The sequence below is a fragment of the Nonomuraea sp. NPDC005730 genome, from assembly GCF_040630865.1.
GTDB lineage: Bacteria > Actinomycetota > Actinomycetes > Streptosporangiales > Streptosporangiaceae > Nonomuraea.
Genome location: NZ_JBEXYK010000060.1, coordinates 1 through 55,729, shown reverse-complemented (window position 1 = coordinate 55,729; position 55,729 = coordinate 1). Strand labels below are relative to the sequence as shown.

Annotated in this window: 54 protein-coding genes; 27 read left to right on the top strand and 27 right to left on the bottom strand. The window is 72.9% G+C overall.

Annotated features, from left to right (window positions below; translation table 11 throughout):
- Positions 1-27 precede the first annotated feature (27 nt).
- The 5 genes from ABZ444_RS41395 to ABZ444_RS41375 form a co-directional block, all read right to left on the bottom strand.
- Complete coding sequence (locus ABZ444_RS41395; RefSeq protein ID WP_090771501.1) at positions 28-498, bottom strand: bifunctional nuclease family protein; 471 nt, start codon at positions 496-498, stop codon at positions 28-30.
- Positions 499-630: 132 nt separating this feature from the next.
- Positions 631-1,257 carry a MerR family transcriptional regulator gene (locus ABZ444_RS41390; RefSeq protein ID WP_358009359.1) on the bottom strand — a complete coding sequence of 209 codons (627 nt, stop codon included), beginning with the start codon at positions 1,255-1,257 and terminating at the stop codon, positions 631-633.
- A 23-nt stretch (positions 1,258-1,280) separates the two neighbouring features.
- On the bottom strand, positions 1,281-1,793 hold the full coding sequence (locus tag ABZ444_RS41385; protein ID WP_352325615.1) for an FHA domain-containing protein: 513 nt from the start codon (positions 1,791-1,793) through the stop codon (positions 1,281-1,283).
- A gap of 261 nt (positions 1,794-2,054) precedes the next feature.
- Positions 2,055-4,559 (bottom strand): mannose-1-phosphate guanyltransferase, encoded by a 2,505-nt coding sequence (locus ABZ444_RS41380; RefSeq protein ID WP_358009357.1) that lies wholly within the window; start codon positions 4,557-4,559, stop codon positions 2,055-2,057.
- A 4-nt stretch (positions 4,560-4,563) separates the two neighbouring features.
- Positions 4,564-5,145, bottom strand: coding sequence for a CDP-alcohol phosphatidyltransferase family protein (locus ABZ444_RS41375; RefSeq protein ID WP_358009355.1), 582 nt, complete (start codon positions 5,143-5,145; stop codon positions 4,564-4,566).
- 180 nt (positions 5,146-5,325) lie between these two features.
- On the opposite strand from ABZ444_RS41375, the gene ABZ444_RS41370 reads away from it, so the two are divergent.
- The gene (locus tag ABZ444_RS41370; RefSeq protein WP_358009354.1) at positions 5,326-6,960 is read left to right on the top strand and encodes a hypothetical protein; all 1,635 of its coding nucleotides are present in this window, start codon (positions 5,326-5,328) and stop codon (positions 6,958-6,960) included.
- A gap of 26 nt (positions 6,961-6,986) precedes the next feature.
- Here ABZ444_RS41370 and ABZ444_RS41365 read toward each other — a convergent pair whose 3' ends face one another.
- The 5 genes from ABZ444_RS41365 to ABZ444_RS41345 form a co-directional block, all read right to left on the bottom strand.
- Positions 6,987-7,733, bottom strand: coding sequence for a GNAT family N-acetyltransferase (locus ABZ444_RS41365; RefSeq protein WP_358009353.1), 747 nt, complete (start codon positions 7,731-7,733; stop codon positions 6,987-6,989).
- Complete coding sequence (locus ABZ444_RS41360; RefSeq protein ID WP_352325620.1) at positions 7,726-8,316, bottom strand: phosphoribosylanthranilate isomerase; 591 nt, start codon at positions 8,314-8,316, stop codon at positions 7,726-7,728. The genes ABZ444_RS41365 and ABZ444_RS41360 overlap by 8 nt, the downstream gene beginning before the upstream one ends.
- 10 nt (positions 8,317-8,326) lie before the next feature.
- Positions 8,327-8,746, bottom strand: a complete 420-nt coding sequence (locus ABZ444_RS41355) for a hypothetical protein (RefSeq protein WP_357975597.1) — start codon at positions 8,744-8,746, stop codon at positions 8,327-8,329.
- Between the two features lie 62 nt (positions 8,747-8,808).
- Positions 8,809-9,507 (bottom strand): response regulator transcription factor, encoded by a 699-nt coding sequence (locus tag ABZ444_RS41350; RefSeq protein WP_358009351.1) that lies wholly within the window; start codon positions 9,505-9,507, stop codon positions 8,809-8,811.
- A complete protein-coding gene (locus ABZ444_RS41345; RefSeq protein WP_358009349.1) occupies positions 9,504-11,096 on the bottom strand; it encodes a histidine kinase in 1,593 nt (530 codons plus the stop codon). Before ABZ444_RS41345 ends, ABZ444_RS41350 begins: the two co-directional genes overlap by 4 nt.
- A 128-nt stretch (positions 11,097-11,224) precedes the next feature.
- Here ABZ444_RS41345 and ABZ444_RS41340 point away from each other — a divergent pair, with 128 nt between their 5' ends.
- Both ABZ444_RS41340 and ABZ444_RS41335 read left to right on the top strand, forming a co-directional pair.
- Positions 11,225-11,815 carry an SAM-dependent methyltransferase gene (locus ABZ444_RS41340; RefSeq protein ID WP_358009347.1) on the top strand — a complete coding sequence of 197 codons (591 nt, stop codon included), beginning with the start codon at positions 11,225-11,227 and terminating at the stop codon, positions 11,813-11,815.
- A 26-nt stretch (positions 11,816-11,841) separates the two neighbouring features.
- Positions 11,842-13,023 (top strand): acyl-CoA dehydrogenase family protein, encoded by a 1,182-nt coding sequence (locus ABZ444_RS41335; RefSeq protein ID WP_358009345.1) that lies wholly within the window; start codon positions 11,842-11,844, stop codon positions 13,021-13,023.
- Positions 13,024-13,029: 6 nt separating this feature from the next.
- Here ABZ444_RS41335 and ABZ444_RS41330 read toward each other — a convergent pair whose 3' ends face one another.
- Genes ABZ444_RS41330 through ABZ444_RS41310 form a run of 5 tightly spaced genes read right to left on the bottom strand, consistent with a single transcriptional unit; the run spans position 13,030 to position 16,200 of the window.
- Positions 13,030-13,581 carry a hemerythrin domain-containing protein gene (locus ABZ444_RS41330; protein ID WP_358009343.1) on the bottom strand — a complete coding sequence of 184 codons (552 nt, stop codon included), beginning with the start codon at positions 13,579-13,581 and terminating at the stop codon, positions 13,030-13,032.
- Between the two features lie 44 nt (positions 13,582-13,625).
- Positions 13,626-14,405: an enoyl-CoA hydratase/isomerase family protein gene (locus ABZ444_RS41325; RefSeq protein WP_358009341.1), complete on the bottom strand. Its 780-nt coding sequence runs from the start codon at positions 14,403-14,405 to the stop codon at positions 13,626-13,628.
- Positions 14,402-15,316 (bottom strand): alpha/beta hydrolase, encoded by a 915-nt coding sequence (locus ABZ444_RS41320; RefSeq protein WP_358009339.1) that lies wholly within the window; start codon positions 15,314-15,316, stop codon positions 14,402-14,404. Before ABZ444_RS41320 ends, ABZ444_RS41325 begins: the two co-directional genes overlap by 4 nt.
- A gap of 9 nt (positions 15,317-15,325) precedes the next feature.
- Positions 15,326-16,012, bottom strand: coding sequence for a gamma-glutamyl-gamma-aminobutyrate hydrolase family protein (locus ABZ444_RS41315; protein WP_358009337.1), 687 nt, complete (start codon positions 16,010-16,012; stop codon positions 15,326-15,328).
- 20 nt (positions 16,013-16,032) lie between these two features.
- A complete protein-coding gene (locus ABZ444_RS41310; RefSeq protein ID WP_358009335.1) occupies positions 16,033-16,200 on the bottom strand; it encodes a hypothetical protein in 168 nt (55 codons plus the stop codon).
- Positions 16,201-16,462: 262 nt separating this feature from the next.
- On the opposite strand from ABZ444_RS41310, the gene ABZ444_RS41305 reads away from it, so the two are divergent.
- The gene (locus ABZ444_RS41305; RefSeq protein ID WP_358009333.1) at positions 16,463-17,581 is read left to right on the top strand and encodes a globin domain-containing protein; all 1,119 of its coding nucleotides are present in this window, start codon (positions 16,463-16,465) and stop codon (positions 17,579-17,581) included.
- 33 nt (positions 17,582-17,614) lie between these two features.
- Here ABZ444_RS41305 and ABZ444_RS41300 read toward each other — a convergent pair whose 3' ends face one another.
- A complete protein-coding gene (locus ABZ444_RS41300; protein ID WP_358009331.1) occupies positions 17,615-18,385 on the bottom strand; it encodes a helix-turn-helix transcriptional regulator in 771 nt (256 codons plus the stop codon).
- A 279-nt stretch (positions 18,386-18,664) separates the two neighbouring features.
- Between ABZ444_RS41300 and ABZ444_RS41295 the strand changes: the two genes are divergently transcribed.
- Positions 18,665-19,744: an exo-alpha-sialidase gene (locus tag ABZ444_RS41295; RefSeq protein WP_358009329.1), complete on the top strand. Its 1,080-nt coding sequence runs from the start codon at positions 18,665-18,667 to the stop codon at positions 19,742-19,744.
- A 3-nt stretch (positions 19,745-19,747) separates the two neighbouring features.
- Positions 19,748-20,068 carry a hypothetical protein gene (locus tag ABZ444_RS41290; RefSeq protein ID WP_357975558.1) on the top strand — a complete coding sequence of 107 codons (321 nt, stop codon included), beginning with the start codon at positions 19,748-19,750 and terminating at the stop codon, positions 20,066-20,068.
- A gap of 4 nt (positions 20,069-20,072) precedes the next feature.
- On the opposite strand, the gene thyX is transcribed toward ABZ444_RS41290, so the two are convergent.
- The 4 genes from thyX to ABZ444_RS41270 all read right to left on the bottom strand — a co-directional run bounded on the left by thyX (position 20,073) and on the right by ABZ444_RS41270 (position 27,163).
- Complete coding sequence (thyX, locus tag ABZ444_RS41285) at positions 20,073-20,855, bottom strand: FAD-dependent thymidylate synthase (protein ID WP_358009327.1); 783 nt, start codon at positions 20,853-20,855, stop codon at positions 20,073-20,075.
- Positions 20,856-20,989: 134 nt separating this feature from the next.
- Positions 20,990-23,629, bottom strand: coding sequence for a M4 family metallopeptidase (locus ABZ444_RS41280; RefSeq protein WP_358009325.1), 2,640 nt, complete (start codon positions 23,627-23,629; stop codon positions 20,990-20,992).
- 170 nt (positions 23,630-23,799) lie between these two features.
- Positions 23,800-24,945, bottom strand: a complete 1,146-nt coding sequence (locus ABZ444_RS41275) for an amidohydrolase family protein (protein WP_358009323.1) — start codon at positions 24,943-24,945, stop codon at positions 23,800-23,802.
- Positions 24,946-25,036: 91 nt separating this feature from the next.
- Positions 25,037-27,163: an anthranilate synthase component I gene (locus ABZ444_RS41270; RefSeq protein WP_357975549.1), complete on the bottom strand. Its 2,127-nt coding sequence runs from the start codon at positions 27,161-27,163 to the stop codon at positions 25,037-25,039.
- 239 nt (positions 27,164-27,402) lie between these two features.
- Here ABZ444_RS41270 and ABZ444_RS41265 point away from each other — a divergent pair, with 239 nt between their 5' ends.
- Positions 27,403-28,842, top strand: a complete 1,440-nt coding sequence (locus tag ABZ444_RS41265; RefSeq protein ID WP_358009321.1) for a glycosyltransferase family 39 protein — start codon at positions 27,403-27,405, stop codon at positions 28,840-28,842.
- A gap of 138 nt (positions 28,843-28,980) precedes the next feature.
- Positions 28,981-32,487 (top strand): S8 family serine peptidase, encoded by a 3,507-nt coding sequence (locus tag ABZ444_RS41260; RefSeq protein WP_358009319.1) that lies wholly within the window; start codon positions 28,981-28,983, stop codon positions 32,485-32,487.
- A gap of 125 nt (positions 32,488-32,612) precedes the next feature.
- Here the strand turns inward: ABZ444_RS41260 and ABZ444_RS41255 are convergent, their stop codons facing one another.
- Positions 32,613-33,398, bottom strand: coding sequence for an SGNH/GDSL hydrolase family protein (locus tag ABZ444_RS41255; protein WP_358009317.1), 786 nt, complete (start codon positions 33,396-33,398; stop codon positions 32,613-32,615).
- A gap of 89 nt (positions 33,399-33,487) precedes the next feature.
- Between ABZ444_RS41255 and ABZ444_RS41250 the strand changes: the two genes are divergently transcribed.
- Positions 33,488-35,089 (top strand): CocE/NonD family hydrolase, encoded by a 1,602-nt coding sequence (locus tag ABZ444_RS41250; protein ID WP_358009315.1) that lies wholly within the window; start codon positions 33,488-33,490, stop codon positions 35,087-35,089.
- Entirely contained in the window at positions 35,071-36,015 is a 945-nt protein-coding gene (locus tag ABZ444_RS41245; protein WP_358009313.1) for a WYL domain-containing protein, read from the top strand. Before ABZ444_RS41250 ends, ABZ444_RS41245 begins: the two co-directional genes overlap by 19 nt.
- 25 nt (positions 36,016-36,040) lie before the next feature.
- On the opposite strand, the gene ABZ444_RS41240 is transcribed toward ABZ444_RS41245, so the two are convergent.
- Positions 36,041-36,931, bottom strand: a complete 891-nt coding sequence (locus ABZ444_RS41240; RefSeq protein ID WP_358009311.1) for an SDR family oxidoreductase — start codon at positions 36,929-36,931, stop codon at positions 36,041-36,043.
- Positions 36,932-37,009: 78 nt separating this feature from the next.
- Here ABZ444_RS41240 and ABZ444_RS41235 point away from each other — a divergent pair, with 78 nt between their 5' ends.
- The 4 genes from ABZ444_RS41235 (at position 37,010) to mctP (ending at position 40,221) form a co-directional block, all read left to right on the top strand.
- On the top strand, positions 37,010-37,558 hold the full coding sequence (locus tag ABZ444_RS41235) for a VOC family protein (RefSeq protein WP_358009309.1): 549 nt from the start codon (positions 37,010-37,012) through the stop codon (positions 37,556-37,558).
- A complete protein-coding gene (locus tag ABZ444_RS41230) occupies positions 37,558-38,187 on the top strand; it encodes a carboxymuconolactone decarboxylase family protein (RefSeq protein WP_358009307.1) in 630 nt (209 codons plus the stop codon). The genes ABZ444_RS41235 and ABZ444_RS41230 overlap by 1 nt, the downstream gene beginning before the upstream one ends.
- 229 nt (positions 38,188-38,416) lie before the next feature.
- A complete protein-coding gene (locus ABZ444_RS41225; protein WP_352329975.1) occupies positions 38,417-38,629 on the top strand; it encodes a DUF3311 domain-containing protein in 213 nt (70 codons plus the stop codon).
- On the top strand, positions 38,626-40,221 hold the full coding sequence (mctP, locus tag ABZ444_RS41220; protein ID WP_357975522.1) for a monocarboxylate uptake permease MctP: 1,596 nt from the start codon (positions 38,626-38,628) through the stop codon (positions 40,219-40,221). The genes ABZ444_RS41225 and mctP overlap by 4 nt, the downstream gene beginning before the upstream one ends.
- Before the next feature lie 3 nt (positions 40,222-40,224).
- On the opposite strand, the gene ABZ444_RS41215 is transcribed toward mctP, so the two are convergent.
- On the bottom strand, positions 40,225-40,569 hold the full coding sequence (locus ABZ444_RS41215; protein ID WP_358009305.1) for a DUF6285 domain-containing protein: 345 nt from the start codon (positions 40,567-40,569) through the stop codon (positions 40,225-40,227).
- A 341-nt stretch (positions 40,570-40,910) separates the two neighbouring features.
- On the opposite strand from ABZ444_RS41215, the gene ABZ444_RS41210 reads away from it, so the two are divergent.
- The 5 genes from ABZ444_RS41210 (at position 40,911) to ABZ444_RS41190 (ending at position 45,215) form a co-directional block, all read left to right on the top strand.
- Complete coding sequence (locus ABZ444_RS41210) at positions 40,911-41,096, top strand: hypothetical protein (RefSeq protein ID WP_358009303.1); 186 nt, start codon at positions 40,911-40,913, stop codon at positions 41,094-41,096.
- A gap of 167 nt (positions 41,097-41,263) precedes the next feature.
- Positions 41,264-42,127, top strand: a complete 864-nt coding sequence (locus ABZ444_RS41205; RefSeq protein ID WP_358009301.1) for a hypothetical protein — start codon at positions 41,264-41,266, stop codon at positions 42,125-42,127.
- A gap of 2 nt (positions 42,128-42,129) precedes the next feature.
- Positions 42,130-42,921 carry a hypothetical protein gene (locus ABZ444_RS41200; RefSeq protein ID WP_358009299.1) on the top strand — a complete coding sequence of 264 codons (792 nt, stop codon included), beginning with the start codon at positions 42,130-42,132 and terminating at the stop codon, positions 42,919-42,921.
- Between the two features lie 9 nt (positions 42,922-42,930).
- Positions 42,931-44,121 (top strand): acyl-CoA dehydrogenase family protein, encoded by a 1,191-nt coding sequence (locus ABZ444_RS41195; protein ID WP_358009297.1) that lies wholly within the window; start codon positions 42,931-42,933, stop codon positions 44,119-44,121.
- Positions 44,118-45,215, top strand: a complete 1,098-nt coding sequence (locus ABZ444_RS41190; RefSeq protein WP_358009295.1) for a phosphotransferase family protein — start codon at positions 44,118-44,120, stop codon at positions 45,213-45,215. Before ABZ444_RS41195 ends, ABZ444_RS41190 begins: the two co-directional genes overlap by 4 nt.
- Before the next feature lie 22 nt (positions 45,216-45,237).
- Here ABZ444_RS41190 and ABZ444_RS41185 read toward each other — a convergent pair whose 3' ends face one another.
- The gene (locus ABZ444_RS41185; RefSeq protein WP_357975501.1) at positions 45,238-45,813 is read right to left on the bottom strand and encodes a TetR/AcrR family transcriptional regulator; all 576 of its coding nucleotides are present in this window, start codon (positions 45,811-45,813) and stop codon (positions 45,238-45,240) included.
- Complete coding sequence (locus tag ABZ444_RS41180; protein WP_357975498.1) at positions 45,810-46,229, bottom strand: hypothetical protein; 420 nt, start codon at positions 46,227-46,229, stop codon at positions 45,810-45,812. Before ABZ444_RS41180 ends, ABZ444_RS41185 begins: the two co-directional genes overlap by 4 nt.
- A gap of 55 nt (positions 46,230-46,284) precedes the next feature.
- Between ABZ444_RS41180 and ABZ444_RS41175 the strand changes: the two genes are divergently transcribed.
- Genes ABZ444_RS41175 through ABZ444_RS41155 form a run of 5 tightly spaced genes read left to right on the top strand, consistent with a single transcriptional unit; the run spans position 46,285 to position 51,611 of the window.
- The gene (locus tag ABZ444_RS41175) at positions 46,285-46,965 is read left to right on the top strand and encodes a class I SAM-dependent methyltransferase (protein WP_358009293.1); all 681 of its coding nucleotides are present in this window, start codon (positions 46,285-46,287) and stop codon (positions 46,963-46,965) included.
- 50 nt (positions 46,966-47,015) lie between these two features.
- The gene (locus ABZ444_RS41170; protein WP_358009291.1) at positions 47,016-47,786 is read left to right on the top strand and encodes a hypothetical protein; all 771 of its coding nucleotides are present in this window, start codon (positions 47,016-47,018) and stop codon (positions 47,784-47,786) included.
- Positions 47,783-48,913: a hypothetical protein gene (locus tag ABZ444_RS41165; RefSeq protein WP_358009289.1), complete on the top strand. Its 1,131-nt coding sequence runs from the start codon at positions 47,783-47,785 to the stop codon at positions 48,911-48,913. Before ABZ444_RS41170 ends, ABZ444_RS41165 begins: the two co-directional genes overlap by 4 nt.
- A complete protein-coding gene (locus ABZ444_RS41160) occupies positions 48,910-50,337 on the top strand; it encodes a hypothetical protein (protein WP_358009287.1) in 1,428 nt (475 codons plus the stop codon). Before ABZ444_RS41165 ends, ABZ444_RS41160 begins: the two co-directional genes overlap by 4 nt.
- Positions 50,328-51,611: an AAA family ATPase gene (locus tag ABZ444_RS41155; RefSeq protein WP_358009285.1), complete on the top strand. Its 1,284-nt coding sequence runs from the start codon at positions 50,328-50,330 to the stop codon at positions 51,609-51,611. Before ABZ444_RS41160 ends, ABZ444_RS41155 begins: the two co-directional genes overlap by 10 nt.
- Before the next feature lie 33 nt (positions 51,612-51,644).
- Here ABZ444_RS41155 and ABZ444_RS41150 read toward each other — a convergent pair whose 3' ends face one another.
- Positions 51,645-52,583, bottom strand: coding sequence for a GNAT family N-acetyltransferase (locus ABZ444_RS41150; RefSeq protein WP_358009283.1), 939 nt, complete (start codon positions 52,581-52,583; stop codon positions 51,645-51,647).
- Positions 52,584-52,652: 69 nt separating this feature from the next.
- Between ABZ444_RS41150 and ABZ444_RS41145 the strand changes: the two genes are divergently transcribed.
- The gene (locus ABZ444_RS41145) at positions 52,653-52,973 is read left to right on the top strand and encodes an STAS domain-containing protein (protein WP_358009281.1); all 321 of its coding nucleotides are present in this window, start codon (positions 52,653-52,655) and stop codon (positions 52,971-52,973) included.
- Here the strand turns inward: ABZ444_RS41145 and ABZ444_RS41140 are convergent.
- Positions 52,954-54,522, bottom strand: a complete 1,569-nt coding sequence (locus tag ABZ444_RS41140; RefSeq protein ID WP_357975475.1) for an MDR family MFS transporter — start codon at positions 54,520-54,522, stop codon at positions 52,954-52,956. The genes ABZ444_RS41145 and ABZ444_RS41140 overlap by 20 nt on opposite strands.
- Before the next feature lie 96 nt (positions 54,523-54,618).
- Between ABZ444_RS41140 and ABZ444_RS41135 the strand changes: the two genes are divergently transcribed.
- The gene (locus tag ABZ444_RS41135; protein ID WP_357975472.1) at positions 54,619-55,167 is read left to right on the top strand and encodes a helix-turn-helix domain-containing protein; all 549 of its coding nucleotides are present in this window, start codon (positions 54,619-54,621) and stop codon (positions 55,165-55,167) included.
- A 92-nt stretch (positions 55,168-55,259) separates the two neighbouring features.
- Positions 55,260-55,691, top strand: a complete 432-nt coding sequence (locus ABZ444_RS41130) for an ATP-binding protein (RefSeq protein WP_358009279.1) — start codon at positions 55,260-55,262, stop codon at positions 55,689-55,691.
- Positions 55,692-55,729 lie beyond the last annotated feature (38 nt).

Below are 55,729 nucleotides of genomic sequence, written 5' to 3'. Positions count from 1 at the left end.
TCGTGAAGCGTAAATGCACTGAAATACCTACCCCGCCCTGCCGAAGTCCTCGGGAGTGATCGTGTCAAGGAACTCCCTGAACTTCTCCACCTCGTCCTCCTGGTCGTCAGGGATGATCACACCGGCCTCCTGGACGACCTCTTCGCTGGCGAAGATGCGCGCGCCGGTGCGCAGCGCCAGGGCGATCGAGTCGGAGGGCCGGGCGCTGACCTCCACTCCGTTGGAGAACACCAGGTCGGCGAAGAAGATGCCGTCACGCAGGGCCACGATGTTGACTGCGCGCAGCCCGACGCCGAGCGCGCTCAGCACGTCCCTGAACAGGTCGTGGGTGAGCGGCCGGGGCGGCGGCTCCTCGGCCTGCGCCAGGGCGATCGCGGTCGCCTCGGTCATGCCGATCCAGATCGGAAGGAACCGTTCCCCGTGTGCCTCCTTGAGCAAGACGATCGGCTGATTTGTGGGCATCTCAACTCGAACGCCCACGACCTCCATCTGCAACACGGGCTGCTCCGTATTCGACCGGCCGGTCGCCCGGCACAGCTGTTGACTGGGTCGTTTCTGCTACACGCTTATGCATTTCAACGTAACACCCGGCAGGCCTGGAATGTGCCCCGGCCTTCCAGCTCTGTGCCCTCAGCGGCCCAGGACAGACCTGACGCCGACGCGGACCAGGGAGGCGTGCAGATCGAGCAGGAGCGTGGACAACTCCCTGGCCGCCTCGTCGGCCTCGCCGATGGCGCCGGGCGCGCGGCGCTTGAGTATGGGCGCGACGGTCTGCTCGACCAGCCCGCACTCCCGCTCGGCGGCGACCTTGACCGCGCGCAGGTGGCGGGCGTGCAGGCCGAAGCGGGCCAGGGCGCCGACGCTGCGCGCGATCTTCAGCGCCTCCTCGTCGTAGCGCCTGGCCACGGGGGCGAGCAGGCCGTAGTCCTCCAGCTCGGCGAGGGTCTCCTCGTCGATGCCGGCCGCCTCCAGCAGCTGGGCCCGGTCGTACCGGATCTCCTGGGTCTGCTGCACCGCGCGCGGACGGCCGAAGCTCTCGGCCATCTTGTCCTTGATCACCCGCAGCGGCAGGTAGTGGTCGCGCTGCTCGGTCAGGATGAAACGCAACTGCTCGACGTGGAGATGGGTGAACTTGCGGTAGCCCGAGGGGCTGCGCTCGGGCTCGATCAGCCCCTCGCCCTCCAAGAAGCGGATCTTGGACACGGTGACGTCGGGGAACTCGCCCTGCAGCAGGGCGAGCACCTCCCCGATGCTCATGTGCGAGCGTGCCGCCTGTGAGCTCATGCGCCGGCGTTGACCCTCATCAGGAAGACGAGGCGGAACTTGCCGATCTGCACCTCGTCTCCGGAGTGCAGGGGAACCTCCTCGATGCGCTCCCGGTTGACGTAGGTGCCGTTGAGGCTGCCCACGTCGCGTACGGAGAACTGGCCGCCGCGGTGGCGGTAGAACTCGACGTGGCGGCGGGAGACGGTGATGTCGTCGAGGAAGATGTCGCTCTCCGGGTGGCGCCCGGTCGTGGTGAGGTCTTTGTCCAGCCGGAACCGGCTGCCCTGGTTGGGCCCTCTGGTCACCGTGAGCAACGCCGTGCCGGGCGGGAGCTGTTCGACCAGCGCCCGTTCGGCCAGGAGCATGTCGCCTGTCTCAGCCTCGTACGCCTCGATTCCCGCGACCGAGATCGTCGACGTGGTGTCCCCGGAGACCTCGGGTCTGGTCAGCGGTGACCCACAGCGGGAACAGAAACGGGCATCCTCGGGGTTGGCGTGCCCGCACTGCGTGCAGTAGACGCTCGGCATCGATCGGCTCGGCCTCCTACCGCGAAGACGCGGCGACGGTGCTGGGGACGCGCCTGCCTTCGCTCTTCAAGTTTGCGAATGCCGCAACTTACGCTGATCAGCGGCAAAGGTCAAGGCGGGGCGCTGGACTGCGGTTCGGACGCTGACAAAGTTACCGCCGCCCCCACCCCGTGGTCCATGCCGCCGCGCGTTTCTACATTACGATCTTGCGGCACTCCGCGCGCACATCTCGGGCGACGGCTTTTCCGCTACTCTACGTGATCAGACGGCTGCCCGCTCGACCACGCGGGCCCAGCGTTCGAGCAGCGCCTGCGCGCCGTCCATGTCGGGGGCCTCGGCCCACAGGTCGGTGACCGGCTCGGCGGCGGCCGGCAGGATCAGCACCCACGACCCGTCGTCGCGGGCGACCCGCACGCCGTCGGTGGTGTCCACGCGCCAGCCGTCGGGCTCGGCCTCGGCGGCCTCGATGACCGAGCGCATGACCGCGCCCTTGGCCGCCCACTGGGTCGGGACGCTCCGCCGCAGCAGCTTGACCTCGGGGATCCTGGCGTCGATCTGGCTGAGCGACAGCCGGGTGCGGGCCACCAGCCCCAGCAGGCGCATGAACGCGGCCAGGCCGTCGATGGCCGGGCTGAACTCCGGCACGACGAACCCGCCGCGCCCGTCGGCCGCGAAGATCATGTCGGGCCCCTGGGCGGCGGAGGTCAGGGCGTCGAGCGCGGTCGAGGTCCACTGCACCTGCACGCCGTGGAAGCGGCAGACCTGCTCGGCGACCCGCGTGGTGGTGACCGGCAGGGCCACCCGGCCGCCCCGGCGCTCGGCCGCCACCAGGTCCAGCACGACCAGCAGGGCGCGTTCCTCGCTGATGAGCTGGCCGGTCTCGTCCACCAGCGCGATGCGTTCGCCGACCGGGTCGAAGCGCACGCCGAACGCCGCCCGCGAGGAGCTGACCAGCTCCGACAGGCGTTGCAGGTCGCGGCGGCGCTCGGCCAGCGTCTCGGTGGGCGAGACGTCGTCCAGCCGGGCGTTGACGGTGAGCACCTCGACGCCGGCGCGGCTGAGCAGCGTCGGCATCACCAGGGAGGAGGTGCCGCCGGCGCAGTCGACCACGACCTTCATGTCCTTGACGCCGGTGACGCCGATGGCCCGCATCAGCTCGTGCGTGTAGCCCTCGACGGCCCTGGCCGGGTAGTGCAGCTCGGCGATCTCTCCGGGGAAGGCCCGCCGGTACTCCTGGCGGGAGAAGACGCGCTCCAGCTTGCGCTGGGCGGCCGGGGGCAGGTCGGCGCCGCGGTCGTCCATGATGACGATGTCGACGCTCTGCGGGTCGCCGGGCGTGGTGCGCAGGGCGATGCCGCCGGCGGCCGACTCGCGGGCGGTGTGGAAGCGGGCCACGGGCAGCGGCGCGGCCTCCAGGTCCAGGACGTTGATCGCGGCGGCGGTCAGGGCGCCGATGACGGCCCGCTTGAGCGCCCTGGCGGCCAGGGAGCAGTCGCGGGAGGTGACGACGTAGGCGCCCTTGCGCAGGGTGGTGGCGTACGCGCCGGCCAGCCGGACGCACAGCTCGGCGGTGATCTCGACGTTGACCAGGCCGCTGACCCCGCGCGGGCCGAACAGGTTGCGCTGTCCGCGCGACTCCCAGATGACGCTGGTGTTGACCACCGCGCCGGCCTCGATGGTCTTGAACGGGTAGACCTTGACGCCGCTGGAGACGTACGCCTCGGCCTCGATGACGCATTCGTCGCCGATGACGGCGTTCTCCTCGACGCGGGCGCCGCCCATGACGTCGGTGCTCTTGCCGATCACGCAGCCGCGCAGGTGGGCGCCGGGACCGAGGTAGACGTTGTCGTGGACGACCGCGCGGTGCAGGAAGGCGCCCTCGCGCACGACCGCGTTGTTGCCGAGCACGGTGTACTCGCGCAGTTCGGCGCCCGCCTCCACCTTGGCGTAGTCGCCGATCAGCAGCGGGCCCTTCAGGACGGCGTCGGGGTCGACCGTGGCCGAGTCGGCCACCCAGACGCCCGGGGAGAGCTCGAAGCCGCCGATGTCGACGCGGACCCGGCCGGACAGCGCGTCGGCCTGGGCCTTGAGGTAGCTGGCGTGGGTGCCGACGTCCTCCCAGTAGCCGGCGGCGACGTAACCGTAGATGGGGGCGCCGCGTTCCAGGAGGGCGGGGAAGACGTCTGATGACCAGTCGACCGGTTCGCCGTCGGCCACGGCGTCGAGGATCTCGGGCTCCATGACGTAGATGCCGGTGTTGACGGTGTCGGAGAAGACCTGGCCCCAGGTGGGCTTCTCCAGGAACCGCTGAACGCGTCCGCTCTCGTCGAGGATGATGATCCCGAATTCGAGCGGGTTGGGAACGCGTTTCAGACCGATGGTGACAAGAGCCGAATTTTCGCGATGAAAGCGGATCATGTCGGATAAGTCGATATCTGTGAGGGCGTCACCGGAGATGACCAGGAAGCGGTCGTCGCGCAGGCGGGCGGCGGCGTTCTTGACGCTGCCCGCGGTGCCGAGCGGCAGGTCCTCCGTGGCGTACTGGAGGTTCATGCCCAGCTCGTCGCCGTCGCCGAAGTAGTTGCGCACGAGGGCGGCCAGGAACTGCAGGGTGACGACCGTCTCGGTGATGCCGTGCCGTTTGAGCAGGCGCAGGACGTGTTCCATGATCGGGCGGTTGGCCACCGGGAGCAGAGGTTTGGGCTGGTTGGCGGTCATCGGACGCAGCCGAGTCCCCTCCCCGCCCGCCATGACGACCGCCTTCACCCGATCACTCCTTCGTGGTCGCGGTTACGAGTTGGCGCACCTGCACCACATACAGGATCCCTGCCCACCAATACAGGCCCGTGCCCCAGATCGCGAAGGCCCACCCGGCAATTCGCGCTACATCGGCATACCACCCGGTGTGGGAGGCGAGGAAGAGCAGCGGGAAGGCGTACATGAGGTTGAACATGGCGGCCTTGCCCAGGAAATGCACCTGAAGTGCCTTATATCCGTGTTTGCGAAGTACGGGGAACGAACAGGCGACGAAGAGCTCCCGCGCCACGATGACGGCCACCAGCCACCACGGGATGACCTCGCGCAGCAGCAGCGCCAGGATCGTGGCGAAGACGTACAGCTTGTCGGCGGCCGGGTCGATCACCCGGCCGAGCTTGCTGGTCTGGTTGAACGCACGAGCGATCTTGCCGTCGAGCCAGTCGGTGAACCCGGCCACGATGAGGATGGCGATGGCCCACCCGTCCGCCCTGGGCCCCAGAACCAACCAGAGGAACACGGGCACGCCGAGCAGGCGCAGGAAGCTCAGCAGGTTGGGAACCGTCCAGATCCGGTCCTCGGCGGAAGTTTCGCTCACGCAGAGACCCTACTGCGTAGAACTCCGGCACAGACGCCCCACCAGCGACCATTCCCCGCCCGCACTCCCCCGCATGGACGCGGGGCCGATGCGGGTTGGTGGCGTTTCGCGGCATGTGGGGGCGGGAAAAGGCAGGATGATCGATCCCCCCGCGCTGCCGGCCTGCCTTGGGGGGATCGGATGTGGCCCTGGGAGTCCGGCGTGCTGCGGGACGCGCCGGAGATCGCCTTGTTCCTCTGCCTGGCCCTCGGGTTCGCCCTGGGCAGGCTCAGGTTCCGCGGGGTGGCCCTCGGCGGCGCGGCCGGGACGCTGGCCGCCGCCCTCGCCGTCGGGCTGCTGACCGGCGGCGTCGAGGTCCACCAGCAGGTGCGCGTGATCGCCTTCTCGATCTTCGCCTTCACCCTCGGCTACACCCTCGGGCCCGCCTTCTTCGCCGCGTTCTCCGGTCGCAACCTGCGGTTCCTGTGGTTCACGGTCGTCGAGGTCGTCGGGGCGCTGGCGGTCGCGGCGCTGGCGGCGGACGCGCTCGGGCTGGACCCGGGCACCACGGCCGGGCTGGTCGCCGGAGCGGCGGCCGGGCCGGTGGCCCTGGGCACGGCGGCCGACACCCTGCGGGCCGCCGGGATCGCGCAGCAGGCGCTCGGGCCCGCGTACGTCCTGTCCTATCTCCTCGCCCTGGTCACCATCGCGCTGCTGACCGCCAGGGCCGCGCCCGCGGCGCTCCGGTTCGACCCCGGGGAGGAGGCCGCGGCGCTGTGGCGGCGGCTGGACGGCGCGGAGCAGACGCCGCCGCCGGCCGTGCTGGGCAGGGCCCACCAGGTCACCACCGGCGAGGGCAGGACGGTCGGGCAGGCGGAGATCGCGATGGGCACCCGGGTCTCGGTGGAGCGGCTGCGCAGGAACGGCCGGCCGATCCCGTTCGGCCCCGGCACGCTGCTGCAGCGGGACGACGAGGTCGTGGTGGTCGGCGTGCGGCAGGACGTCGTCAACGCCGCCGCGGTGGTCGGGCCCGAGGTGCCCGGCGGGCGGGAGCTCGACCTGGACCTGGAGGTGGCCGACGTCATGCTCGGGGGCCGGCCGCCGGCGACCGTGCGCGACCTGCGCGCCGGGCTGTCCGGCCAGGGGGTGCAGGACCTGCACGTGTGCGAGGTGACGCGGGTGGGGTGCCGGTTGCCGGTCAGGCCCGGGACGGAGCTGTGCGCCGGTGACGTGGTGCGGGTGACCGGGATGAAGCGGGACGTGGACCGGGCGGCGTCCTGGCTCGGGGCGCGGGCGGACGCCGGGCGGCGGGCCGACGTCGTCTACCTGGCCGCCGGGCTCGTGGCGGGACTGGTGGCGGGCCTGGCGGGCGGCCTGACGGCGTCGCTCGGGTGCCTGGCGGCCGGGCTGGTGTTCGGCCGGGCGCGGGCCGGACGGGCCGGCTTCGGGCAGTACGACGCGGGCGCCGCGCGGGTGGTGGGCGAGGTGGCGCTCGGCGTGTTCGTGGCGGCGCTCGGGCTGTCGGCCGGGCCGGCGGCGGTGGAGCTGGTGGGGCGGCACGCCTGGCAGGTGGCCCTGGGCGCGGTCGCCACGGCCGCCGTGCCGGTGGTGATCTCGCTGGCCATGGGGGCCAAGCTGATGATGTTGCCGCCGCCGCTGGTGCTGGGCGCGGTGACCGGGCAGCACGGCCTGGCGACCGTCCTGGGCGGGGTGCGCGGGATGTCGGGGAACGGGACGCCGCTGCTGGCGTACACGGTGGTGCACGCGTTGTCGGGAGCCGTGCTGGCCCTGCTGGGCCCCACTGCGGTGGCCCTGGCCCGGTGGCTGGGCGCCTGAGCGCGCCACCGGCTTCCTCGGGGCGGTCAGGTGCGCAGGAAGGAGTGGGTGTGGCCCACCGGCTCGAAGCCGAGGCGGGCGTAGAACTCGCGCGGCCAGTCGGCGGCGTCGGCGACCAGGAACGTCAGCTCGGTGCCGGCCGTGGCGGCCAGCAGCGCGGTCATCAGGGCGCGGGCGAAGCCCTGGCCGCGGTGGCGCTCCAGGGTGTAGACGTTCTCGATCTGGGCGACGCCTTCGTGCACGTAGAGGTCGGCGTGGGCGGCGATCTGCCCGCCGGGGGCGCGTACGGCGTGGAACTCGACCCGGTCCGCGCCGGACGCGCGGGCCGCGGCGCGGGCGGCGAGCCCGTCGACCACGCCCTGCGACGCCTGCGGCAGCGAGGCGCGCCACTCCTCGCGCAGCACGGGCAGCAGCTCCTCCAGCGTGAGCCGCTCGGTGGCGGCGGCCGCCGAGGGGCGGGCGCCGCGGAAGGCCATGACGACGTTCGTCTCGTGGCCGTAGCCGGCGGCGGCGAAGGCGGGCCGGAACTCCTGGCCCAGCCGGTCGTCGTCGACGCACACCAGCCGGTGGCCGAGCCCGGCGAGCCGCTCCTCGGCGGCCGCGAGCACCGGCCCCGGGCCGCCGCCCCGGACGACGAGCTTGTTGTCGTCGTGCGACATCGGGTAGCGCTCGTCGAGCACCGCGAACCCGCCGGGGACCGGCGCCACGACGGGCGCCTTGCGGCGGGCGAAGGCGTGCACGAAGGAAAGGGCCCGGGCCAGCTCGTCAGCCACCGCGCGCGGCCCGCAGGAAGGCCCTGATCAGGGCGGAGTCCTTGACGCCCGGCGCGGTCTCGACGCCGCTGGACACGTCGACCCCCCACGGACCGGCGGCCTCGACGGCCTCGGCCACGTTGGCCGGGTCGAGCCCGCCGGCCAGCATCCACCGGCCGGACGGGCGGCCGCGCACCGCCGCCCAGTCCCAGGGCTCCCCCGAGCCGGGACGCGGGGCGTCGACGATGAGCAGGTCTTCGTCGTAGGCGCCGCACCGCAGGTCGGCGGCGGCGTCGACGGCCCGCACGAGCGGCCGGCCGAGGTCTTTCAGCGCGGTGAAGTCGGCGTGGGGGTGGTGGCCGTGCAGCTGCACGGCGCGCACGCCCGAGGCCAGCGCGGCGGCCCGGACCTCCTCGGGGGTCTCGCCCCGGAAGACGCCCACGGTGAGCACGTGGGCCGGGATCGGCGCGGCCAGCTCGGCCGCCCGCTCGGGCGTGACCCTGCGCGGGCTCCGGGTGAGCACGAACCCGATGGCGTCGGCGCCCGCCTCGACGGCGGCCTCGACGTGCTCGGGCTCGCTCAACCCGCAGATCTTCACATACACACCTCTGACCTTAGCGGCGCCGCGACGCCGACGGCGACCACGACCAGATCAGCAGCGCGCCGATGAGGCCGAACAGCAGCACCCCGTTGGGCAGGTGGGCGCCCAGCCAGAGCCAGGTGACGTGCTGGAGGCCGCCGACGACGAACAGCGCGACGCTGGCCCACACCGGCCAGCCGGCGCCGCGGCCGGGCCGCCAGACCAGGATCGCCAGCACGATCTGCACGAGCGCCACCAGGTGGACGACCATGCCCGCCATGACGTGCGTCTCGGCCACCGGCCCGCCGCCCGCCGAGACGGCCTGCCCGGCGAACGAGGCGGCCACGAGCAGCGCTGCGGCCTGGGCGATGATGGCGACGCGCAGGCTGTAGAGCAGCCCCGCCGACACCTGCCGGGTCGTGCCGGGACGCGGCATGACCTGTGTCTCCCCCATGATGTGGATCCTTTCTGCGAACGAAGGACCCATATCGTGTCGAGGGCGGCCGCATACGGTCGTCAGCCTGCGGGATGACCCCCCGGTCCCCCACGTGGCGGACGGACCGGGCGGAAGGCGGCGTCCACGAGACCGGAGCGGTGGGCGACCACGGCGGCCTGGATGCGGTTGCGCAGGCCGAGCTTGTCCATGGCGGCGGCGATGTGCGTCTTGACGGTGGTGACGCCGACGTGCAGCTCCTCGGCGATCTCGGCGTTGGACAGGCCGGTGCCGACCAGGGCCAGCACCTCCAGCTCGCGCTCGGTCAGCCCGGACGGCGGCGGCGTGGCGGCCTGCTCCTCGGCGGCCAGGAACCGTTCCACGACCCGGCGCAGCACCGAGGGGGCCAGCAGCTGCTCCCCCGCGGCGGCCCTGCGCACGGCGTCGACCATGCGTTCCGGCTCGTCGTCCTTGACCAGGAAGCCGACGGCGCCGGCGCGCAGGGCGGCGTGCACGTCGGCGTCCTCGGCGAACGTGGTGAGCACGACCACGCGGGCCCCCGGGCGGGCCGCCAGCACCCGCCTGGTCGCCTCCAGGCCGTCGACGCGGGGCATGCGCAGGTCCATGAGGATGACGTCGGGCACGTGGCGTTCGGCCAGGCGGACGGCCTCGGCGCCGTCCTCGGCCTCGCCCACGACCTCCATGTCCCCCGCGGCCTGCAGCAACATGCGCACGCCCGCGCGGACCAGCGCCTGGTCGTCGGCCACCAGCACGCGGATCACGCGGCGCTCCTGGCGGGCAGGCTGGCCAGCAGCAGCCAGCCGCCGTCGCCGTCGGGGCCGGCGCTGAGGGTGCCCCCGAGGGCGCGCACCCGCTCGCGCATGCCGGCCAGGCCGCGGCCGGAGGAGGGCAGGCGCTCGATGACGGTGGGCGGGCGGCCGTTGCGGATCTCGATGGACAACCCTTCCTCTGCGGGGGCCACGGTGACGCGGACCCGGGTGCCGGGTCCGGCGTGTTTGAGCACGTTGGTGAGGCCTTCCTGGACGATGCGCGCGGCGGAGGCGCGGGCGATGAGCGGGGCGCGGTCGCTGGCCGGGTCGAGGTCGAGGTCGACGACGAGGCCGGCGGCGGCCATGCGTTCGGCGGACTCGCGGACCACGTCGGCCGGGTTCGCCAGCAGGTCGGGGCCGCGGTCGGGGTCGCGCAGCAGGTCGAGCAGGTCGCGCAGGTCCTGCAGCACCTGGTGGCCGGTCTCGCGGATGTCGGACAGCGCGTCGGCGACCGGCCCGTCGGGCGCGGTGTAGCGGGCGGCGCTGGCGCGCAGCACCATGGCGCCGACGTGGTGGGCCACGATGTCGTGCACGTCGCGGGCGATGCGCTCGCGCTCGGCGAGCTGGTCGGCGCGCACCTGGGCGACCGCGAGCCGGGCCGACTCCTCGGCGCGCAGGCGTTCGGCGGCGGCGGCGGCCCGGCGCATGCCGAGGTAGCGGCCGATCGCGATGGGCGTGGCCACCAGCGTCATCAGCACGCCGACGCGGAGCGGGGTGATCTCGGTGCCGTCGCCGACGACGGCGATGGCGGCCAGCAGGCAGCCGGTGAGGTACGCGGCGCCCGTCCAGGCCCAGGAGGCGACGCGCATGGAGAACACGCCGATCGCGATGAGCGTGAGGATCAGGCAGGTGTTGACGGCGTCGTTGAGGTAGGTGTCGGCGGCGATCAGCAGCACGCCCTGCAGCAGCAGGACCAGGCCGGGCAGGCGCCGGGCGACGCCGAGCGACAGCCCGCCGACCACGGCCAGCAGGCCGATCACCCACACCGGCAGCGCGCCGCTGTGCCAGGAGGTCCAGGTGCTGAGCACGGTGATGGCCACGCCGCCGGCGGCCAGCAGCGCGTCGGGCGTGACGTCGCGCTCCTCCAGCCGCTCGGCCGAGCCGCGCAGGTAGGCCCCGAGCACGGTGGGGAAGACGGGCAACAGCACCGAGTACATCCAGGTGTTGCCGGTCATCGCGATGCCGGGGTCGGCGATGTTGACCGCCGTGGCCAGGACGGTGGCGCCCACGCCGACCAGGGCGGCCCGCCCCGGGACGCGGAAGCCGACCACGCCGAGCGCGACGCAGATGAGGATCTGCGCGGTGTTGGAGGTGTAGGAGCCGAGCTGGTCGCTGAGCACGAGGAAGGCGGCCAGGTAGAGGGTGACGGCCAGCGGCCGTCGCCGGACGAACCCCATGGGCAGGCCCACCAGGAGGGCCATGGGGATGTTCATCGCCGCCGGCAGGTACGCGGTGTCGCCCGCGTGGGCCGTCGTCAACAGGTCCAGCCCCACGCCAGATGCCGCGAGCAGGACATCGAGCGGCACACCACGCCAACGCATGGGCTCACGCTATCCACCCTCGACCGATACCTGATCCTCCGCGCGGAGGACCCCGTCTCCTCCTACTGGCCGCAGGTTCGTCCAGAGGAGGGAGCGCAGAGGGTGATCTTCCCGATACGTTCGGGGCCATGTCCAACGACACCGCGATGTTCCTCGGCCAGTTCCTGCGTGCCCCCGCCGTGATCGGCGCCGTCGCCCCGAGTTCGCGCCGGCTGGCCGCGGCCGTCTGCGCGCCGATCCCGGAGCGCGGCGAGCCGACCGTGGTGGAGCTCGGGCCGGGCACGGGCCCGTTCACGGCGGAGATCCAGCAGCGGCTGGACGGGCGCGGCCACCACCTGGCCGTCGAGGTGAACGCGCGGCTCGCGGCGCTGCTCGCCGCGCGGTTCCCCGCCGTGGACGTGGCGCACGCGGACGCGGCGCGCCTGGGCGAGCTGCTGGCCGGGCGCGGGCTGAGCCACGCCGACGTCGTGGTGAGCGGCCTGCCGTGGGCGGCCTTCCCCACGGGGCTGCAGCACGAGCTGCTGGACGCGGTGACGTCGGTGATGAGCCCCGGCGCGGCCTTCACCACCTTCTCCTACATCCACGCCATCCCGCTGAGCTCGGCCCGGCGGTTCCGGGCGCTGCTGGCCGAGCGGTTCGAGGAGGTCGTGCCCGGACGTACGGTGTGGCGCAACACGCCCCCGGCCTTCGTCTTCCACGCCCGCAGACCTCGACCCTGAACAGAACGAGATTCTACGATGGCGTGATGGATTTCACCCTTCCCGAGAGCGCCCAGGCCGTCCAGCGCGGCGTCGCCGAGATCTGCGCCCGCTACGACCTCGACTACTGGCAGCGGTGCGAGAGCGACAAGCGCTGGCCGGAGGAGGTCTGGGCCGACCTGGCCAAGGGCGGCTGGCTGGGCCTGGCCGTGCCGGAGGAGTACGGCGGGGGCGGGCAGGGGCTGCTGGAGCTGGCCGTGGCCACCGAGACGCTGGCGAGCTCGGGCGCGGCGGGCGGCTCGGCCTTCACGTACGTGCTCACCCCCGGCTTCGGCGCGCTGACGCTGGCCCGGCACGGCACCGCCGAGCAGCGGGCCGAGCTGCTGCCCCGGCTGGCCACCGGCGAGGTCGAGACGTGCTTCGCCCTGACCGAGCCGGACGCCGGCTCCAACTCGCTGGCGATCACCACCTCGGCCCGCCGCGACGGCGGCGACTACGTGCTCAACGGCCAGAAGATCTGGATCACCGGCGTGCAGCGCGCCACCTGGATGCTGCTGGTGACCAGGACGGTCCCGGCGGCCGAGGCCAGGCCGCGCACCCACGGGCTGACCGTGTTCCTGGTGAACGTCCCCGAGGCGGTCGCCGCCGGGCAGCTGTCCTTCCGGCCGATCCCCAAGATGGGCGCGAACACCACGCCGTCCAACATGGTGTTCGTCGACGACCTGCGGGTGCCCGCCGCCGGCGTGGTCGGCGAGGTGGACGGCGGCGCGGCCGTGCTGTGGGACATCCTCAACCCCGAGCGGGTGCTGCTGGCCGCCTCCGCGCTGGGCGGCGCCGAGGTGGCGCTGCGGGTGGCGGTCGGCTACGCCAAGGAGCGGGAGGTGTTCGGCCGCCCGATCGGCGCCAACCAGGCCATCGCCTTCCCGCTGGCGCAGGTCAAGGCCAAGATCGAGCTGGCGCGGCTGATGCTCTACAAGGCGGCCTGGTCCTTCGACCGGCAGCTGCCGTGCGGCACCGAGGCCAACATCGCCAAGCTGACCGCCTCCCAGGCCGCGTGGGAGGCGGCCGACGCCGCGTTCCAGACGCACGGCGGTATGGCGTACTCGCTGGAGTACCCGGTGGCCAGGTTGCTGGCCGACGCCCGTATCGGAAGGGTGGCACCCGTGACCGAGGAGCTTCTGCTCAACTACCTCGCGACACAGGTGCTCGGGTTGCCCCGGAGTTTCTGACGGCCCTCAGGCCCTGCCCGTCGCCTTGCGGATCACGTCGCGGGCCCTGTCCATGATCGCGGCGGGCGGGCCCGCCAGCAGGTTCTTCGGCGCGGTCTCGACGCCGGCGTGCGGATGCGTGGGCGCGATCGCCTCGGCGGCCTTGACCCCGATCGCCATCGCGTGCAGCTCCTTGTCGCCGGCGGCCTGCCTCAGCCTGGGGAACTCGTCGCGTTCCTCGGCCTCGGCGTGCTCGACGACGGCCTTGCGCAGCGTGGCCAGGTTGGCCGCGAACTGCGGGTCGTCGACGCCCGCCCGCTCCATCAGGGTGAGCATGTCCTTGGCCGCGTTCTCCTCGGCCAGTCGCTCGTCCACCAGGTCGTCACCGTTGTCGACGTGGCGGCGCGCGTACGGGTGGACGATCTCCTCCTCTGCTGTCTCGTGGACGGCCAGCAGGCGCACCAGCCTCTGGAAAGCCGCTGCTTTGTCCTCGGGGGCAGCGTTCTCGACCTCCGTGAACTGGCTCTTGATCTGCTCATGCTGGCGCACCAGCAGGTCGACCACATCGTTGTCCGTCATGAGGGTGCGCCTACCCCGGGCCCGGACAAGCACACGTGCCCGGCTCAGCCGAAGGCGGGCGGCCGCTTCTCGCGCACCGCGCGCACGCCCTCGACCACGTCGGGGCCGGTGAAGCCGAGGAACTCCATCGCCAGCGAGGCGTCGAAGGACGGGCCGGCCAGGCGCAGCCAGTTGTTGAGCGAGTATTTGGTCAGCCGGATCGCCTCCTGGGAGCCCTGGGCGAGCCGGACCGCGATCTCCATCGCCTTGTCGTGCACCTGGTCGTCATCGACGCACAGGCTGACCAGGCCCATGCGCTCGGCCTGCTCGCCGGTGACGGGCTCGCACAGCAGCAGGTGGTACTTGGCCTTGGCCATGCCGCACAGCAGCGGCCAGATGATCGCGGCGTGGTCGCCGGCGGCGACGCCGAGCCGGGTGTGGCCGTCGATGATGCGCGCGGTGCGGCCGGCGACCGAGATGTCGGCCAGCAGCGCCACCGCGAGCCCGGCGCCCACGGCCGGGCCCTGGACGGCCGAGACGATCGGCTTGGAGCAGTTGAGCACGTTGTAGACGATGTCGCGGGCCTCGGCGAACACGCGCATCCGGGTGGCGTGGTCGCGGGTCATCTCCTCGATCATCGACAGGTCGCCGCCGGCCGAGAACGCCGTGCCCTCGCCCCTGACCACGATCGCCCGGACGGAGTCGTCGCGGTCGGCCTCGCGCCAGATCTCGCTCAGCTCGCGGTGGCCGGTCATGTCGACGGCGTTGAGCCTGCCGGGCTCGCTGATGGTGACCCGCAGCACGCCCTCGGCCGGGGTGTCGAGCTTGAGCCTGGTGTAGGTCACAGGTGCTCCCGCAGGCGGTCGGCGATGTACTGCCTGGCCTCGGCCGCCTGGTCGAACAGGCCGGGCAGGCCGAAGAAGCCGTGGATCGCGCCGTCGAACCTGCGCGCCTCCACCGGCACGCCGGCGTCGGCCAGGCGGCGGGCGTAGTGTTCGCCCTCGTCCCTGAGCACGTCGCACTCGGCGGTGAGGACGGTGGCCGGCGGCAGGCCGGTCAGGTCGGCGATGCGCAGCGGGCTCAGCAGCGGGTCGGCGGGGTCGGCGCCGGGCGCGTAACGCTCGGCGAACCAGGCCATCTCGGCGGCGTCGAGCCCGAAGCCCTTGGCGTAGGCGCGGTAGCTGGGGGTGTCCATGGCGGTGTCGAGCACCGGGTAGACCAGCGCCTGGTGGGCCAGCCGGATGCCGGACCCGGCGGCCCGCCAGGCGGCGACGGCGGCCAGGTTGCCGCCCGCGCTGTCGCCGACGACGGCCACGCTGCCGTTGCTCTGGTAGAAGGCGGGCCTGGCGAAGACGTCGCGCACGACGGTCCAGGCGTCGTCGGCGGCGGCCGGGAAGGGGTGTTCCGGGGCCAGCCGGTAGTCGGCCGAGACGACCACGGCGCCGGTGCGCAGGGCCAGGTCGCGGCCGAGCGCGTCGTTGCGCCTGACGCTGCCGAAGACCCAGCCGCCGCCGTGGAAGTAGACCACGACGGGCAGCAGGCCGTCGCCGGGGTCGGCGCGGTAGATGCGGATCGGCACGTCGCCGGCGAGCTCGTCGCGGACGAACGGGAGTTTGGTCAGCGGCCCCCGCTGGGCCGCGAAGCCGTCGTGCGCGCGCATCTCCTGGATCGTGGCCAGGTCGAGCGTGGCCAGGTCGGCGTTGAGGTCCGACGGGTAGAGGGCGACGTAGTCCCGCGCCTGGGGGTGCAGCGGCATGAGCGCAGCCTAGCGGGCCGCCTCGACGAACGCATCGAAGAGCCGATTGTCCCCGCCGCGTTCTGGATGCCACTGGACGCCGACGCAGAACCGGTGGCCCTGGAGCTCGACGCCCTCGACGATCTGGTCGTCGGCCCAGGCCACCGCGATCAGGCCGCTGCCCAGGCGGCGCACGGACTGGTGGTGCGGCGCGACCGCCTCGACGTGGTCGCCGACGGCCTTGCCGAGCCTGCTCGACACGCTCACCTGGATGTCGTGCACCACGCCGGGCTCGCCGTGCCGCTCGTGGCCGAGCACCTCGGGCAGCCACGGGATCAGCGTGCCGCCCTGGGCGACGTTGAGGACGTGCAGGCCGCGGGCGATCGCCAGGATCGGCAGGCCGGCCCGGACGGCGGCCCTGGCCAGGGCCAGCTCGTACCGGTCGCGGTGGGCCTGCGGCTCGGGCGCGCGCTCGTCGTGCTCGCCGCCGTAGGCCGCGGCGCCGAGGCCGACGCCGCCGGCCAGCAGGACGCCGGACAGGCCGCCGACGTGGTCGCCGGCGACGTGCGGATCGAGCGGTGGCAGCAGCACCGGCGCGCCGCCGGCCCGCTCGATCGCCTTGGCGTAGGACGGCGGTGACAGCACGGCCTCGCGCACCCAGTCGCCCCAGCGGGCGGCCTCCAGGTAGGCGGTGATGCCGATGAGCGGTCGGGACATGCGGATCTCCAGGGGGCGGGTCAGGGCAGGCGGGAGGCTGTCCCGGTGGTCAGCCGGGTCTCGCCGGGCCGGCACTGGTGAATGAGCCCGAGGCGGCGGGCGAGCCACCGGTAGGCGTCCGTGGTCGCGGCCGACACGAAGGTGCGCGCGCCTTCCCAGGCCACCCGCCAGGGGTGGAGGACTGCCATGGCGGGATGCTACGCCTCAGCCGCCCGGCGGGAAACACCGGAAAGCGAAAGACGAAAATCACTTTTATTCGTTTTCTCCGCCGGAAAACCCCATATCGCAATTGGGGTGAATCGGTTGTGACGCATCAGAGGTGGTGTAAGACTCATTTCCGAGCGCGCCGGATGTGCCGGGGCACGCAGCGCGTTCACGACCCGGAGCCGTCAGGAGGTGGCCGACGCGGCCGGAATCGATTTTCCGGTCCAATGGGGTGGGGTTGAGTTCATGTCGTTGAATCCACGACTGGTGAAGGAGAGCTTCTCACTCGTCGAGCCCGTGGCCGACAAGGCGACCGCGTACTTCTACGGGCGGCTGTTCGCCGCGAGCCCGCACCTGCGGGGCATGTTCCCGCCCGCGATGGACGTCCAGCGCGACCGGCTGTTCGGCGCGCTGACCCGGATCGTGTGGAGCCTGGACAGCCCGGACGGCCTGGCCGCCTACCTCGGCCAGCTCGGCAGGGACCATCGCAAGTACGGGGTGCTCGCCGAGCACTACACGGCCGTCGGCACCGCCCTGCTGGCCACGATCCGGCGCTTCGCCGCCGAGGTGTGGAACGACGAGATCGAGGCGGCGTGGGTGTCGGCGTACACGGCGGCGGCCAACCTGATGATCGAGTCGGCCGAGTCGCAGGCGGGGGTCTCGCCGGCCTGGTGGCCGGCCGAGGTCGTCGACCACGAGCTGCGCCGTCCCGACATCGCGGTGGTCACGCTGCGGCCCGCGCGGCGGCTGCCGTACACGGCGGGCCAGTACGTCACCGTCCAGACCGCGCGCTGGCCGCGGGTGTGGCGCGCGTTCTCCATCGCCAACGCGCCGCGCCCGGACGACACGGTCAGTCTGCACGTGCGCTCGGTGCCGGGCGGCTGGGTGTCCACGGCCCTGACCAGGCACACCAGGATCGGCGACACGGTCATGCTCGGCCCGCCGATGGGCACGATGACGCCGCGCGAGCACAGCGCCCGCGACCTGCTGTGCGTGGCCGGCGGCACGGGGCTGGCCCCGCTGAAGGCGATCGTCGAGCACGTCATCGCCTCGGGCCGCCGGCCGCGGATCCACCTGCTGCACGGCGCGCGCACCGCGGACGAGCTGTACGACCTGCCCGACCTGCTGGCGATGCAGGCGTCCTTCCCGTGGCTGCAGGTGCTGCCGGTGGTCTCCGGCGACCCGTCCTACGCCGGGATGCGCGGTCACCTGCCCGAGGTGACCGGACGCTTCCACTCCTGGTGCGAGCACGACGTGTACGTCTGCGGCCCGAGCGGCATGGTGGACGGCACGGTGCGCCGCCTGCAGGCCGACGGCGTGCCGCTGTCGCGCATCCACCGCGACGTCGTCCCCGGGGAACGCTAGGACGCCGTCCCCGGTGAAGGTCCCCGGTAAACGTCAGGAGGCCGCCGGGTCGCGGCGGAAGGCCGCGGCGGTCTCCTCGTCGGCCGGCCAGAACGTCTCGATGGCCAGCTCCGAGACGGTCACGTCCATCGGCGTGCCGAAGGTGGCGATGGTGGTGAACATCGACAGCACGCGGTCGCCGTCGGCGATGCGCAGCGGCAGCAGGATGTCGCCCGGTCCCGGCACGTGGGCCACGTTCAGGTTGACGCCGGGGTAGGTGTAGGCGGCCAGCTCGTCGTGCAGCTCGGCCAGGCGGCCGTCGGCCGACGCCTCGGCCTGCCTGCGGAGCTGGTGCAGCAGGTACGCGCGGACCTCGGCCAGGTTCAGCAGCCTGCCGCCCATCGCGTCGGGGTGCAGTGACAACCGCATCACGTTGACCGGCTCGGCCAGCAGCTCGGCGGGCACGCCGGCCATGAACATGGCGGCCGCCGAGTTGGCCGCCACCAGGTTCCACGCCGCGTCCACGACCAGCGCGGGGTACGGCTCGTGCCCGGCCAGGATCTTGTCCAGCGCCTGGCGGACCACGGCCATCTCCGGGGCGCGCACCTCGCGCTCCGGGAAGACCGGCGCGAACCCGGCGGCGACCAGCAGCCGGTTGCGGTGGCGCAGCGGCACGTCGAGCTCCTCGGCCAGCCGCATCACCATCTCGCGGCTGGGCCGGGCGCGGCCGGTCTCCAGGAAGCTGACGTGCCGGGAGGAGACGTCGGCCTCGATGGCCAGGTCGAGCTGGCTCACCCGCCGCCGCTGCCGCCACGAACGCAACAAATCACCAAAAGTCTCTTCTTGTATCGCTAGTGCTCCCATGTCAGGAAATTTAGCGGGGAGAGGGAAGCATCACGATTACCTGCCGGGTAATGGCGGTCCCGTCGGGGCCGTCCACGGGCGGCCGTGCGGACGGCGTGCGGACGGCGTACGGACGGCGTACGGACGGCGTACGGACGGCGTACGGACGGCGTGCGGACGGCGTGCGGCAAATCTCCCAGTCCTCGGCACCGCCGCCGCCCGCGTGGCACGATGGCGGGAAGCGAACATGGGAGCGATGCTATGAGTGACGCAGTCCTCGCGATCGGCACCCGCAAGGGCCTGTTCCTCGCCCGTTCGGCGGGCGGCGGCCCGTTCGAGATCGAGCCGATCCGGTTCTCCACGGTCGCGGTGCCCTCGGTGGCCATCGACACCCGGGGAGGCACACCCCGCTTGCTGTCCGGCATCGAGTACGGCCATTTCGGTCCGTCCGTGATGTACTCCGATGATCTCGGCGAGTCCTGGGGCGAGGCTCCCCAACCGCCCATCGCCTTCCCCGACAAGACCGACGCGACGCTGGCCCGGGTGTGGCAGCTCACGCCCTCGCCGTCGGAGCCGGGCGTGGTGTGGGCCGGCGTGGAGCCGGCCGCGCTGTTCCGCTCGGAGGACAACGGCGTCACCTACCGGCTGGTCGAGGGCCTGTGGGACCATCCCCACCGGCCGCGGTGGCAGCCGGGCGGCGGCGGGCTGTGCCTGCACACGATCGTCCCCCATCCCACCGACCCCGAGGTCATGGGCATCGCGGTCTCGGCGGCCGGCTTCTACCGCACCCGCGACGGCGGCATGTCGTGGGAGGCCGCCAACCAGGGCATCCGGGCGCCGTTCCTGCCCGAAGGGCAGCAGTATCCCGAGTTCGGGCAGTGCGTGCACAAGGTCTGCCTCGACCCCGCCCACCCCGACCGGCTCTACCTGCAGCACCACTTCGGCGTCTACCGCAGCGACGACTTCGGCGGCAGCTGGCACGACATCGGCTCCGCGCTGCCCTCCGACTTCGGCTTCCCCATCGTGGTCCACCCCACCCGCCCCGACACGATCTTCGTGCTGCCGCTGACGGCCGACGTCGACCGCACCCCGGTCGGCCACCGCTACCGGGTCTGCCGCAGCCAGGACGCCGGCGCCACGTGGCAGGAGCTGGGCGAGGGCCTGCCCGAGGGGCCCGTGCACGCCACCGTGCTGCGCGACGCGATGACCGCCTCCCCCGCGGGGCTGTTCTTCGGCACCCGCGACGGCGAGGTCTACTGCTCGCGCGACGACGGCGAGAGCTGGTCGCAGGTCGCCCGTCACCTGCCCGACGTGCTGAGCGTGCGCGCGGCGGTGCTCTGACCGATGGCCAGGTCATTCACCAAGCCCGTGACGATGGTCGTGTTCGTGCTGCCCAGCTCGCTGCGGCGGTGGGTGAGCGGGCGCACCGAGGTCAAGGTGTTCGCGGTCGGCGCCGACCGCGACTCCCCGCCCACGCTCGGCTCGGCGCTCGACATGCTGCGGCGCACCCATCCGCTGCTGGAGGAGCGGCTGCGCGACGACTACGGCCGCATCCGCCGGCACATCAGCATGATCGTGTGCGGGGAGAACGCCCGCGGGCTCGGCGACCTGGACTGCGCCCTGCCGCCGGGCGCCGAGGTCTACGTGCTGCCCGCGCTCGCCTGACGCCTCAGACCTTGCGCCAGCCCGGCACCCAGGCCCCGTCCTCGACGACGTAGTCGCCGAACAGGGCGGGCGCCTCCTTGCGCATCAGCTCGCCGATGCGCTGGAACAGCAGGCGGATCTCCTCCTCCGCGCCGACGGCGGTGCGGGCCTCGATCGTGTGCCGCAGCGTGCGCACGTTGGCCGTCCAGACCAGGCCGGTGGCCAGGCCCTCGGGGGCGAAGCGGCGCATAAACGACGTGCGGTGCTTCTTCTCCGAGAACGGCACGCCCTCCTCGTCGAGGCCGAAGTGCCCGGCCATCCAGAGCTGGAACTGCTCCAGCTGCTCCAGCACGGACGTGGCCCGCTTCATCAGCTCGGGGTCCTGCTGGGCCCACTCGGGGAACCAGAACGGCAGCTCGTCGAGCCGGACGAAGCGCAGCGACTCCTGGGAGATGGCCACGCCGGGCCGGTGGCGCACCAGCTCGTGCGTCAGGACGCGGCTGACGTTGTGCAGCACGAAGCTGAAGCTGATGTGTTCGAGGACCGAGCCGTGCGCGCTGGCCAGGATGTTGCGCAGGTAGTCGTCCTGGTTCTCCCTGATGCGCACCACGTTGGGGTTGAGGCCCGGCTCGAAGGAGCGGTAGCAGAGGCGGCCGGCGAACTCGGCGAGGTTCTGGGCGTCGAGGTCGCCGCGGTCGAGCCGCTCCAGCCAGCTCTCGCCGCCGACCTCGCCCAGGTAACGGGCGAGCTCGTCGTAGTCAAGCTCAGGACGGGCGACGATGAAGACCTCGGGTTCGACACTGCGCATAAGGGAGCCCCCCGCTCGGGTTCTGTGGTTTGTGACGGGCTCAAGCAAACCAGCTCGCGGGGCTGCGCGCGACTCGGCGCCCGCCGTCCCCCTCCGGAGGGTACGGCGGGCGCCGAGCGGACGCCCTTGGCAGGTCAGCAGCGGTGCGCGGGCCTGTCGCGGGTCACCAGGTCGGTGTCGCCGGCGGTCCCGTCCACCCACAGGACGCGGCCCGCCGCGCCGGCGGCGAACAACGCCTGCTCCCCGCGGTTGCAGGAGTAGCGCTCAAGGGCCCCGCCGGTGACCGGAACCTGGTAGATCTTGGTCAGGTTCGCGTTCTCCAGCGTGGTCCCGTCCGGCTGCACGCCGACCGTCACCCGCGACTCGCTCGCGTCGAGCCAGGTGGCGTACGGCGCCTGCGGCCCGTCCGGCACGACCGGCGTCTGGCCGGTGCCGTCCAGCGCGGCCCGCATGACGCCCATCCGGCCGTCGCGGTCGGCGTCGTAGAGCCAGACGACGTGCCCGGCGGTCAGCGCCGGTTGGATCGACATCGACGGGATCGCGCCGGCCGGCGGCACCTCGGGCAGCACGACCTCCTTGCCGGTCGCCAGGTCGTGCACGACGGGCGTGCTGTGACCGGCGCCGGAGACGAAGCTCACCCGGACGTAGACGAGCCGGCCGCCGGTGACCGAGGGCATGTACCCGGCCACGCCCTTGTCGGCGGTCAGGTTGACCGGGGCGGCGTTCCCGCGCTTGAGCCACAGCTCGACCTCGCCGGTCGCGGGGTCCTCGCCGGACCAGGCCACGGCGTCGCCCGAGACGGCGACGGCGTAGACGTAGCCGGTGGTCTCGTGCAGCACGGCGGACGGCGCCGAGGCGTCGAGCGGCCGGGAGCGGACCTGGAAGCGGCCCGCCTCGGGGTCGAGGGAGACCCACACCGCGCGCCTGCCGTCGGTGGCGGGCGTCCAGTCCCAGCGGCCGTCGTCGGACACGGTGGTCGCGGGGCCGCCGCTCACGCGTCCGGTCCGGATGACGGTGGGACCGTTCGCGTCGGGGGTGCTGTCGGTGACCGCGTACCGGTCACCGGCCAGGGCGGGCGGGTCGATGGCGTCGGTGAGGCCGTCCAGGACGACACGGCTGTCGGTGCGGATCAGCCGCTCCCAGCCGGGCCTGATGCCGTGCCGCTCGAAGGCCAGCGTGATCGCCAGCCGGTCGCGTAGGGACAGCCGGGCGGCGCGGGCGGCCGACTCGACGGCGCGGCGGCCGTCGGCGAAGTCGTCGAGCGGGGTCATGTACTCCGTCAGCGCCTTGTAGACGACCTTGTCGAAGCCGGCGCCGATCTTCTCCCTGACGTCCCACAGGGCGCCGGAGAAGATCGTGGAGTTGAGGTGCACGCCGCCGGAGTCGAGGGCGGCGGTGACGCCGAGGTAGTCCTTGGCGGCGTTGCGGTCGTCGTCGAGGTCGCGGGTGGCGCACTGGGCGGGCGGCAGGCTCTTGCACAGGTCCTCGCCGAGCAGGCTGGCGTCGGGGTCGCTCATCGGGATGCCGAGCGCGCCGGTCTGGACGGCGTTGCCGAAGTAGTCGGCCAGGCCCTCGTTCATCGCGCCCGACTGACCCTGGTAGACCAGGTCGGCGCTGTGGGTGATGACGCCGTGGGTCATCTCGTGGCCGACGACGTCGAGGCTGGCGGCGAAGGAGTGCAGGTCGGCGCCGCCGCCGCCGTAGACCATCTTGGTGCCGTCCCAGAAGGCGTTCTCGAACGGGCTGCCGTAGTAGGTGACGTTGACGACCGAGTACATCGTGCCGCCCTTGCCGTCGAGCCCGTCGCGGCCGAGCCCCTTGTAGTACTCGTAGACCTTGCCCGCGCCCCACTGGGCGTCCACGGCGCCGCTCTCGGTGTGCTCGGGGCCGAAGGCGGGCGTGGGCGACTTGGCGAGCTCGGTGCCCGCCGGCACGCCGGGGTCGAGGAACTGCTGCACGTCGGCGCCGGCGGCGTCGTAGGTGAGGATCTCGCCGGTGGTGCCGTTCCACATCGGGCGGGCGCGGTCGCGCAGCTCGTACGCGCCGTCGGCCCGCTGGTAGACGTTGAGCGGGACGGTCTTGCCGTGCGCGGTCTGCCCGCTGCCGGTCGCCGGGCCCTCCATGCGCAGCCGGTCCAGGGCGAACAGCGGCCGGCCGGAGTGGGCGTCCACGTAGGCGTCCAGCAGGACGGGCCGCTTCCTGACCGCGTCGGCGCCGGCCAGGGTGACGTGCCAGGCCAGCACGCCGTTGCCGCGCGGCAGCACGACGAGCTCACCGGGCGTGGCCTTGACCGTGGCGCGGATCTGGTCGTCCCGGACGAGCCGGGCGCGGGCCAGCCGGGCCGCCAGCGCGGGGGTGACCGTGGGCGTGGTGTTCACGTCGAGCTCGGTGAGGAAGCGGCCACCGGCGCCGGTCACCTCGCGGCCTGCGCCGTCCTTGCGGAAGCGCACCAGGTACTGGGCGCCGAAGACGGGCAGGTTCCGGTAGCGCTGGGCGAACCTGACGGTCTCGTCCTGGCCGTTCACGACCGTGCGCAACGGCACCAGGTCGGCGGGGTCGAGGTGGTAGCGCGGGTCGGCCAGGTGGGCCTTGGCCGCGGCGACGGGGTCCGCCGCGGCGGCGGGCTCGGCCAGCCCGCTCACCTCGGCGGGGGCCCGGGTGCCGGCCCGGGACTCCACCTGCGGCTGCGGCGGGTCGTCGGCCGCCGCGACACCGGGAACGGCCAGCGCGAGTGACAGGGCTGCGGCCGTGAGGACGAAGGGACGCCAGGACACGACACCTCCAGGTGTGGCGTAGGGGTTCTGGCGTCCACGATCATCACAGCAATATTGACAAATAGACAAATCACAATTTGATTACCGGAAATGTAAATTTCCGATTAGTGAAGGAAATGTCGTGAATTAATGGCGTGCGGGCGTCACGCGGCGCCGGCGGTGTGCGGGCGTCAGAGGCGGTACACCCGGCGGGCGTTGCCCGAGCCGATCATGTGGGCGATCCTGGCGGCGTCGGCCGGGCTCCACTCCCCCGCCTCCAGCCTGGCCAGCAGGGCCGCGCCCAACGCCTGGCGGTGGTACAGGGCGCCGAGGTAGCCGGTCTCGGCCACGCCCCGGCAGCCGGAGCTGAACAACTGCTTGTGGAACGGCGCCAGCTCCAGCAACTCGTCCATGACGCGGGCCGAGGCGGCGGCGGTGTGCGGCAGGGCCGGGCCGACGTCGACGTAGACGTGCGGGTAGACGCCCGCCAGGTAGGCGGCGGTGCGGTGGTAGGGGTAGCAGTGGAGCAGGATGACCGGCACGCCGAGGGGCTGCAGCGCGTCCATGAGGGCGCTGAGCCTGGCCGGGTCCGTACGGTGCAGGTCGGGGCCGCGCCCGCCGAACCCGGCCTGGAGCTGCACCGCCAGCCCCCGCTCGCGGGCCACGTCGATCGCGCTCCACAGCAGGTGGCGCAGCAGCACCGGGTCGGTCAGCGGCCGCTTGGGGTCGGCCAGGCGGCGGTTAGCGGCGGCGATGACCGAGCCGGTGCTCGGCCTGGCCGGGTCGAAATCGAGCCCGCAGCGGCCCGCGATGACCGTCTTGAGCCCGACCGCCCTGGCGGCCCTGGCCGACAGCTCGTCGGCCAGGCCGTCGAGGTAGTCGACGGCGATCTGCGCCGACTCGGCGACGTCCTGCTCGATCTGCTCGATCCGGACGATCTCGTCGGCGGCGGCTCTGCCGTGGCGGCCCATCTCGGCCGCCGACAGCAGGTCGATGTCCTCGTCCCCGGTGTCCACCAGGAACGCCACCACCCCCGCCCCGGCCAGCAGGAGCCGGTTGACCTCGACGGCGCCCAGCTCGGCCCGCCGGGCGAGGTAGACGGCCGGCGGCGCGTGCGGCTCCAGGCCGAGCAGCGGGGCGCACCAGCGGCGCAGGCTCATGCCGAACGGCGAGTCGAAATGCGTGGTGCCGGGCGGGGCCGGCGCGCCGCCGGCGTTGATCAGCGGCTCGAACTGGGCCCGGGTCAGGTCGTCCCGGCGAACCCCGTGACAGTGGTGGTCGACGAGCGGGGCGAGCAGCGCGTCACGCACCGTGTCGGGCAGGGCTACGGGGAGCATGCGGAGACTCTAGGGGAGCTCCGCACGCCCCCGCGGACGTTTTGCCCTACGACAGGAACACCCTGCCCCTTCCCAGACGAACCGGCCTGGGTCAGCGCCGGGTGAGGCGCAGCACGTTCGCGATGATCTTCGCGCCCGCGCCGCCCTCCTGGGTGAGGATCGACTCGGGGTGGAACTGCACGGCGAAGCGCCGCCGCTCGACGTCCTCGATGGCCATGACGTTGCCGTCGGGCGTGAGCGCGGTCGGGGTGAAGCCGACCACGCCGGACCGCTTGGCGTGCAGCGAGTGGTAGCGGGCCGCGGTGAACTCCTCGGGCAGCCCCTCCAGCAGCGCGCTGTCGCCGAGGCGGCCGACCTGGCCGCGCTTGCCGTGCTCGGGGTAGCCGAGCAGCTCCAGCGAGCCGCCGGCGTGCTCGACCATGGCCTGCAGGCCCAGGCACACGCCGAAGACGGGCAGGTCGCGGGCGTAGATCTCGTCGATGAGCGCCGCCATGCCGAAGTCGGACGGCCAGCCGGGGCCGGGCGAGAGCACGACCAGGTCGGGCGCGACGTCGTCGATGGTGTGGGCCGGGAAGCCGTGGCGCAGCGTCACCACGTCGGCCCCCTCCTGGCGGAAGTAGTCGGCCAGCGTGTTGACGAAGGAGTCCTCGTGGTCGACGAGCAGCACCTTCATGCCGGCCCCCGGCTGCTCCCTGACCACGGCGGGCGGGACGGCGTCGGGCTGGTTGACCGCGGCCAGGGCGCCGAGCAGGGCGCTGGCCTTGAGCTCGGTCTCGCGCTCCTCGGCCTCGGGGTCGGAGTCGAACAGCAGGGTCGCCCCGGCCCGGACGGTGGCCACGCCGTTCTTGATCTGGGCGGTGCGCAGGGTCAGGCCGGTGTTCATGGAGCCGTCGAAGCCGATGAAGCCGATCGCGCCGCCGTACCAGCGGCGGGTGGTGGCCTCGTGGTCCTCGATGAACTGCATGGCCCACGTCTTGGGGGCGCCGGTGACGGTGACGGCCCACATGTGGGTGAGGAAGGCGTCGAGGGCGTCGAACTCGGGACGCAGGCGGCCCTCGATGTGGTCGACGGTGTGGATCAGGCGCGAGTAGAGCTCGATCTGGCGGCGGCCGATGACCTTGACCGTGCCGGGGACGCAGATGCGCGACTTGTCGTTGCGGTCGACGTCGGTGCACATGGTCAGCTCCGACTCCTCCTTGACGCTGCTCAGGAGGGTGCGGATGGCCTCGGCGTCCTCGACCGGGTTGCTGCCGCGGGCGATGGTGCCGGAGATGGGGCAGGTCTCGACGCGGTCGCCGTTGACCCGGACGTACATCTCGGGCGAGGCGCCCACGAGGTGCTCGCCGTCGCCGAGGCTGATGATGAACTCGTACGGCGCCGGGTTGCTGTTGCGCAGGCCGCGGTAGAAGGCCGACGGGTCGGTGCAGACGGCGTGGAAGACCTGGCCGGGCACGACCTCGAACAGGTCGCCGCGCTTGAACCGCTCCTTGGCGGCGGCCACGACCTTGGCGTACTCGCCGCGCACGGGGTCCTTCGGCAGCTCGCCGGGGACGACCTGCGGGACGGAGGAGCCGGTGCGCTCCAGGCCGCGGGTGGTGGCGCCGTCGACGGTGAACTCGTAGCGGTACTCGACGCTGGTCTCGCGCTGGCGGTCGATGACGACGATCCGGTCGGGCAGGTGGAGCACCAGGTCACGCTGGTCGTCGGGACGGGCCAGCTCCTGCCGGATGGGCTCGAACTGGAAGGCCAGGTCGTAGCCGAAGGAGCCGTAGAGGCCGAGGTGGGGGTCGTCGCCCGCGAAGGCGGCGATGACCTCGCGGATCGCGGTGAACACGGTGGGCCGGCGGCTGCGCATCTCCTCCGGCAGCAGGTCCTCCGACTCCGGGACGTGCACCTCGACGCGGTCGGGCGTCGGCTCGCTGACCGGCTTGCCCGCGGCGAGCAGGCAGGAGGCCACGGCGGGCAGCACGACCCTGCCGCGCTCGTTGAGCGCGGTCGCCGAGATGACCCGCCCCTTGGCGACCAGCTCCAGGCAGGGGTCGACGTAGCCGAAGGCCCATCGGCTGTAGCGGCCCGGGTAGTCCATGCCCGACGAGAAGGCGCCGCCGCGCCGCTCGCCGAGCGCGGTCACGATCTCTTCGAGCGCCTCTTCCGACACGTCGCGTGCCTCGCGCTCGACGCCGACGCCCCCGGCGGTGGTATATCCGCTGCTCTCCACTTGCTGCCCCTTACCACGTCACATCATGAGGCCCCGGGGGCGGACACGAGAAAGGCCGCCATCCGGGGCGGCCGTCCTTTGAGAGGAATGCGAAAACGCGCCGCCTAGGAGCGGCGCCACCACTGGATCTGAGGGCGATTTCGCATGCCTCCCAGGTTAACCGCCGGACCAAGATCGCGCAACGCGACACCCGCTCCGGCAGTGACAAACGGCGGGGAAAGGATCTAGCCTCGACGTCCATGGAACGGCCCTGGGCGTGGCGTCCGGTGACGGTGACCGCGGTCCTGACCGCCGGCGTGGCCCTCGCACTGAGCCCCTGGTACGGCTACCACCGCGACGAGCTGTACTTCCGGGTCCTGGCCGGCCACCCGGCCTGGGGATACGTCGACCAGCCGCCGCTGACGCCGATGCTGGGCAAGGCGGCGCTCGGGCTGTTCGGCGACACGGTGACGGCGCTGCGGGTCTTCCCCGCGCTGGCCGCGGCGGCCGTGGTCGTGCTGGTGGCACTGGTGGCGCGGGAGCTGGGCGGCGACCGGCTCGCCCAGACGATGGCCGCCGTGGGCGCGGCGACCGGGGCGTACACGCTGATCGCGGCGCACACGCTGCTGACGGTCAGCTTCGACCTGCCGCTGTGGACGGCGGCGATCCTGTTCGCGCTCAGGGCGCTGCTGCGCGGGCAGCCGCGCTGGTGGCTCGCGGCGGGCGCGGTGATCGGGCTGGCCACCTACAACAAGCACCTCATCGCGCTGCTGGTGCTGGGCCTGGCGGCGGGCCTGCTGATCGCCGGGCCGCGGCGGGCGCTGGGCAGCCCGTGGTTGTGGGGCGGCGCGCTGGTGGCCGCCGTGCTGGCCGTGCCGAACCTGATCTACCAGGCCACGCACGGCTGGCCGCAGCTGACGATGGCCGCCGCGCTCAGCGCGGACAAGGGCGCCGAGATGCGGGCGATGTTCGTGCCGATGCAGCTCACGCTGTTCGGGCCGGTGGTGTCGGTGGTCGCGGTGCTGGGGTTCGTCCGGTTGTGGCGTGATCGGCGGGTGCGGGCGCTGGCGGTGGCCTATCCGGTGACGGCGGTGCTGACGCTGGTCAGCGGCGGCCGCTTCGACTACACCGCCGGGTTGATCGTGGCGCTGTTCGCGGCCGGGTGCGTGAGCGTGTCGCGGGCGCGGGCCGGGCGGGTGCGCGCGGCGTGGGCGTTCCTCGCGGTCAACGCGGTGGCCTGCGCGGTGCTCGCGCTGCCGCTCGTACCGGTCGGCGCGCTGGCCGGCACGCCGGTGCCGGCGATCAACGAGGTGGCCCGCGAGTCGGTCGGCTGGCCGCGCTTCGCCGCCGCCGTCGGCGGCGTGCTGCGGGCGCTGCCGCCGGACGAGCGGGCCCGCGCGGTGGTCGTGACGGGCAACTACGGCGAGTACGGCGCCCTCGACCGGGCGGGCCTGACCCGCGTGTACTCCGGCCACAACCAGCTCTGGGAGTACGGCCCGCCGCCGGACGACGCGACCGTGGCGATCCTGGTGAACGCGGGCGGCCGGGCCCGCGCGCTGTTCGGCTCCTGCGAGGAGAAGGCCCGCGTGGACAACGGCGTGGACGTCGGGAACGAGGAGCAGGGCATGCCGGTGTGGCTCTGCCGGGATCCCGTGCGGCCGTGGTCCGCCACCTGGCCGATGTGGCGACATTTCAGCTGACCACATTACATTTCGGGATTTATCCGAGCTTGTTAGGATCAGCGCTCTTGCTTTCCCGACAGGATCTCTTCACCCTTCTCGACAGAGGCGGAAAGATCACCTCTTCCTCACCGTCGTGAACGTCGTGAAGGAGAGCACGTGCGCAACACCCTCACCTGGCGTGCGATCCTGACCGGGATCGTCACCGCCGCCGCCCTGGCCGTTCCCCAGGCCCCGGCGCACGCGGCGCCCGATCCCGGCAAGATCTCCCAGACCGTCCGGGCCGAGCTGGACAAGGACGGCAAGGCCACCTTCTGGGTCCGGATGAAGGGCACCGCCGACCTCGGCGCCGCCCGCCGGGCCGCCACCAAACGGGCCAGGACGCAGCTGGTCTACCAGGCCAAGACCGAGCGGGCCAGGACCTCGCAGGCCGGGCTGGTCAAGCTGCTGGACGCCCAGCATGCCGACTACACCTCGTACTGGATCGTCGACGCCGTACGGGTGACCGCGGACGCCAAGCTGGCGTCGGCGATCAGCGAGCTGCCCGAGGTGGACCGGATCGACCCGGTCACCGTCGTGGCGCTGCCCAAGCCCGTGACCGGCCGGGCCGAGCCCAGGGCCGGCGCGGTCGAGTGGAACGTCGACCGGATCGGCGCCCCGCGGGTGTGGAGCGAGCTGGGCGACCGGGGCGAGGGCATCGTGGTCGCCTCGATCGACTCCGGCGTCCAGTACGACCACCCGGACCTGGCCGCGAGCTACCGGGGCAGGAACCCCGACGGCTCCTACACCCACGACTACAACTGGTTCGACCCGGCGCGCATCTGCCCGTCGGCGGCGCCGTGCGACAACAACGGCCACGGCACGCACGTCATGGGCACGATGGCGGGCGCGAACGGCATCGGCGTGGCGCCCGGCGTGCGCTGGATCGCCGCCAAGGGCTGCGAGGTCAACACCTGCACGGACGCCTCGCTGCTGGCCGCCGGCCAGTGGGTGCTGGCCCCGACCGACCTGAACGGCCGCAACCCGCGTCCCGACCTCGCGCCGGACATCGTCAACAACTCCTGGGGCGGCAACGGGTTCGACCCCTGGTACGTCGAGACCGTCCAGGCGTGGGTGGCCGCCGGCATCTTCCCCGCCTTCGCCAACGGCAACGAGGGCCCGGCCTGCCGCACCAGCGGCTCGCCCGGTCAGTACGCGATCAGCTACAGCGCGGGCGGCTTCGACGTCAACAACGTGCTGTACAGCAGGTCGAGCAAGGGCGAGGGCCAGGACGGCGAGATCAAGCCGAACATCGCGGCCCCCGCGGTGAACGTGCGCTCCTCGGTCCCGGACGACGACTACGACTCCTACACCGGCACCTCGATGGCCTCGCCGCACGTGGCCGCCACGGTGGCGCTGATCTGGTCGGCCGCGCCCCGGCTGCAGGGCGACGTGGCCGCGACCCGGCCGCTGCTGGACCGCACGGCGATCGACGTGGCCGACACGAGCTGCGGCGGCACCGCGGCCGACAACAACGTCTGGGGCGAGGGCCGCCTGGACGCCTACGCCGCCGTCCAGGCCGCGCCGGACGAGGGGCTGGGCGAGCTGCGCGGCACGGTCACGGCGGCGGGCGAGCCGGTGCCGGGCGTGACGGTCAAGCTGACCGGGCCGCTGGCCCGCGCGGTCGTCACCGGCCAGGACGGCACGTACACGATCCCGCGCCTGCTGCCCGGCGAGTACGCGCTGACGGCGGAGAAGTTCGGCTACGACCGCGGGAGCGCCACCGCCACCGTGACCGCCGAGCAGGTCACGACCGGCGACGTGACGCTCACCCGGCAACCGGCCGGCACGCTGTCGGGCACGGTCAGCACGGCCGGCGTGCCCGAGCCGGGCGCGACCGTGGCCGCCGGCGGCACGCCGGTGAGCGCGGTCACCGACGCCTCCGGCCGGTACACGATGACGCTGCCGCGCGGGACGTACACGCTGACGGTCACCCCGGTCTCGCGCTGCTCCAGCGGCGCGAGCGCGCAGGTCTCCATAGACGGGGACGACGGGAGCACCGTCAGGGACGTCGAGCTGCCGCTGCGCGGCGACGGCTTCGGCTACACCTGCCGGGCGGCGGCGCAGCCGTACGTCGCCGGGACCGAGAAGCTGGCGCTGACCGGCGACGACGAGGCCGTGCAGGTGACGCTGCCGTTCGCGGTCCCGTTCTACGGCACGGGGCAGGCCAGGGCGTGGATCAGCACGAACGGGTTCGTCACCTTCGCCGCCGACCGGGTCACCACGGGCAGCAACAGCCGCCTGCCGGGCACGGGCACGCCGAACAACGCGGTCTACCCGTACTGGGACGACCTGAAGGTGGACGCCGAGTCCGGCGTCTACACCGGCGTGGTGGGCACGGCCCCGCACCGCCAGTACGTCGTGGAGTGGCGCAACGTCACCTTCTACAGCGAGACCGGCGAGCGGGTGTCGTTCGCGGCGCTGCTGGGCGAGGACGGCTCGGTCTCCTTCCGGTACAAGGACGTCGAGAGCGAGCGCGACCAGGGCTCCAGCGCCACGGTCGGCATCGAGAACGCGGCGGGCACGGACGCGCTGCTGTACTCCTACGAGGAGGCCGCGCTGGCCACCGGCCGCGGCGTGACGTTCACCGCGAGCCGGCACGGCCTGGTGACCGGCGTGGTCACCGACGCCAACGACGGCGAGCCGCTGGCCGGGGCGTCGGTGAAGCTGGGCGACGCGGCGTCGTTCACGACCGGCGCGGACGGGTCGTTCTTCGGGCAGGTCCCGGCGGGCGACCACGACGTGGTGGTGGCCAAGGAGAACTACGGCACCTTCACCAAGCCGGTCACGGTCACGCCCGGCACGCTGACCAGGATCGACACCGCCCTGGTCACCGGCCGGGTGAGCGCCTCGGCCGCCGAGCTGACCGCGGTGCTGCCCGCCGGGGCGACCAGGACGCGCACGCTGGAGCTGACGAACCTGGGCTCCCCCACCGCCTACACGGTGACCGGTGACGTCGACTGGGCGTCGGTCACGCCGCAGGCGGGCGAGCTGGCCAAGGGCCAGAAGGTGACGCTGCGGGTGACGCTCTCCGGTGCCGGGGTGACGCCCGGCGGGATGCGTACCGGCAAGCTGGTCGTCAAGTCGGCCAGCGGGCGGCAGCCGGCCATCGAGATCAAGGTGACCGTGGTGGTGCCCAAGTTCCAGGTGGCCGTCGACGCCGGCGGGACGAAGGCGCTGACCGACGCCGACGGCGACGCCTGGGCGCCCGACCGCCGCTGGACCCAGGGCGGGTACGGCTACGTGGCGACCTCGACGAAGACGGCGAGCACGTCCAGGACCATCGCGGGCACCGCCGACCAGGCGCTGTTCCGGACGGCCAGGGAGGGCATGCTGGAGTACCGGTTCGACGGCGTGCCCGCCGGGACGTACACGGTGGAGCTGGACTTCGCCGAGGTGAAGAGCACGCAGATGGGCAAGCGGGTCTTCGACGTGCTCGTCGAGGGCCAGCTCGCGATCCCGGCGCTGGACCTGGCGCTGGAGGCGGGCACGTACACGGCGGTGGCCAGGCAGTACACGGTGAAGGTGACCGACGGTCAGCTCAACGTGCGCTTCGCCGCCCGGCAGGGGGCCACGCTGGTCAACGGCGTGCGCGTCTCCGAGCGCCCGGACAAGGCGCTGCCCTGACCGCCCGGGGTCCCGCCGTCCCTGGTGCGGCGGGACCCCGGGCCAAGCGGCCGGATCGGTGGCCGGGTCGGCGGCGGGTTCGGCGGCGGGTTCGGCGGCGGGGTCGGAGCCAGGGCGGGCGGGGGTCAGCGGCCGGCGGTCGGCAGCGGGGCGAGGTCGGGGCGCTTGGGCGCGACCCCGTCGCCCGAGGAGCGCCGGTTGATGCGCCTGCCGATCCACGGGCCGAGGTAGGTCCTGGCCCAGCGCAGGTCCTCGCGGCGGGCGGCCGTCCAGACCGGCGGCCGCCTGACCGGGTACGCCTCCCGCCAGTCCGCGTCCACCGGCACGCCGAGCACCTCGGCGGCCCGCAGCGCCACCCGGCGGTGGCCGTCGGGGCTGAGGTGCAGGCGGTCGGCGTTCCAGGCGCGCGGGTCGCGCAGGACCGGCATCGGCCACAGGTCCACCAGCAGCGCGTCGTAGCGGCGGGCGATGTCGTGGATGTGCAGGTTGTAGACCTCGATCTTGGAGTGGGCCAGCCGCATCACCGGCACGTGCCGCAGGTCGAAGCCGGTGAACATGAGCACCCGGCTGCCCGCCTCGGTGAGCGTCCTGACGCCCTCCTCCAGCCGCCCGGCCACGGACGCCGGTCCGCTGCCCGGCCGCAGGATGTCGTTGCCCCCGGCGCACAGCGAGACCAGGTCGGCGCCGAGCGCGACCGCCTGCGGCACCTGCTCCGACACGATCTGGTCGATCAGCCGGCCGCGGACGGCCAGGTTGGCGTACCGCAGTCCGGGCTCCCCGGCCAGCAGGCGGTCGGCCTCGATGTGCTCGGCCAGCCGGTCGGCCCAGCCGCGGAACCCGTGGTCGGCCGGGTCCTCAAGTCCTTCGGTGAAACTGTCCCCTAGGGCGACATATGAAGTGATTCGTCCCATGACCGGATAGTTTGCCAAGGACTTTTCTCCCTACGCGACCGTAACCCCCGGCTACCACCCGTCCCGCCACATCTGTTACTGGTTAGGACATGAGACGCGTGCGGCTGCGGCGGGACATTCCCGTCCCGATGCCCGACGGTGTGACGCTGCTGGCCGACCACTACGCCCCGGCTCATGGGCGGCCGGCCCCGGCGGTGCTGATCCGTTCGCCGTACGGCCGGCGCGGCCTGTTCGGCTGGATGTACGGCCGCGGCTTCGCCAGGAACGGCTTCCACGTGCTGATCCAGAGCTGCCGGGGCGGCTTCGGCTCCGGCGGCAGCCTCGACCCGCTCGGCGACGAGCACGACGACGGCCTGGCCACCATCGCCTGGCTGCGCGAACAGCCCTGGTACGGCGGCTCGTTCGCCATGTTCGGCCCCTCCTACCTCGGCTACGCCCAGTGGGCCGTGGCCGCCGAGGCCGGGCCCGAGCTCAAGGCCATGGCCACGCAGATCACCGCCTCCCAGTTCAGGGACGCCGCGTACGTGGGCGGCGCGTTCGCGCTGGAGTCGACGCTGAGCTGGACCACGCTGACCGACACCATGACGCGCCGCTTCGTCGGCGGGGCCGCGATGCTGACCGCTCCCAGGCTGACCCGCCGGGCCGTGTTGTCGGGGCGGCCGGTGGCCGAGCTGGACGTGGCCTCGGCGGGCCGGCCGCTGCGGTTCTTCCGGGACCTGCTGGCCCACCACGCCGACCCGGCCGTGCCGTACTGGCACAAGCGCGACTTCTCCCTCAAGGTCGGCGAGGTGGAGGCCGCGGTCACCATGCTCGGCGGCTGGTACGACGTCTTCCTGCCCTGGCAGCTCAAGGACTACGCGGCGCTGCGGGCGGCCGGGCGGCGGCCGTACCTGACGATCGGGCCCTGGTACCACGTCGACTCCCGGCACGGGCGGCCCTCGAAGGCCGAGGCGCTGGCCTGGTTCCGCGCCCACCTCATGGACGACCCGTCCGGCCTGCGGGCGGACCCGGTGCGGCTCTACGTCACCGGGGCCGGCGAGTGGCGCGACTACCCCGACTGGCCGGTGCCGGGCGGGCGGGAGCAGCGCTGGCACCTGCGGCCGGGCGGCGGGCTGGACCCGCAGGAGCCGGCGGAGGCCGGGTCCGACCGGTTCCGCTACCACCCCGCCCACCCGACGCCGGCGATCGGCGGGCCCGTGCTGCTGGCCGACTCCAGGCCGCGTGACCAGCGGCGCCTGGAGGCCCGGCGCGACGTGCTGGTCTACAGCTCCGCGGCGCTGGAGGCCGACGTGGAGATGATCGGCCCGGTGCACGCCGACGTCTACGTCCGGTCCAGCACGCCGCACGTGGACGTCGTGGTCCGGGTCTGCGACGTGCACCCCGACGGGCGCTCGCTCAACCTGTGCGAGGGGGTGCGCCGGCTGGGCCCGCACACCACTGGCGAAGGGAACGGCGACGGTGTGCGCCGGGTACGGGTGGAGTTGTGGCCGATCGGCCACCGGTTCCGCCGCGACCACCGGATCCGGGTGCACGTGGCGGCCGGCGCGTACCCGACGATCGCCCGCAACCCGGGCACCGGCGAGCCGGTGGGCGCGCCCGGCGACACGATGGTGCCCGCCGACGTCGAGGTGTTCCACTCCCCCGCCCGCCCCTCGGCCGTGGTGCTGCCGCTGTGCGCGCCGCGCGGCTGATGTCGCTGGTCCTGCTGTTGCAGGCCAGGGGCGGGATGACGGCGGCCGAGCTGGCCAGGGAGCTGGAGGTCTCCGAGCGCACGGTGCACCGCGACGTGCTGGCGCTGTCGGAGGCGGGCGTGCCGGTCTACGCCGACCGCGGGCGCGGCGGCGGTTACCGGCTGCTGGACGGCTACCGCACCCGGCTGACCGGGCTGGACCGGGCCGAGGCCGAGGCTCTGTTCCTGTCGGGGGTGCCCGCGGCGCTGCGTGAGAGGGGGTTGCAGGAGGTGGCCGCGACGGCCAGGCTCAAGGCCGCCGCGGCGTTGTCCCCCTCGCTGCGCGACGCGCCCGCCACGGCCGCGCAGCGTTTCCACCTGGACGCGCCCGGCTGGTACGCCGCCGACGCGCCGCCGCCCCCGGCCCTGCCCCCGCTGGCCAGGGCCGTGTGGAACGACCTGCCGGTCACGGCGGTCTACAAGGAGCGCACGCGGGAGCTGGAGCCGTACGGGCTGGTGCTGAAGGCGGGCGCCTGGTACCTGGTGGCCCGCCTGCGCGAGCGCTTCCTGATCTTCCGGGTGGACCGCATGGGGGACGTCCGCGCGCGCGAGCCGCGTTTCGAGCGGGACGCGGACTTCGACCTGGCCGCGTTCTGGGCCGGGCAGGCGGCCGAGTTCAGCCGTTCCCTGCTCAGGGACGTGATCACATTGCGGCTCACCCCGGCCGGCCGGCGCATGCTGCGCCACGTCGCCGACCCGGCCGCCCTGGACGACGCGCTGGCCTCGCTCCAGCCGGACGGGACCGTGCGACTGGCCGTGGAGTCGGTGCGGGTGGCCTTCACCCAGGTGCTGAGGTTCGGCCCGGAGGCCGAGGTGCTGGCGCCGGAGGAGCTGCGCGCCCAGGTCGCCGAGGCCGCCGCCCGCATGGCCGGGCTCTACCGGCGCTGAGGACGTCCGTCCCCCGCGGCGGGTCTCAGCGGTAGTCCTCCCAGCCGCCGTCGCCGCCCTTCTCCATGACCTCGGCGATGTAGCGCCACACCTGCGGCCGGCTGCCGTCCACGTCGGTGACGCCGTACGCCTCGGCCAGCTCGCCGCTGGTCACCGAGGACCCCGACCACCTGCGCCGGTCGGGGTCCCGGGCGAGGGCGGCCACGCCGCGACCGGCGTAGGCGGGGGTCTCGGAGACCATCCACGCGCTGTCCGCCTTCGCCCCGCGCCAGTTCTCCTCGGTGACGCCGAAACCGTCCAGCATCGCCTCCGAGCGCAGGAATCCGGGCGTGACGGCCACCGCCGTCCCGCCGTACGGGCGCAGCTCGTGGGACCAGGCGAAGGCCAGCCGGTTGACCGACAGCTTGGCCAGGTCGAAGTAGACGTTCTCGCGGTAGCGGGTCCGGTGGAACTCCCAGGTGCCGTCGGTGACCTCCACGACCAGGCCGCCCTCGTGCCGGATCAGCAGCGGCAGCAGGTGGCGGGCGCTGATGAGGTGGGTGTCGACGGCCAGCCTGAGCAGGCGCAGCCCGTCGTCCAGGTCCTGCTCCCAGACGGGGGTCTCCCACTTCCACAGGTGGTCGCCGCCCCACACGTCGTTGACCAGCACGTCCAGCCGGCCCTGCTCCCGCTCGACGCGGGCGGCCAGTTCGGCCACCGCCGCCGGGTCCAGGAAGTCGACGGGGACCGCGATGCCCGTCCCGCCCGCCGCGCTCACCAGCTCGGCGGTCTCCTCGATCGTCTCCGGACGGTTCATCTCCGAACGGCGCTCGCGCGTGCTCCGTCCGGCGCAGTAGACCGTCGCCCCGGCCGCCCCGAGGGCGACCGCCATTCCTCGTCCCGTTCCGCGGGTCGCGCCCGCCACCACAACAATCACGGGCACGATCGTGGCCCGGATACCCGCCACCTCCTGTCATGTTTTCCGCCTGAACGCTGTGATAAGTAGTTGATTACTATGAACAGCGAATTCGAGCTCCGCGGGGTCAACCACATCGCCCTGGTCTGCTCGGACATGAAGCAGACCGTCGACTTCTACTCCGGCGTGCTGGGCATGCCGCTGATCAAGACGATCGAGCTGCCCCTGGGCTGGGGCCAGCACTTCTTCTTCGACTGCGGCGGCGGCAACGCGCTGGCCTTCTTCTGGTTCCCCGACGCGCCCGAGGGCGTGCCGGGGGTCTCGGCGCCGAAGAACCTGCCGGACCGGGGCGAGCTGCTGTCGGCGGTCGGCTCGATGAACCACATCGCCTTCGACGTGCCGCCCGAGCGCATCGAGGAGTACCGCGACCGGCTGGTGGCCAAGGGCATCGACGTGGGCGTGCTGCTCAACCACGACGACAGCGAGTTCGGCGTGGCGGCCGCGATGCACGAGGGCGTCTTCGTCCGGTCCATCTACTTCAAGGACCCCGACGGGATCCTGGTGGAGTTCGCCGCCTGGACGCGGCCGGTCGGGCAGCCGGGCGACGTCCGGCACGAGCCCAAGACGGCCGCCGAAAGGACCGTCTGATGCCGCGCCTGCGCCGGGTGCCGCGCGAGGAGGTGACCGACCCCGTCGTCCGGTTCTTCCACGACCGGTTGCTGTCCCCCGACGGCACGGGGACCGCGACCGGCTCGCCGGGCGACTGGTGGACGGTCTTCGCCCTCGACCCCAAGATCTTCCGCCACTGCGTCAAGGGCTTCCAGATCTACCGGGAGTCACAGCTGGACCCGGTGCTGCGCGAGCTGGGGCAGACCAGGGCGGGCTGGGCACGGCAGAGCCAGTTCGTCTACTCCCAGCACTGCAAGCAGCTCAGGGCGCTCGGCGTGCCCGAGGAGAAGGTGCTGGCGGTGGCGTCCTGGCAGGTCAGCGACCGGTTCGGGGAGCTGGAGCGGGCGGTGCTGGCCTACACCGACGGCCTGGTGCTCGACGGCGGCCGGGTGCACGACGAGGTGTTCGCCGTGCTGCGCGCCCACCTGCCCGACGAGCAGATCCTGGAGCTGACCTACATCGTCTGCCTGTACGAGATGCACGCCACCATGGCGCGGGCGCTGCGGCTGGAGTTCGACGACCGCCCCGACCCGATCACCGAGGTGCCCGCGCCCGAGGGGTACGGGACGCGCGACATCGCCGACGAAGTGACCGTTCGTCGCGAGTAGCCGACCATTCGCCGATCGCCCGGTTCCGCGCGGCGCGGGAGCGACCTAACGTGCCGATGGCGAGGGGTGGCTTTGGTCTCACATATTGAGATTTCATCTCGACATTTAGGCCAAACCGTAATGTTCCGGACATTGGGTTTAATACCCCCGGAAAGCTAATCTCCCTCCATTGACGACATTGTCAGGAGCCGGTCAACACGCCGCTCCTGATCCCCCAATCGGAGGGCCGATGACTACCGGGGAATCCGGGCAGCCGCCGCGTACCGACCGCAGCCCGTGGAACTGGCTGCTGGTCGTGCCGATCGTGCTGCCGCTGCTGACGTTCCTGTTCAACTCCGACGAGCCGCGCCTGCTCGGCTTCCCGCTGTTCTACTGGCTGCAGCTCGCCTTCATCGTGGTCGGCGTCGGCTGCACCACGATCGTCTACAGGATGACCAAATGAGCGGGCACGTGACCGAGCTGGTCGTCTTCGGGCTGCTGTTCATCCTGGTCAGCGGCATGGGCTTCGTGGCGGCCCGCTGGCGGCGGCCCACCGACCTGGCCAGCCTCAACGAGTGGGGCCTCGGCGGCCGCAGCTTCGGCTCCTGGGTCACCTGGTTCCTGGTCGGCGGCGACCTCTACACCGCCTACACGTTCGTGGCCGTGCCCGCGCTGGTGTTCAGCTCCGGCGCGCTCGGCTTCTACGCGCTGCCCTACACCGTGGTGGTCTACCCGCTGGTGTTCCTGGTGCTGGCGCGGATGTGGTCGGTCTCGCACGTGCACGGGTTCGTCACGCCCGCCGACTTCGTCCGGGCCCGGTTCGGGTCGCCGACGCTGGCGCTGCTGATCGCCATCACCGGCCTGGTGGCCACGATGCCGTACATCGCGCTCCAGCTCGTCGGCATCGAGGCCGTGCTGAAGTCGATGGGCATCACCGGGCACCTGCCGATCATCATCGCCTTCGCGATCCTGGCGGCCTACACCTACCAGTCGGGCCTGCGCGCGCCCGCGCTGATCGCCTTCGTCAAGGACGCGCTGATCTACATCGTGATCCTGGCCGCGGTCATCTACATCCCGGCCAAGCTGGGCGGCTGGGGCAACATCTTCGACATGGCGCAGGCCAAGTTCGACAAGACCCCCGCGCCGGGCGACGGCATCCTGCTCAACGGCGCCAACCAACTCCAGTACGTCACGCTGGCCTTCGGCTCGGCCCTGGCGCTGTTCCTCTACCCGCACAGCCTCACCGGCGTGCTGGCCTCCAAGAACCGCAACGTCATCAAGCGCAACATGTCGGCGCTGCCCGCCTACAGCTTCGTGCTCGGCCTGATCGCGCTGCTGGGCTTCATGGCCATCGCGGCCGGCACCAAGCCGGTCGACGGCGACCCGAACACGATCGTGCCGAACCTGTTCGACCAGCTCTTCCCCGACTGGTTCGCCGGCGTGGCGTTCGCGGCCATCGGCATCGGCGCGCTGGTGCCGGCGGCGATCATGTCGATCGCGGCGGCGAACCTGTTCACCCGCAACATCTATCGCGAGTACATCAACAAGCAGGCCACCGACGCCCAGGAGGCCAACGTCTCCAAGGTCGTCTCGCTGGTGGTCAAGGTGGGCGCGGTGCTGTGCATCCTGCTGCTCGACCCGCAGTTCTCGATCGACCTGCAGCTCATCGGCGGCGTGATCATCCTGCAGACGCTGCCGTCGGTGGCGCTCGGCCTGTACACGCGCTGGTTCCACAAGGGCGGCCTGATGGCCGGCTGGGCCGCGGGCCTGGCGGCGGGCATGTGGATGCTCTACCTCATCCCCAACCCGGCCAAGGGCAAGGAGCACTTCGGCGGCTCGGCCTTCAGCCTGTCGAACCTGGGCCTGGACACCAAGATGACCGTCTACGCGGGCTTCCTCGCGCTGATCGTCAACCTGGTCGTGGCCGCGGTCGCCACGCTGATCTTCCGGGCGGCCAAGGTGGCCGACGGCGCGGACGCCACCCGGCGCGGCGACTACTTCGCCGACGAGGGTGACCCGGACGTCAAGGACCTGGACCTGGCCGGCTCCCACTGACGTTCACGGCCGCTGGAGGTAGCCGGGATCGGCCACCTCCAGCTTGGCCCGGACGGCCTGGACCAGGGCGGCGGTGAGCGCGTCGTCGCCGTCGAAGCGGCCCGCGCGGACGGCGGCGGCCAGCTCGGCGTCGTCGGCCACGCCCAGCGCCGCCAGCCGCGCGGCGTGCTCGGCGGCCTGGTCCCCTCCCAGCTCGATCTCCCGCTCCACCATGGCGAGCACGTTGATCGCCACCCGCGTGTGGAAGCGCACCCGCCCCTCGACCGCGGGCAGCACGTCGTCCCGCAGGAACCCGCGGACGGCCGCGACGAGCTGCGCGGCGGTGGGCACGTCATGGGGCTGCGCCATCGGCGGCACTCCCGTCACCTCGGCTCCGGAGCCGTACGCCAACGCACGGCCAGTCGTGAGCCCAGGCATAAGGATCACCGCCCTTCCTGTCAAGGCCCCGGCCCGCGGATGACCTTTCTCCACCCCCGGGACGACAGACCTCCGCCCGCGATCGGCGTGTCTCTACCGGACCGCCCATACCGGCGCTGGCGGGCCCCCGCGCGACGATGGCACGCTTCCCGAGCGGCCCGGCCCTCCGGGGTCACGCGGACGGCCCGGACGGCTGGGAAAGTCGCCCGGCGCAGCTCCCGGCCCCCGGCTCACCGGGCCGCTCAGCCGCAGTCAACCCGAGGGAGCGCAGCATGAACGACGACGTACGCGTCAAGGCCTGCCGCATCAACGACCACGTGGAGCTCATCCACGACTCCTCCCCGGACGTGGTCCTGGAGATCCCGCGCCGCGACTGGCAGCGCTTCCTGGAGGCGGTCAGGTCGGGGGCGTTCGAGCTGGAGGTCCTGCCCCGCAAGGCCGAGGAGAACGCGGCCTGACCCCGTCCCCTCCAAAGGGCCCGGCAGCCGCGGATGTCCCGCGGCCGCCGGGCCCTTTCCCGTGCCGCGGCGGGTCTGCGCGGCACGGGCGACCGCGGGCGGCACGATGGGGAGCCGGTTCTGTCGGTCGGCACGCGTACGGTCGTTCCAACCGGACGGTGGGTGATATGTCGGTGACCGAGGAGCAGGCCGCGGTGCTCGCCCTGACCAGGGCCACCGCCGGGCCGTGGCACCACACCGCGCGGGTCGTGGAGGCCCGGGGCAGCGCGCTGCGGCTGGCCCGCGGCGACCTAGGCGGGCTCGGCGAGCACGACAGGGCGCACGCCGCGCGGGTCGTCGCGCGGCTGCGGCCGGGCGACCTCGACCGGGCCGCGGCGCTCATCGCCTCCTGCCCCGCCGCGCTGGTGACCGTGCTCGACGACGACTATCCGGGCAACCTGGCCTACGCCTACAACCTCCAGCCGTTCCTGTGGGTGCGCGGGCGGCTGGGGGCCGGCGACCACCGGTCGGTGGCGGTCACCGGCGACGCCCCCGGCGCCTGCGCAGCGGCCCGCGGCCTGGCCGCGGCCGGTCTGACCGTCGTGTGCGACGGGCCGCGCGCCGCCGGTGCGGCGGTGGCGGCCGGCGGCCGCGCGATCGTGGTCGGCCCGCACGACGGTCGGCCGCTCGCCGTAGGGCCCGAGGCCCTTGTGGCCGGCCCGGACGGCGGGCGGCCGCTCGCCGTAGGGCCGGGGGCTGTCGTGGCGGTGTCGCCGTTCTGGCCGGGCACGGCGGCCACGGCCCGGACGCGGGCGGTGACCGGGCTCGTGACCAGCGGTCTGGCCGCCGCGCTCTACGCCACCGGCGCCCGCGACGGCGAGCGGGCGGCGATGGCGCTGTCCCAGGGCAAGCACGTCTTCGCCGCGCCCGGCCTGCCCTGGACGCCCCGGCTGGCCTACCGGGGAGGAGTCACTGTCGTAGCGGGCATTGACGAGCTGGCGCGCCAGGCGGTCAATCTTGTAGATGTGACCCGGCTGACGACCGTCTTCTGACCATGGGCGACGCCCGCGCGGTGACCGAGGCGTACCTGCAGATCTTCCGCAACGTCCCGGCCGCCGGCCCCGGCGTCTGCCGGATCTGCCACACCGGCGCCGGTGGGCCGTCCGGGCTCTGCGCCACCTGCGGGGTCACCACCCAGGGCCTGTACCGCCACACCGAGCACGTCGTGCCCGTCTCGCTGTGCGTGCGCGACGGCGACGGCGCCCAGCTGCACGCGATCGTGACCCGCCGCAGGGACCCGCCGGGCAGCGTGCGGCGGGTGCCCTTCCTGGCCGCCACCGTGGCCCGTTTCCACCGGGCCCACTCCGCCTGCCTGACCCGGGTGGCCGGCGGCCCCTTCACGATGGTCACCACGCTGCCCAGCACCCGGCTCGACCGCCCCATCGAGGTCTTCCACCCGATGCCGCGGATCGTCGACATGGTCGGCGACCTGCGGGGGCTCCACCGTCCCGTGCTGATGGCCGGGTCGGCGCAGGCGGCCGAGAACCTCGCGCGGCGGCGTTCGGACGAGCGCGCCTTCCAGGTGCTGGGCCGCGTCGACGGCGCGCGGGTGCTGCTGGTGGACGACCTGTTCGTCTCCGGCGCGCACGTCCAGAGCGCAGCCTCGGCGCTCTACCTGGCCGGGGCGCGGGCGGTGGTCGCGCTGGTGATCGCGCGGCTGGTCTTCCCGCGCGCCGGCGGCGACACCGCCCGCCTGTGGGAGCGGGCCTGCGCCGAGCGGTTCGACTTCGAGCGTTGCTGCTGTGCGGGCGCGCCGACCGTTGACCGCGCAACGGATTTCGGTTGAGATCACCCCATGAGCTTCGCCGTACCCGAGCACGTCCGGCCGATCCGCGACGCCGTGCGCGCGTTCATGACCGAGCGCGTCGAACCGGCCGAGGAGGTGCTGCACGAGGGCGGGCCGCGGGCCGCCGCCACCATGGCCGGGCTGCGGGACGAGGCCAGGAAGGAGGGCCTGTGGGCCCTCGGCCACCCGCGCGAGCTGGGCGGCGGCGGGCTGCCGTTCCTCGACTACGTCTACGTCAACGAGGTCCAGGGCCGCAGCGAGTACGGGCAGCTCGCGCTCGGCACGTTCACGCTGCAGGACTCGCTCATGCTGCACGAGCACGCCTCCCCCGAGCAGCGCGAGCGCTACCTGGAGCCGCTGGTGCGCGGCGACATCTCGCCCAGCTTCGCGATGACCGAACCGGCGGTCTCCAGCAGCGACCCCACCCAGCTCACCACCTCCGCCGTGCTCGACGGCGACGAATGGGTGATCAACGGGAACAAGTGGTTCACGACGGGCGCGTCGGTGGCGGCGTACACGACCGTGATGTGCCGGACCGAGCCGGACGCGCCGCCCCACCGGGCCTTCTCCATGATCCTCGTCCCGACGGACACGCCCGGCTACACGATCGTGCGCGAGACCCCGGTGCTCGGCCTCGACGGCGCGCACTGCGAGGTGCGCTACGACGACGTGCGGGTGCCGGCCACGAACCTGCTGGGCGAGCGCGGGCACGGCTTCGTCATCGCCCAGCGGCGCCTCGGGCCCGGCCGGATCTTCCACTGCATGCGCTGGCTCGGGCAGGCACAGCGGGCCTTCGACCTGATGTGCCGGCGGCTGCACACGCGCACCGCCTTCGGCGAACCGCTGGCGGCCAAGCAGCTCATGCGCCGGCACGTGTTCGACTCCTACACCGAGATCCAGGCCGCCCGCCTGCTCACGTTGCAGGCCGCCGAGGCCGTGGACGCCGGCTCGCAGGCCCGCGTCGAGATCGGCGCGATCAAGGTGGTGGGGGCGCGCATGCTGCACAACGTCATCGACCGGGCCGTCCAGGTGTACGGCGCGGCCGGCCTGACCCCCGACACGCCGCTGGACCGCATGTACCGGCACGCCCGCGCCGCGCGCGTCTACGACGGCCCCGACGAGGTGCACATCGACGCGGTCGGCCGCCGCCTCCTGGGCGCGTACGCGGCCGGCGGCGCCTGGGAGTTCGGCCCGCGATGAACCGCGTCGAGGCGATCGTCCGCGAGGCGTACGGCCCGGACGCCACCGTCCCGTACGCGGTCCGGCTGCCCGGCGGGGCCTCCAGGGAGAGCTGGGCCCTGGACGTGGTCGTCCCCGGCGGCGACCGGCACGAGCTGGTGCTCCGGCTCGACGGGCCGGGGGCCGTCCTGGAGGCGGGGACGGGACTGGCCGAAGAGGCGCGGCTGATGCGGGCGGCGGCCGACGCCGGGGTGCCCGTGCCGCACGTCGTGGCCGCTGCGGGACCGCCCGCCGGGCCGTCCACCGGACGGGCCGCCCGACCGCCCGCCGGGCCGTACGTGCTGATGAGCCGGATCCCCGGCGAGACCATCCCGCGCCGGATCCTGCGGGACGAGGCGTACCGGGAGGCCAGGCCGAGGCTGGCCGCCCAGTGCGGGCGGGCGCTGGCGGCGATCCACCGCATGCCGCTGTCGTGCCTGCCCGCGACCGAGACCGCGCCCGAACCCGAGACCGCGACCCCCGAGACCGCGACCCCCCAGACCGCGACTCCCGAGACCGTGACCCCCGAGACCGTGCCTGCGCCGGCGCCTGGGACCGAAGCCGTGGCCGCCGACCCGCTGCGCCGCTGGCGGGACGTGCTCGATCTCACCGGCGAGCCGCATCCGGTGTTCGAGCTGGCCCTGCGCAGGCTGGAGGCCGACCGGCCGCCCGCCGTCCCGGCGAGCGTCGTGCACGGCGACTTCCGCAACGGCAACCTGATCGTCGGCCCGGAGGGCGTCAGGGCCGTGCTCGACTGGGAGCTGGCCCACGCCGGCGACCCGCTGGAGGACCTGGGCTGGCTGTGCGTCAAGGCATGGCGGTTCGGCTCGCCGCTGCCCGTGGGCGGGTTCGGCGGCTACGCCGAGCTGACCGCCGCCTACGAGGAGGCCGGCGGCCGTCCCGTCGACCTGGACGCGCTGCGCTGGTGGGAGACGTTCGGGGTGCTGAAGTGGGGGATCATCTGCGTCATGCAGACCATGCGGCACCTGCGCGGCGGCGCCTCCTCGGTGGAGCTGGCCGCCCTCGGCCGCCGCGCCTGCCAGAACGAGTGGGACCTGCTCGGCCTGCTGACCTGACCAGGCCGCCCGTCGCCGACCCTCAACCCCCGGCGACGGCGGCCGCGATCACGTCGACCAGCCCCTCCACCACCTGCGAGCGGTCGACCTCCGGATGCTCCAGCCACCAGTCGCCCGTCGTCTGCACCATGCCGACGAACGCGTGGCCGAGCACCTGGGCCCGCACCGGGTCGGCCACCACTCGCTCGTCGGCCAGCACCCGGCCCAGCTCCTCGCCCAGGCCGCGCACGAGCGAGGTCATGTGGGAGCGGATGCGGGTGTCCTCGGCGCTGGCCCGGTGGAACAGGAAGCGGTAGAGGTCGAGGTTGGCCGAGATCAGGTCGAGATAGACGCCGATGGCGGCGCGGGCACGGGCCCGCAGGTCGGTGCCGGGCCCGGCGAACTGCGGACGCAGCTGGGCGATCACCGTGCGCACGTGGCGGTCGGCCAGCGCCTGGTACAGGCCGCTCTTGTCGCCGAAGTGGCGGTACAGGACGGGTTTGGTGATGCCGGCCTCGGCGGCGATGGCCGCCATCGACACCTCGGGGCCCTCGGCCAGGATGGCCCGGTCGGCGGCGTCGAGCAGCGCCCTGCGCCGGTCGGGGTCCCGTCTGCTCATCTGCTCAGGATAGATCGCAGACGACGCGGCAGCAGCGCCGAGAAGACCAGTAACGCGCCGGTGTAGGCGTACAGGCCGGTGGCGCCGGCGAGGGTGCCGGGCGGCTCGGCCCACGGCGGCTCCCACAGGCCGGGCAGCGCGCCCGCCAGGCCGATCGCGGCCCGCAGGTCGAGGGCGAACAGCACGCCCGCCACGGCCAGCGGCAGCCCGCAGGCCAGCGCCGCGGCGGGCCAGGCGGCCAGCACCGCGACGATCAGGGCCGCCGCCGCCAGTAGGCCCAGCCCGGCGGGGGCCGGGGCGAAGGCCGCCTGTCCGGCCCGCAACGCTCTGGCGCCCGCCTCGGTCAGGTAGTAGACGGGGGGAACGGCGGCCAGGCCCACGCCGACGCCGATCAGAACTCGTACCTCACCGGTCACAGAGGCCATCGTCCCCCGCTCACGGACGGCTCACGCGGCGGTTAGGTTTTTGGTCATGAAGAACACCGGTACAGGACCAGGCGCCATCACCCCCGACGGATCCCCCGTGGAGTTCTACACCCTCCTCCAACCCGGCCGCGACGCCGACGTCGTCATCCAGGAGACCCCGCCGGGCGGGTCCGTCCTGGAGCTCGGCGCCGGCGTCGGCAGGGTCACCCACGCGCTCGTCGAGGCCGGGTTACAGGTCGTGGCCGTGGACGAGTCCGCCGAGATGCTGGCCCACGTGCGCGGGGCCGAGACGGTCCACGCGCGGCTCCAGGACCTGCGGCTCGACCGGCGCTTCGACACCGTCACGCTGGCCTCCCAGCTCGTCAACGTCGTCGACGAGGAGGTCAGGCGGGCCTTCCTGACGGCGTGCGCGCGGCACGTCAAGCCGGGCGGGGCGGTGCTCGTCCAGTGGATGACGGCCGAGCGGCACGACAGCTGGCGGCCCGGCTCGGGCCGGACGGACGGCGACGTCACGATCACCCTGGCGGAGGTCGAGGAGATCTCCCCCGGCGTGTTCGCGGCGACCATGCGCTACGAGCACGGCGACCGCCTCTGGACACAGTCGTTCACCTCGCGCCGCATGACGGACGACGACCTGGCCGACGTCCTGGCCGCCGAGGGGCTGCGGCTGGAGCGGTTCCTCACCGAGGACCGCATGTGGTTCCTGGCCCGGCCCTTTACAACGTAGATTTCGGGGTAAATACTGGGAAATACTGGAACTGTTGATACCCTCGCGCCATGAGTGACCCGCTGGACGAGCTGGAGCGGCGGATCGACGGGCTCCGGGCCGGCGTGCGCAAGGCCATGCGCGTCAGGGACGGCGCGACGGCCCGCGTCCTGCGCGCCGAGCTGCGCGCCGCCGAGCGCGCCTGGGACGCCCTGGTGAGCGGCGAGCAGCCGCGCGCCAAGGCCGAAGGGCCCCGGCTGGTCACCGTGCGCGAGCAGGTGCACCAGGCGCTCGCGCTGCTCGGGGCCGCCGCGCAGCCGCGCCTGGTGGTGGCGGTCAGCGGCGCGTTCTTCGCCGGCACCATCCGCAGCGCCCAGCTCACCAGCCTGCGCCGCGACGAGGAGCGCTCGTTCCGGTCCACGCCGCACGGCAGGCCGTACTACCTGTGCGCGGCGCTGACCGACCGCCTCTCCCCCGCCCGCGGCCTGCTGACGCTCAGCACCTGGCCGCTGGAGCGGCGGGTGGTCGGCCCGCTCAGCCCCCGCGTCGACTTCCTGACCTGCGCCATCGCGGTGGCCTCGCACGACTGCGCGGACGAAGGGGCCCTGCGCTTACTGGCGCGGATGGCCAGGAACGTGCCCGGCGCCACGGCCGCCGACCTCGGCCCGCCCGACCGCCGGCGGATCGCCGAGGCGGCCGGCGCCGAGCTGGCGGTGCACGCAGAACGCGACACGCGCGACCGCGCCGAGCTGGCACGACGCGCCACATCCCAGCTCGGTCACGTGGCCAGGCTCTTCGGCGCCGCTACGCTGGGCACGATCAAGGAGGAGACAGCGACGTGAGCGGCTTGAGACGCGAGGACGGCCCGGCCCACCGGCTCGACGCGCTGCGCGGCACGACGCCGCCCAAGCCGCACGACGCCAGAGCGATCGCGGCCCTGGCCGCCAACCCCGGCTGCGCCCGCCGGGCCCTCATGGACGGCGCCGGCGTCGACAAGCACGCCGCCGCCCGCCACCTGGGCTTCCCCGCGCCGTTCGGCCAGTCGCCGTTCGCGATCACCCGCGGGAACGCGTTCGAGGCGCTGGTCAAGGCCGACGGCTGCGCCGAGCTGCTGCGCATGCTGCGCGAGGTGCTGGACCTGCCGGTCGCCGAGGTGGCCTACCACGACGTGGAGAACGTCGGCGCCCATCTGCGCCACACCCACACCCGCGCCCTGTTCGACCGGGCGGCGCACGGCGACCAGGACGCCGGCACGCTGTTCGACCACCCGCTGCTCAGCCTGGAGATCGCCGGCCACACCGCCTTCCTCGAACCCGACGTGGTGGCCTTCCAGCTCGGCGGGCGCTTCCACGTGGTGGAGATCAAGTCGTTCGCGGTGGTCGACGGGCAGGCCGAGCCGGCCGCGGTGGCCGCCGCCGCCCGCCAGGCCGCGGTCTACGTGCTGGCGCTGCGCACGATGCTGGCGGAGCTGGGGCACGACCCGCTCACCGTCTCCCACGACGTGGTGCTGGTGTGCCCCGAGAACTTCGCCAACCGGCCCGTGGCGACCCTGGTCGACGTGCGCAGGCAGCTCGCCGTGCTGCGCCGCCAGCTCACCCGGATGACCGGCCTCGACCGGCTGCTCGCCGCGCTCCCCGACGACCTCAGCTTCGACCTGCGGCCCGGCGAGGACGGCCGGCCCACCCGCCCGGTCGCCGAGCTGGCCGACGCGCTGCGCAGGACCACCGCCCGCTACGCGCCCGACTGCCTGTCCGCGTGCGACCTGTGCTTCTTCTGCCGCGACGAGGCCCGCCAGGAGGGCGCCTCCGACCTGCTCGGCCGCCAGGTGCGTGACGAGCTGGGCGGGGTCGCCTCGGTGGCCGAGGCGCTGGGCCTGGCCGACGGCCTGCGCGACCCGGCCGACGGCCAGGAGGAGATCGCCGGCCTGCTCCGCAACGCCGAACGCCTGCGCAGGGAGTGCCTCAGTTGAGCCTGCTCACCTCGCTCGCCCGGCTGCGCGCCCTGCGGGAGGGCATCGCCCAGCCCGTCGCCACGGTCCGCCACTGCCACGTGGCCGCGCGGCCGATGGTGTTCATCCCGCTCAAGCTGTCGGGCGAGGCCGCCGCGCCGCTGGCCGCCATGCTCGGCACCGATCGCGACCGGCCGCGCCTGCTCGTCGTCAGCCAGCCGCGCAACCGCGACCTGCGCTTCGCCTGGGCCGCCGAGCTGGCCGGGGTGCTGCTGCCGTACGTCGAGGGGTTCACCGCCGAGACCGAGACGGTGGAGCGCAAGAACTCCGACCCCTACGAGCGGGCGCTCGACGCGCCGCAGCTCGTCCTGCCGAACCAGGCGGGCGTCGGCTTCACCAGGCTGCTCGGGCGCTCCACGCGCTTCCGCAGGCCCGACGGGCCCTACCCGGTGCCGCCGGAGGTGCCGCTGCTGGGGCGGTGGCTGACGTACTTCGCGGAGCGGGCCGCCTACCCGGGCTCGTCGCTGACGCCGGCCGCGACCGAGGAGCTGGGCCGCCACTGGGCCAGCGGGCAGAGCGCGCTGGAGGACGCCAACCTGGCCGCGCTGCTGTCCTGGATCACCCAGGGGCCTTCCGACGACGCCGAGGACCCGCTGATCTGGCCGCCCGCCGGGCCCGCGACCGATCCGGGCTTCGACGCCGAGGTGCTCGCGCCGGCCATCGAGAGCGAGTCGCCCGAACGGGTCGCCGAGGCGCTGCGCACCCAGCTCGAACCCACCTGGCGGCTGATGTGGCAGGCGCTCGACCTGCTGGCCGGGCTGGAGCCGGGCGCGAGCGTGGCGCAGCGCTGGGAGCAGGACCGCGGCTCGTTCAGCGCCATGGCCGCCCACATCGCCGAGGGCGCGCCGCCGCAGGCCAGGCGCGACGGCGCGGTGGCCGCCGCGGCCAAGCTGGCCCGCATGGAACGTGCCCAGGCCGCCTACGACGTGCAGCGCGCCTACGACGACCCGCTGGTGATGGCCGAGTACCGGCTGACCGGCGAGGCGTTCGCCGGCGAGGTGGTCGAGACCGTCCCCGACAACGTCGAGGGCGAGGGCCGCTCGCGCAAGCTGCGTCCGCTGGTGGTGCTCAAGACCGACGACCCGGTACGCCTGCCGCCCGGCGCCTCGCTCGGCACCCCGCAGCGCCGCGGCCAGGGCGCCGAGCTGGTGGAGGCGCACGGCGGCCTGGTCACCCTGAAGATCACCAAGGGCATGGGCCGGGGGAAGACGCCCGCCCCCGGCGCCGTGCCGGAGATCGGCGAGCGGGTCTGCTACACCTCGCTGACCGACGACTTCCAGGGCTCGCCGGCGCTGCCCGAGGCCGAGGCCACGCCGTGGACGCACGGCGGGCCGCCGCAGGAGTACATCCCCGCCGACGAGGACGCCCAGGAGGAATGGTCGTGAGCGAGAGCCCGGAGCAGGTGATCGCGAACGTCCTGGCCGACCTGCCCAGGAACCGCGGCGTCGTGGTCGACTCCCCGCCCGGCGCCGGGAAGTCCACGCTGGTCGTGCGCGCCGCCGCGCACATCGCCGCCGGCGGCGAGCCGCTGATGATCGTCGCCCAGACGAACGAGCAGGTCGACGACCTGGTGGCCCGCATCTCCGACAAGCACCCGCACCTGAAGGTCGGGCGGCTGTCGGCCGGCGGGTACGTGCCCCACCCGCGCATGCTGGAGCTGCCCGGCGTCACCGTCGGCACCAGGATCCAGGACCTCGGCGACCCCGACATCGTCATCGCCACGGCCGACAAGTGGGCGTGGATCTCCGGCCGGGTGTGGCCGTGGGCGATCGTGGACGAGGCGTACCAGATGCGCTCGGACAAGCTGCTGCGCATCGCGGGGCTGTTCGAGCGGGCGCTGTTCGTCGGCGACCCAGGACAGCTCGACCCGTTCTCGATCGTCGACGGCGACCGCTGGTCGGGGTTGTCGTGGGACCCGTTGCAGAGCGCGGTGGCGGTGCTGCTGCGGCACAACCCGGAGCTGCCGGTCCACCGGCTGCCGGTGTCCTGGCGGCTGCCCGCCTCGGCCGCGCCGGTGGTGTCGAAGGCGTTCTACCCGTTCACCGGGTTCCGGTCGGGCACCTCGGCGGGCGACCGGCGGCTGGAGCTGACCGCCGGCGGCATGGGCACCGTGCACGACCGCGCTCTGGAGGAGGCCGCCCGGTCGGGGTGGGCGCTGCTGGAGCTGCCCGAGCGGCACACCGTGCGCACCGACGGCGAGGCCGTGCAGGCGGTGGCGCTGCTGGCGGCGCGGCTGCTGCAGCGCGGGGCCGTGGCCGCCTCCGAGCAGGGCGAGCGGCCGGTGACCGCCGACCGGATCGCGGTCGGGGCGGCCCACCGCGACCAGGTGGCCGCGATCAGGAACGCCGGGCTGCCGCCGGAGATCACCGTGGACACCGCCAACCGGCTCCAGGGCCGCGAGTACGACGTGACGATCGTGCTGCACCCGCTGTCGGGCCGCCGCGACGCCACCGCCTTCCACCTGGAGTCGGGGCGGCTGTGCGTGCTGGCCTCGCGCCACCGGCACGCCTGCGTGATGGTGGCGCGGGCGGGCATCGCCGAGCTGCTGGACGCCCATCCGTCGGCCGAGCCGGTGCAGCTCGGGGTGCCGGTGAAGTTCCCCGACGGCTGGGAGGCCAACCAGTCGGTGCTGGAGCACCTGGCCCGCCACCGGGTCTAGCGGCGGGCCCGCCACCGGGCATGGCGGGCGGCGTCAGAGGCGGCGCCGCCAGACGTCGATGGCCAGCACGCGGCGCATGCCCGCCGACTCGTACAGGCCCAGCGCGGGGGTGGTGTTGTTGCTGTCCACGTGCAGGATCGTGCCCTTGCGCCCTCTGGCGGCGTCGGCGGCGAAGGCGTGCCGGAGCAGGAAGCGGCCCAGGCCCCGGCCGCGGAAACGCGGGTGCACGGCGAGCGTGGCGACGTAGCCGCAGTCTTCGTCGGGGACGAACTGGTTGCTGCCGATCAGCACGCCGGCGGGCTCGCCGTCGATCCTGGCCAGGGTGAGCTGGCTCCAGTCGGTGACGCTCTGGGCCTGGCGGCGCTCGTACCAGTGGTCGTAGTCGACCGGGACGAAGCCGAAGTGCTCGGCGAAGCCGATCTGGTGCACCTCGTGCGCGGCGCGGCGGGTCTCCTCGTCCTCGCCCGTGTGCAGGGTGAGGCCGGGCGGCGGCGTGGGCGCCTCGACAGAAGCCGCGTCGTCGGCGTGGTCGACGCGCATGCGGTGGAAGCTGGTGCCGGGCTCGAAGCCCTGCTCCTTGGCGTAGGACTGCTTGTCCTGGTCGGCGCGGTAGATGCCGATGTCGAGGGTGACGCCGTCGTGGCCGCGTTCGGCGCCGAGCTCGCGGGCGCGGGCGGTGACCGTGTGCCACAGCTCCTGCCGCAGGTCGTCCAGGCCGGAGCGGGTGATGACCTCGATGTTGACCAGGTCGCTGTCGCCCACCCGGCAGGCCCAGGCCCAGCCGGCCAGGCGGCCGGTCCCGTCGTGGGCCAGCCAGCCGTCCCTGTCGAGGTCGAAGCCCGGCTCGGCCAGCTCGTCGGCGATGTCGTCGAGCGTCATGTCGGGCGACCCGATGACCTCGGTGTCGTAGGCCGCGACCAGCTCGTGGATGGCCGCGGCGTCGTCGACCCGGGGGCGGCTCAAGATGTGCATGGACAGGATTGTGCACACTGCGCCCACCCCGGCGCCTCCCATTTTTCCCGGGGTGGCTAGGCTGGGCGGGTGGTCGACAGGAAGCCGCTGCACATCGAGGTCGCCACCCCCGACGCGACCACCGTCGCGCTCGCCCTCAGCGGCGACCTCGACTGGGAGTCCGTCAGCCGGCTGGGCGAATTCCCCGTCCCCGCGGGCTGCACCGCGATCGACGTCGACCTGTCCCGGCTGACCTTCGTCGACTCCTCCGGCCTGGCCGGGCTCGTGCGCCTCCAGCTGAGGGCCGCGGACGCCGGCGCCGTGGTGCGGGTGGTGGCGCTGACGCCCTATCTGCGCAGCCTGTTCCAGCTGACGGCGATCGACCGGCTGTTCAGCCTGCCGCCGGGCTGACCGCCTCCTGCGGGGCCGCCTCCGCGGGCGCGCCGCCGCGCAGCGGGATCTCCTTGATGAAGGCCGCCAGCAGCGGCACCACGACGGCGAAGGCGATGGCCCACCAGAACACGTCGGAGATCGAGATCGCCAGCGACTCCAGGATCCCGGTGCGCATCTGCGGGACCCGTTCGAGCTGCTTGGGGTCCATCCGGGCGCCGCCCGAGGTCATGCGCTCGGCCGCCTGGGCGCCGAACCGGCCGGTCAGCTCCGACAGGTAGTGGTTGTTGAAGATCGCGCCGAACAGCGAGACGCCGAACGAGCCGCCGATCGACCGGAAGAACGTGGTGGCGCTGCTGGAGACGCCGAGGTCCTTCTGCTCGACGCTGTTCTGCGCGATGAGCATGGTGGTCTGCATGAGGAAGCCCATGCCGAGGCCGAGCACGGCGATGTAGAGGCCGGTCTGCCAGGAGGCCGTGTCGACCCCCATCGTGGACAGCAGCCACATGCCGGCGGCCATGCCGACGCCGCCGATGATCGGGTAGATCTTGTACTTGCCGGTGCTGGTGATGGCCTTGCCGACGAACAGCGACACGACCATGGCCGAGGCCATCATGGGCAGCAGCAGCAGGCCGGAGTTCGTGGCCGTGGCGCCCTGGACGGTCTGCTGGAACAGCGGCAGGAAGTTGATCGCGCCGAACATGGCGAAGCCGAGCAGGAAGCCGATGCCCGAGATCAGGGTGAAGTTGCGGTTGCGGAACAGCTGCAGCGGCATGATGGGCTCGGCCACGCGGCGCTCGACCACGATGAAGCCGGCCAGGAAGACCACGGCGACCGCGATCAGGGTGAGGATCTGCCAGGAGCCCCAGGTGTACTCGTTGCCGCCCCAGGTGGTGATGAGCACCATCGCGGTGATGCTGACCGACAGCAGGACCGCGCCCGCCCAGTCGATGCGCACCTTGTTGTGCGTCCGCGGCAGGTGGAGGTTGAGCGCGAGCAGGACCAGCGCGACCGCGCCGACCGGCAGGTTCACGTAGAAGGCCCAGCGCCAGTCGAGGTGGTCGGTGATGAAGCCGCCGACCAGCGGGCCGGCGATCATCGCCAGCGACATGACGCCGGCCATGATGCCCTGGTACTGGCCGCGCTCGCGGGGCGGGACCAGGTCGCCGATGATGGCCATGACGTTGACCATGAGGCCGCCGGCGCCCAGGCCCTGGATCGCGCGGAAGGCGATCAGCTCGGTCATGCCGTCGGCGGGGCCGCCGAGCATGGAGGAGCCGGCCATGCCGCACAGCACGGAGCCGATCATGAAGATGACGATCGAGGTGATGAAGATGGTCTTGCGGCCGTACAGGTCGCCGATCTTGCCCCAGATCGGGGTCGAGACGGTCGTGCCCAGGACGTAGGCGGTCACCACCCACGACAGATGGGTCAGGCCCCCTAACTCGCCCACGATACGTGGCATCGCCGTACCTACGATCATGTTGTCCAGCATGGCCAGCACCATGGCCAGCATCAGGCCCGGCAGGACGACCATGACCTCACGGCGCCGTCCGACTGCCTCCGCCACTGCAACCCCCAGTTTGATCTTGCTTACTTGCCGACCGGCAAGCTTAGAATAAGCTAGATACTTACTTGCCGACCGTCAAGTCGAAACAGGTGCAAAGTGCGGGAAGACACGCGGGCGCGGATCCAGGAGATCGCGCTGAAACTCTTCACGGAGCAGGGTTACGAGGCGACCTCGCTGCGCGAGATCGCGGAAGAGCTGGGCGTGACCAAGGCCGCGCTGTACTACCACTTCAAGACCAAGGACGACATCATCGGCAGCCTGGTCGACCTCCGGGTGGCCGAGCTGCAGGAGCTGCTGGAGTGGGCCAGGAACGCGCCGAAGACCCCCGAGACCCGCCGCGAGCTGCTCGCGCGCTACGCCGAACGGCTGCGCCAGCCCCGCTACCTGGCCGTCGCCCGCTTCCTGGAGAGCAACCAGACGGCGATGCGCAACCATCCCCAGCTCGCCAAGATGCGCGACACGATGATGGAGCTCACCGCCGAGATGAGCGACGCCGGCGCCACGCCCACCGAGCGCATCAGCCGCTCGCTGGCGCTGTTCGCGCTGCACGCGGGCAAGTGGCTGTCGATGGCCGGCGAGGGGCTGACCGAGGAGGAGATCGACAAGGCGTGCATGGAGGTGGCGCTGCGGCTCGTGGAGCAGTAGCGACCCCTGTGGCACTCTGACGGCGGAACCGACGATTGGCGCGCCGGATCCGGGGCAGAAGGCTCGCACGCATCCAGACGGGAGGAGACGCAGTGGAGGCGACGATAGCGCTCCGACTGCCCAGGGATGCGGCGAGCGTCCCGCTGATCAGGCAGATGCTGGACGGCACGCTGCGGTCGCTCGGCGTCGAGGACCAGATTCGCGACGACATCGAGTTGATGCTGACCGAGGCGTGCGCGAACGTGGTCAAGCACGCCACGCCCAGCGACGACTACACCGTCAGCGCCTGCGTGCGCGACGACCTGTGCGTCATCAAGGTCATCGACACGGGGGGCGGTTTCGACCCGAACAAGGTGATCGAACCCGGCCCGGGGGCCGAGCACGGCCGAGGACTGCAGATCATGCGCGCGCTCGCCGACGACATCCGGTTCACCAACGTGCGCGAGAACGGGGCGATGGTCTGCCTGGAGAAGAAGCTGCGCTTCACCCCCGGGGCGGCGGGACAGCATCTCATCGCCAGGTGACCCGCACACCGGGGCCGGGCCGCCGCGTCAGCGGCGGC

What these genes read in the sequence shown, in the direction of transcription:
- ABZ444_RS41205 (WP_358009301.1), top strand. Translation starts at nt 41,264, where the DNA reads ATGTCGGTGACCGAGGAGCAGGCCGCGGTGCTCGCCCTGACCAGGGCC.
- ABZ444_RS41295 (WP_358009329.1), top strand. Translation starts at nt 18,665, where the DNA reads ATGAGTGACGCAGTCCTCGCGATCGGCACCCGCAAGGGCCTGTTCCTC.
- ABZ444_RS41195 (WP_358009297.1), top strand. Translation starts at nt 42,931, where the DNA reads ATGAGCTTCGCCGTACCCGAGCACGTCCGGCCGATCCGCGACGCCGTG.
- ABZ444_RS41275 (WP_358009323.1), bottom strand. Translation starts at nt 24,945, where the DNA reads ATGCTCCCCGTAGCCCTGCCCGACACGGTGCGTGACGCGCTGCTCGCC.
- mctP (WP_357975522.1), top strand. Translation starts at nt 38,626, where the DNA reads ATGAGCGGGCACGTGACCGAGCTGGTCGTCTTCGGGCTGCTGTTCATC.
- ABZ444_RS41320 (WP_358009339.1), bottom strand. Translation starts at nt 15,316, where the DNA reads ATGCCGCTGCACCCCCAGGCGCGGGACTACGTCGCCCTCTACCCGTCG.
- ABZ444_RS41315 (WP_358009337.1), bottom strand. Translation starts at nt 16,012, where the DNA reads ATGTCCCGACCGCTCATCGGCATCACCGCCTACCTGGAGGCCGCCCGC.
- ABZ444_RS41200 (WP_358009299.1), top strand. Translation starts at nt 42,130, where the DNA reads ATGGGCGACGCCCGCGCGGTGACCGAGGCGTACCTGCAGATCTTCCGC.
- ABZ444_RS41345 (WP_358009349.1), bottom strand. Translation starts at nt 11,096, where the DNA reads ATGCGTTGGCGTGGTGTGCCGCTCGATGTCCTGCTCGCGGCATCTGGC.
- ABZ444_RS41370 (WP_358009354.1), top strand. Translation starts at nt 5,326, where the DNA reads ATGTGGCCCTGGGAGTCCGGCGTGCTGCGGGACGCGCCGGAGATCGCC.
- ABZ444_RS41290 (WP_357975558.1), top strand. Translation starts at nt 19,748, where the DNA reads ATGGCCAGGTCATTCACCAAGCCCGTGACGATGGTCGTGTTCGTGCTG.
- ABZ444_RS41265 (WP_358009321.1), top strand. Translation starts at nt 27,403, where the DNA reads ATGGAACGGCCCTGGGCGTGGCGTCCGGTGACGGTGACCGCGGTCCTG.
- ABZ444_RS41190 (WP_358009295.1), top strand. Translation starts at nt 44,118, where the DNA reads ATGAACCGCGTCGAGGCGATCGTCCGCGAGGCGTACGGCCCGGACGCC.
- ABZ444_RS41185 (WP_357975501.1), bottom strand. Translation starts at nt 45,813, where the DNA reads ATGAGCAGACGGGACCCCGACCGGCGCAGGGCGCTGCTCGACGCCGCC.
- ABZ444_RS41305 (WP_358009333.1), top strand. Translation starts at nt 16,463, where the DNA reads ATGTCGTTGAATCCACGACTGGTGAAGGAGAGCTTCTCACTCGTCGAG.
- ABZ444_RS41310 (WP_358009335.1), bottom strand. Translation starts at nt 16,200, where the DNA reads ATGGCAGTCCTCCACCCCTGGCGGGTGGCCTGGGAAGGCGCGCGCACC.
- ABZ444_RS41355 (WP_357975597.1), bottom strand. Translation starts at nt 8,746, where the DNA reads ATGGGGGAGACACAGGTCATGCCGCGTCCCGGCACGACCCGGCAGGTG.
- ABZ444_RS41150 (WP_358009283.1), bottom strand. Translation starts at nt 52,583, where the DNA reads ATGCACATCTTGAGCCGCCCCCGGGTCGACGACGCCGCGGCCATCCAC.
- ABZ444_RS41175 (WP_358009293.1), top strand. Translation starts at nt 46,285, where the DNA reads ATGAAGAACACCGGTACAGGACCAGGCGCCATCACCCCCGACGGATCC.
- ABZ444_RS41155 (WP_358009285.1), top strand. Translation starts at nt 50,328, where the DNA reads ATGGTCGTGAGCGAGAGCCCGGAGCAGGTGATCGCGAACGTCCTGGCC.
- ABZ444_RS41210 (WP_358009303.1), top strand. Translation starts at nt 40,911, where the DNA reads ATGAACGACGACGTACGCGTCAAGGCCTGCCGCATCAACGACCACGTG.
- ABZ444_RS41235 (WP_358009309.1), top strand. Translation starts at nt 37,010, where the DNA reads ATGAACAGCGAATTCGAGCTCCGCGGGGTCAACCACATCGCCCTGGTC.
- ABZ444_RS41170 (WP_358009291.1), top strand. Translation starts at nt 47,016, where the DNA reads ATGAGTGACCCGCTGGACGAGCTGGAGCGGCGGATCGACGGGCTCCGG.
- ABZ444_RS41330 (WP_358009343.1), bottom strand. Translation starts at nt 13,581, where the DNA reads ATGACGGACAACGATGTGGTCGACCTGCTGGTGCGCCAGCATGAGCAG.
- ABZ444_RS41230 (WP_358009307.1), top strand. Translation starts at nt 37,558, where the DNA reads ATGCCGCGCCTGCGCCGGGTGCCGCGCGAGGAGGTGACCGACCCCGTC.
- ABZ444_RS41225 (WP_352329975.1), top strand. Translation starts at nt 38,417, where the DNA reads ATGACTACCGGGGAATCCGGGCAGCCGCCGCGTACCGACCGCAGCCCG.
- ABZ444_RS41250 (WP_358009315.1), top strand. Translation starts at nt 33,488, where the DNA reads ATGAGACGCGTGCGGCTGCGGCGGGACATTCCCGTCCCGATGCCCGAC.
- ABZ444_RS41335 (WP_358009345.1), top strand. Translation starts at nt 11,842, where the DNA reads ATGGATTTCACCCTTCCCGAGAGCGCCCAGGCCGTCCAGCGCGGCGTC.
- ABZ444_RS41255 (WP_358009317.1), bottom strand. Translation starts at nt 33,398, where the DNA reads ATGGGACGAATCACTTCATATGTCGCCCTAGGGGACAGTTTCACCGAA.
- ABZ444_RS41215 (WP_358009305.1), bottom strand. Translation starts at nt 40,569, where the DNA reads ATGGCGCAGCCCCATGACGTGCCCACCGCCGCGCAGCTCGTCGCGGCC.
- ABZ444_RS41340 (WP_358009347.1), top strand. Translation starts at nt 11,225, where the DNA reads ATGTCCAACGACACCGCGATGTTCCTCGGCCAGTTCCTGCGTGCCCCC.
- ABZ444_RS41390 (WP_358009359.1), bottom strand. Translation starts at nt 1,257, where the DNA reads ATGAGCATCGGGGAGGTGCTCGCCCTGCTGCAGGGCGAGTTCCCCGAC.
- ABZ444_RS41385 (WP_352325615.1), bottom strand. Translation starts at nt 1,793, where the DNA reads ATGCCGAGCGTCTACTGCACGCAGTGCGGGCACGCCAACCCCGAGGAT.
- thyX (WP_358009327.1), bottom strand. Translation starts at nt 20,855, where the DNA reads ATGCGCAGTGTCGAACCCGAGGTCTTCATCGTCGCCCGTCCTGAGCTT.